Raw genomic sequence first — 42,562 nt, 5'->3', positions numbered from 1 at the left:
GCAAGCACCGGGTGGACCGGTTCTGTCGCCAGCATGGCATCGACCATCGGCTGATCCCGCCTTACCGGCCACAGACCAATGGCATGGTGGAGCGTTTCAATGGCCGCGTGAGCGACATCCTGAATACGCATCGGTTCGACTCGCGGGAAGATCTGGAAACCACACTCAAACGCTACAACTGGCTTTATAACCACCACATCAATCAAAAGGCCTTGCATCATCAGACGCCGGTCGGTGCAATGAAGCAATGGCAGAAGGACCGGCCCGAATTATTTTGGAAACGCGTAATTAATCATCCGGGCCCCGACACGTAAGTACACTGATGAGCTTGATAGTAAATTTCAGAGCGACAAACAGGCGCTTGTCGAATCCTACAACTTATCTCCAGATGAGTACGGGCAGGATGAGGAAGACTACAATGATATAATTGAGTTCCTATCCGATGATATAAACGAGATAGAAAATACTTTCATCGACACATTTAGGAAGTCGACGCTGGTATCCTTGTATTCGTTCCTTGAAAGGCAGATGCACTTGCTGTGCAGTCGGGTTGAAAAGAAGAACAGCCTACCTATCGGATTGTCTGATCTGTATGGGGATGGGGTTGTTCGGTCTAAAAAGTACCTAGAGAAAATGGTCGGTATAGATTTCAGCTCCGGTGAGATGAACGGCCTTTGGAGCGCAATAAGTGATTTGAATAAGATTAGAAATCAGATAGTCCACGAGGAAGGCTATGTGAAAAGAACCAACCCGACTTCGCGTATCGAGAACGTTATAAACAGTACGCCAAGCCTCGGTTATGGTTGGAATAATCAGATCAAGATCGAAATGAGTTACATAAACTCAACGATCGATACCATTGAGCGGTTCTTGTCCAATTTGTATGAACAGGCACTTTAATATATGGCCTAGGCCCATGCCCTTAGGGCTTGGGCTCTGCTTGTAGTCGATCCGCAGGGTACTGGCGCATGAATGCCCTGCTCTCTGATGCTGGCGCTGTCAGCCAATCCTTTAGCGCTCCATTCGGCAAGATGACAACCATGCGCTTTTCACTTCCCGGGCGATGGTACTCCCGCATTAGCGGATGATCGTCAGCGTTGATCGTGAGCATCGAATAGCTATGCACGATCTCCCCGCTGGGGCTGGTCCAGCGCTCCCAGAGACCGGCAATGCTCATGAGGCCTCCATCAGCCCGAGCAATCCGTGTCGGCACCGCTTTCCCTGAGCGCCAATCAGGCTCATAGATCGCCTTTGCAGGAATGATGCAGTGTTGCGCCTGGCGCCACGCTGAACGGAAAGATGGCTTGCTGTCGGCCGTTTCCGAACGCGCATTGTAGGTTCTCCTCGCCAGCTTCGTGTCCTTGGCCCAAAACGGCAGGAGGCCAAATATCCCAGTCAGCGCCTCAATGGAGGGAGCGGCCTCATCATCGGGATCGCTCGCCTGTGGAGCACGCAGGAAGGGGCCGGTATACCCTGGCCAGAGTTCGCTTTGCATCTCATGTTCTGGCGCCACGCCAAAGGCATGCATCAGCTGGTCGGCTTCAGGCGCCTCGTATCGACTACACATGTCCCCTCCCCCTGGTGGGCCGCATTGAGCTGTGTTGTAAGAAATAACTGCCAATCGAGAGATTGTCGAATAGCGCACGGCGGGCTGTCGGTCTCAAGTAGACCACATGAGATAGGGGTCAACGAGCGCATTCAAGTATTGCTAAAGGTGTGCAATGCACACTATAATTGAAGCATAACCTATGCCGGCAGGTTGACCTAATTTTTCACTTGCCACCGAACAAACAGAGACCAGGGTAAGCCAATGACAGCATCCACAAGCATGGCCGTATCGGACACCCGCCAACAACTCATCGAGCTGGTGGTGTGCGATTTCATTGCCCAAGACGCGGACCCGCGGGAAACCACTGCCGACGATATGCTCACTGCAATGTCAGAGAGTCTGCATTGGGACGCCCTGGATGCAGATGCCCACATCGATGACGAACTGGCTGATGCCGATCAGCTCATTCGGCAGATTTTCACTGAGTATTGCCTGGTCAAGGATGCGCTCGAGGGCAAGGCAACCGCTGACGGTGCCTTAATCAAGGTCTATACGGATGCCGAGGCCAAAGCTGAGGCCCAATTCCTGTTTGCCTGAGCACCCGCACTCTCATGCCCCGTAGCCGGCCCTTGTGTCGGCTACTAGCGTAAGCGCCAGCTGGCGGCAGGCTTGAGGGTCAGCGTAAGCTCATCCAGCTCGGCTGCCTGCAGCTGGATCATGTTGAAGTTGTCCAGTTCCGCAACGAATTCTGCGATCGCAGCCAGCGGCCGTGGCAGCTGGCCAAGTGCCGTAATCGCGGGGTCGTCCTCAAGCACTTGGTAGTATCGAGCCGTAGTCAGCAACTGCTCGGCGCGGTGAAGAGCGACGGCAGGCCGGTATCCGAATTCAACGAGGCAGCGCTCGATGTCCTGGATGGCGATCTTGCTCTGTCGTTGAAGGTTCTCACGGGTATAAACCGCCCCCAGGAAGGCCGCGAGCTTCCACTCCCGGGCTGGCACCCCGAACATCCAATCGTACTCGGTGCGTGTCTCGATCGCGGCAGGGATGGGCTCGAGGTCCATCCTGTAGATGTCTCTTTGGACATGCCGCCGTGCCATTGGCAGGCAGAGCCGTGATGACGCTGGCGCCGTGGCCAGGTGGCGTTCGATACGCTGGCAGGCCGCTGATAGTTCCCTGGCAAGCTGGCGCATGCTTTCCAAGTCGAGCTGCTGGCGCTCGGCAGCCCAGGATTCATGCCTCCGTTTTCGTTCGGCCTCTGCCTTGGCCTTGGCTTCCCGCTGGCGGGCCTCCTCGGCCTCGCGTTGTCGGGCATCAGCCTCTTTTCGAGCCTTTTCTCGCGCCAGCCGCTGCTCCTCTTCCCATTGGCGCTTCTGCTCGGCTTGCTTCTCAGCTTGTGCCTGAAAGTAGGCTTCTCTCTGGGCGTAGCGTTCGCGCTGGCGCTGTTCCTCGCGCTCCCGGGCAGCCTTGGCCTGAGCTATTCGGTTATTGGCCCGCTCGATCTGCTGCTGAAGCCCAGGGCGCAGTTTCTCCTGCTCCGCTTGGATCTTGGGATTCACGATCCAATAGGCCCGGTGGTAGTTAAAGACATGCTCCTCGAGGTCAGCTGGGGTCAGGTCACGCGGTATATCCCCCAGGTCGATTTCGATGCAGCGCAGGCCACGGCTTTCGAGTCGCTGCAGTTTTTCGGCGTCGATGTAATGGGTGACGGCCACCTCAACCAGGATCTCTACCTGGCCCAGGGTCACGATCAAATCAGGGCGGATGTCACCCAGGCTAAACTCGAGCTTCGTGTCATCCACGGACTGCCGATCGCAGCCGGGAAAAATGACCTTGGATTCGGTGTGCTTGTAGCCATCGGCATCCTTGCCCTCAAGCGACGCCTGAAGCAGCGGGATGGGCGCTTCCTTACGATCAGCGATCAGCTGTTTCGCGGCCAGGTGTATTCCCGTTTCAGCCCCGCCAGCGCATGGGCGAGTGCCAGGGGCGTGAGCGAAGTAGTGGCGCACTTTGCTGCCCATCCTGGCCTCAAGCGGCGTTTTGCACTCAGGACAGACACAGCCACACTGGCCACCCCGTTCAGTGAGGGTGAGCTGGCTGATATGCACGAGCCGTTCATCGCGTAGACCGTAGGGAATTTTTGCGCTGGATTTCATGAGCTGGCGCCAAGCGATGCCGCGCTACCTGAGGGTGCTCGGTAGCTGTCTCCTGGAAAGGGAGGGGGTAGGGGTTGGCTGGGGCATGAAGCGGCTAGGGCTCCCGCTCAATGGTGGCGAGCTGCTGCATGAAGCGGTCGCCGTCAGGCAGGTACTCAAACAGCTCAGCATCGGCGTAGGTCGACCATTCGATGACCGTAAGGGCATCTGCGATGAGGTCAGCATCCAGCCTGCGTAGCCGGGTCAAATCGAGGGGCCAGGCCTCCCCGTTATAGGTGGCAAGCAGTATGCGTCGGATATGGTGAGGCTGGTGGGTGTATCCCAAGGCATTGTCGGCCAAGCGCTGGAGAGCGGGCAGGCCACGCTCTTGGACCTCAATCTTGTGTCGCTCGAAGGCCTCAACTTTCTCGAAGGCCTGCCTGGCGCTTTCAGGGAGTGAACCGGAGTCTCTTGTCTCCATAATGAGGCCTATTCGCTGTTTGTCTTTATGAGTCGGTGTCGTTGCACTGAGCCCCTACCCTGTCGAAGGCCGACACGTCACTCCAGAATATTGTGGAAAGGCCAGCATAAGCATGCCGATTCCCTCTTCAATACTACCCGGATTGCGTGTGATAAGGTATTTGATGAGCTGTAGGCAGGTTAGTCCAGACTCGATTTCGTAGATTTGGCAAAACATGCCAGCGGCATCAAATACCGGGTCGCCTTTGAGTGGTGCATAGTTCTCGGCACCGTGATAGGCCGGATCTCGGGGCAATGTGGTGCCGGGGACATAGTTTCCCGCTTCCTCGATTAAAGGCTCGATGGCAGGCCGGCTAAAGAGGTAGATGGCGGCGAAGCGCTCCAGTACCTCTTTTTTGGGAAGTCGCCAACCTTTTTCCCACTCGCGCACCTCCCGTGTCTCTAAGTTGGCATCGGCCGCCAAATGAACGATCACCTCGTTGGAATCGTGGGGTACTCGATAGTGCTTGCCTGCGGCTTTAGTGAGGATTGGCCAGAGATCGTTAAGGATCGACATGATGGTGCCCTAGGGGTGCGTTGGGTGTCTGTGGGGGCGATGCCGTGCAGGCCGGCGCGTGCGACTGGGCTTAGCAACCTGCACGCGGCAGGTAAGCTCGGATCATTCGGGTGGTCACGCCTAGAAGTTCGTCGCGGCTCGAAAGGCCGTAGGTTTGAACGTGTGCAATCACATCCGCGCTGAGGTTGGGCAGGACTGTTTCAAGGCCGATGTCGTGGGCTTCGCAGAACTCACTTGCCACCGTGGTTATATCGGGGAACACGCGGCGGATAATCTCCAGGCTAGCGCCAGGCCTTTCGATTTTGTATCTCTGTATCTTTGCTTCTATTCCGTGCAGGGCTTCGATCCGGTCGGCTTTCTTCGCCTTGCTGGCTGCTCGCTTGGCTTGGCCTGGGGTCTTGGGACTCTTCCCGGCAACGTACAAATTCTTCATTGGTAACTCCTGCTCGCTATACCTGGGTTCAGGCCTCGAGTAGGGATAGAGCGTCGGCTGACACTAGCTATCGCTGGCGCTTGCTAGCTGGGGCCGGCCCATCTCCGATACTGTATATAAGTACAAGGTTATCATGCTGCTACAAGCGGGTATAACTGCATGCCTTAGTGGGCTTGGCTTATCCATGGAAAGCCCCAGGGATGGCCTGGGGCATGGTGGGGTTGCTTCATTCCTCAACCGGGGGTGTAGCCGGTGGGCCATAGGTGCCGGCCTCGATCTCGGCTAGGAGCTGGCGCTCAGCAGCCTCCTGCTCTTGACTCTCTCGGGCTCTGACAGCCGCTAACCCGGCATTGAATATCACACAGCGCCAGCAGTCATCTTGGTTGCCGAGGTGGTCAATGCCGCAGGTCTGGCAAGTGCTGATGGTGGGCTCGACAGTCTCATAGGTATTCATTGGTGCGCCTCATTCCTGGCTTCAGGTCTCATCGAGAGGTAGGGAAAGAACTGACGTTGAGGAACGGTTGCTTGCAGCGGGAATAGTCCTTCTCCGATACTGTATGCAAATACAGCTAAAAGGAGGAGGCATGCTTAACACACCACGTTCTGGAGAAGCAGCCAGCGGAAACGGCCAACTGGGCGGGCACATCGCCATCCTGGGCCAGTCATCTGTAAGCTCGCGGTATCCCCTTCCCCTGATGGCCGGCGAGGTTAGGGCCGGCTTTCCGATCCACGCCGAGGCAGAGGTTGATCGTATTCTCGACCTCACCGAGCACCTGATACCAAGGCCGAGCGCCAGCTATTTCTGCCGTGCGAAGGGGGACAGCATGGAGGGATGCGGTATCTACGATGGGGATTTGCTCATTGTCGATCGCTCGCTTGAGCCGATGGATGGGGACGTTATCGTGGTGTGTCTGGATGGAGAGCTGACTTGCAAGCAGCTTGGCAAATGGCATGGCCAGCCGGCGTTATTGTCCGGCAACCCCGCCTATCATCCGATCGCGCTTAATGGCACCGATTGCGAGACATGGGGAGTCGTCATTCACAACGTCCACTCGCATCGCCGTAGAGGGCTGTGATGATTGGCCACTGTGACTGTAATAACTTCTATGTGAGTTGTTTCCGCGTGTTCATGCCTCAGCTACGTGGGCGTCCTGTTGGGGTATTGTCCTCGAATGACGGATGTTTGGTCGCTCGGTCAAATGAATTGAAAGCCTTGGGCGTACCAAACGGCATGCCCGCCTTTCAGCTCTCCCCTGAGGTGCGACGCCAAACGGTGCTGCTCAGCTCAGCGTATGCCCTGTTTGGTGAAATGTCGCGGCGGGTGGTGGCCACCATGCAGGCCCATACTGGCCCCGTGCAGGTATATTCAATTGACGAGCAATTCATCGATCTCTCCGGGCTTTCTACCGAGGCTCTGCAGGGCCATGCGGCTGAGCTGCGTCAAGAGGTCCAGCGTTCCACGGGGATACCTGTATCGATCGGGGTGGCGCCGTCTCGGACGCTGGCAAAGGTGGCCACGGGCATCGCCAAAAAGCAGCCTGTCTTCAAAGGCGTCTGTGTCCTGGAGGCTGACCATCCAGCTACCCTCGCCCATCTGGATCGCATGCACGTAACGGACTTGTGGGGTGTGGCCAGGCGAACAGGAGAGAAGCTGGAGCGGATGCGTATCCGCACAGCATTGGATCTGCGCAAAGCCGAGCCCAAAGAGATCCGCAAGCGCTTTGGGATCGTGCTCGAGCGTACGGTCTGGGAGCTGCGAGGGGTTGATGTGATCCGACTTGATGACATCGACCAGAAGCGTCAAAACATCATGACCAGCCGCACGTTCGGGAAGGCCACCGGCAACCTGGATGACCTACGCGAGGCGGTGCGGTCGCATGCCCAGGCTGGCGCGGAAAAGGTGCGGCGCCAGCAATCGGTCGCCCGGGCGATCATGGTCTTTCTCTCGACGCCACGGTTTCGCAGTGATCTTCCTCAGGACTACCCCAGCCTCACCCTGCCACTGCCGATGCCCACCGATGACAGCCGTGTAATCGTCGGTGCTGCCCAGCGTGCCCTGGAGATGATCTATCGCCGAGGCTATCAGTACGCTAAGGCCGGCGTCATGATGATTGACCTGACTGATCGGGACGGTTTGCAGCTCGATATGTTGGATACCCAGGAGACCGAGGAGAGGCGTCAGCGGTCGGCAAAGCTCATGGGTGTGATGGATGCCCTCAATCGTGAGTTTGGCCGTGGAGCGGTCACGCTGGGGGGCGTGAGGAAGGATGAGCGATGGAGGCAGAGGAACACGCGACAGACACCGCGCTTTCTGACCTCCTGGAAAGAATTACCCGAAATCAGGATGGGGTGAGGGCCTGGCAGTACAGGTCGTCTCTCCGAGGTTGTTCATTCCCCTGCTTTCTTCCTTGGCGGGGGGAGAAGTCGCTGCAGCACGCGATCGGTGTATTCAATATCTCCCTCTGGCACCGTGCCGCCCTCCTCCTGGATGATCCACCTGAGGGCGGCATGCAGCATATAGACTTGCACCTGAGGAGGTACAGGGTATGTCCCTGCCCGCCATTCATAGAGACGGTTTGGGCGGTACTTGGTGCCCAGGTCGTGGTTAAGCTGGGCTAGGGCCTCTGCCTTGGTTTGCGTGCCGCCATTCGTGGCGACATGAAGCCAGGAATCAATGAGGTTGGGGGGTTGTGGCATTAAGGTTCATTTATTCAAGAATATGTAGTGAAAGGCCCTGCTCAGAAAGCCTCGCTTGGGGTGGTCTGGGCCTGCAGAGGTTGCCGGCGCCAGCTCTCGCATTACGCCGCCTGCCTCTTCACCGCGGAAGTAATTGGCCAATGCTACCTGTTTCTCAAGATACGTTGCCGAGACGGTGTTGGACAGGTCCGCGGCTTCTGCCGGATCAAGAACCGCTGAGTAACGGTCCACTTCCTCAGCGATCATTCTCAGGCCTTCCTGATTGAAGGGAAGCTCTGCGCCGGAGAATATCGCGGAGAGGATCGCTTGAAGCAAGCCAATGCTGGGTATCTCCCCTGGCTCCGTGCCAAAGATCCAGCTGCCCTCGATGTTGAAAAAGAATGTCTCCAGTTGCTCGTCGTATCCGGCTACCCCGCGTGATAGCCAATCATAGATCCCATAGCCGATTAGGTCTTCGAGTTCTTCTAAGTCTTCCTGACCTTCGCATGGCCTGTTAAGTACGTGATGGAACCCGTGTCGTGACATGTCTGCCTCCTTCTATTGGTGAGCCTACTGCGTCAGCAGCTTACTCGTAATCCCGAGCATTGCTCATGGCTTCCTTGGCTTCGTTCCGGGTTTCCCAGTCAGCCTCAGCAACCCAGCCATTGACCCGCTGGGCAACCACGTCCCAGCTTTCCCCTTTCATCAGTTGGTCGATCGCTTGTTGCTGTGCTTCCGGCTCGAGGTGGTCAAACAGGGTGTTCTCGCTAAGGTCGTTACGTGCTTCACTCGCGGTCATAGCCATGCTCGTTTCCTTCTGTGGTGGATTGTCTCATTGATTGTTGCCGCCGCTGCCTTGGCAGCACTCGCCCCTTTCCAAGCAGGCTAAGCGGCAGGGATATGCCTGGTGGAAATGCCTGGAAACGCTATCCATCGTGTCCGTTACAGGTTTCCACGATGCTTAGCGTGGTGAGAAGCAAGTCGTTATCGGTGGCCTGGATGGCGGCAACGACATGGGAACGGCCTGGAACGAGGGTCAGCCAGGCCGATCGGTGATTGACCGTGGTGAGCTTCAGCGTCGCCTGTGGCTGGCGGTCGATCGCGTCTAGTAGTTCCGAGAGAGAAAGGGGCTCCCATTCCGTTTCATTAACCCCCAGCGAAACCCGCTCCAAGGCATCGCCTTTCACGCTTCCTATACGCTCGCGTGACAGACTAAACAGAATTGCTCTGACCTGATCCGAGCAGGAGAGCCGTTTCTCAAGCGAAGCCTGATTCGGCTCACTTGCAAGCATTCTGGAAACTCCGCAAAGCCTGTTCACGGACCTCTGCAACCCAATCCCAATAAGGAAGGTTGGTATCCCCGTTCTCATATTCGAGCAGCCAGTCTTGACGAGGATAAAGAGGATGCTGCGGCCCACGCTGAGCGAGTGTGGGGATCGTTGAAAGGCTGATCGGTTGATGCTGACAGGTTGGCATTGGAATGCTCGCTAATTTATGAAATGCGCTGGCGGCTCTATCACCGCCAGCGATTGGCTTACCAGTCGTAGAAAGGCAGTCCATCGGTAGGAGATACGTCGGCGTCAAACATGAGCCAGCGAATGCCTGCCTTACGCGCCTCACTGGCCAAGCCATTCAGCACAGGTACATCGCTGGAAACCTTGGCTAGCGGATCGTATTCGGACCCTTCTTCGGCATATCCCGCTGAAATGACGAACCATTCGCGGTGCGCATTCGCGCCATTGATCTCGCACCTGGCGAGTAGCGTTTCCACCGTTTCCACCTCCTCCTGGGGAAGATGGCCAGTGGTCAGGACGATCATGCTTTCAGCCTGGTTGGTCTTGGCGGCAGACAGCGGGTGAGCCATTGGTTTGCCTCTCTCTCAGAGCTTTAAACGTGCCTCTATTATAGTCCTATATATAGGACTATTCCAGCATAAAACGCTGATATTGGTTGCCAGAGACAGCCCGAAATACCGGCGTCCATTAGAGATAGGGGAAGGGGGGTCACATACCAGCGCGCATACCTACTGGGTTGTTTCGCATGCGGAACATTTGCCCTACCGGATCAATCCGGTAGGGCTGTTTGGTCAAGCGAGTTATGGCACTCTTGATCGGCAGGCTGCTAATAAACTGAAAGGGGAAATGCTGTGTCAGAGTGGACGTGTGACGTGTGTGGCGGGCCGATCAAATCGGCGAAAGACGGCTGGGTTGAATGGCTCTTCCAGCATGGTGAAGCAGAGAAGGAGTACGGGCTGCGCCTTGTACATCATCGGCCTGCTTCACCGCGAGCCGATGGGTGCCAGTATGATGGTCGGCTCGAATACGCCCGGTCGAAAAGCTCAGTGAAGGATCTCGATCTAGAATTCTTTTCCTCTGCTGATGGCCTTATGCACTTGCTGGAGATGGTTTCTCAAGATCGGTTCGAGGACCGGGAGGAAATTTTACAAATGATAAAGAGGCTCCATGTGCCGGGTTACGAGAAAGCACATCGCCATCTTGAAGCTGCTGTGGCTGAGGAAGTGTTCGAGCCTAATTCACCGCCGAACTATCCTTTCCAGCATCAGATCCAGCTCACCAACGAGTGGCTTGATTCGCAGCGCTAACGACGCCGGTTGGGCTGACGCTGTTTCGCATGCGTAACAATTGAGCGGCACCAATGAAATCGGGCAGCACACCATTGAGGTTGCTGCCCGATCGCGTGCTGGGGACTGGCATTTCTTTATCTCGGCACAGTGTCCTGGTCATCGAGCGTTTCAGAGGCCGCGGAAAGGGAAGCCTCGGCAAAAGCTGCGGCGCTCTCACCGACTTCTTCGGGCGTGAGCTTACCCCCTCCCTCACCAAGCAGAATGGCGTGCATGGCTGTCATGGTGAAGGCTTCCAGCCTGGTCATGTCCAGCACGGACTTGTCGAACCGTGAGGTATTGAGATTGTCGTCAGCCATGTTGACCTCCTAAAGCTAAGCGGCCACTACCTGAGTGGCCGCGTATCGGATCAGATTCGTTCCCAGTCGCCACCGGCATTCTGGCAGGTAGTGACGTTCTGTTCACTGTCTTCGGGGCCACCAGTGACAGTGATGTGGTAATCAATGCAGGTACGGCCTTCACCATCGACATAGGGATCGCTCTTGGCGATGTTCTGTTTCATGTTGGCAACGTCCTCGAAACCCACCTCAGATTCACCCTGCAACGCGGTGAAAGCGCTACGCATCCCCTTGTCAGCCAGACCCAGCGCTGCCGCGCCAGCAGCACCGTAAGCGGCACCACTCATACCGGCCTTGCCGCCATTAACCATACCCTGGACACCTTGCATTTGACTGGCTGAGTCGGCACCGGCTGCGCTCGCGCTATCCGAGTCGCGCCCACCCAGCATATCGGCAACGCCAGTGATCGCGCTTACTGCTGAGTTTCGCAACATGGCAGATCCTTGCGGCGCTGCACAGCCAGTCGCCATAAGCAGGATTGAGGTAGCAGCCAGAGCCTTGATTGAGCGCGTGAAAGTCATTTTGTTCCCCTTTGTACCCTTGTTTTGATGATCTCAGGCAGACTGGCTTCCCAATATAAAAAGTATACTATACGACGATTTCTATTTAAAACACTACGAAGCAATCCCAGACACAGTATCCTCTGCGCAAACCAAAATTACCGCAAGCGCTTGGCTCCATACGCGCTTACGCGGCATCAGTTTTTCGTATCAAAAAGTCGTACTAAAAATTGTCGTCTAGTATAGTTAAGGCTGGTAATATGGACTCAGATACCCTAATCCAGAGCGCGCAGGACGAGCTTTCGCTCCTCTCACGGCTTGTCGTAGACCGGGCGACCATGCGCGAAGGCAACGGAAAACTGACACTGATCATCGACGAGGAGGGGGCGCGGTTACTCACGATGGAGCGGGTGCGCCAAGAGATTGAGTGCGCCGTTAAGAAAGTGTGGGGGCTGGAGGTGGCCTATGAGCGGGCTTCGTAACTCGCGTCAGGCCAGACAGCTTGTAAGGCGTCTTCAGCGCGACTGTGACCTGGAATGGCCGGGAGGCGCTGACAATGCGGTTCTGTTACACGACCGCACAGCCGGTCGCTGGGAACTCCATGTACTCGAAGGCCCCTCGCTACCTGTCATCTCTGGCCCTACCCCTCTTACCCACCTGCTGCGTGATGGGTTCGTCCTAATCCGCTGGCCGGATGACAGCATCGAGCTTTTCCACGTTGAAACGGCAGAATCACAATTGAGCCACCGGCTGCGAGAAGCGGAGGTGGCAGCAGCCGGGAGTTGAAGCCCATGACAAGCAAGACCACCTTCCGAGTCAGTCATCGAGCCCTGTTGGGCCACTGGTTGCTCGTTCCATTGGGGACAGCGTTGCACTTCGCACCACATGCCCCGTTCACCCTCGCTGGCGCTACAGCGCCCGTTCAGCTAACCAACATTCTCTCCTGGGCAGGGATGGGTTTGGCTGTCTGGGGGTTGCTCAACGTCGCTTATCAACGCCTTGCTCATGAGTACACCGTCGCTCCCGATCGCGTGATAGAGCGGCACGGCATCATCGCCAGGCGCGTAACGCCGCTGTTCATCCATCACATTCGTTCCACCGAGGTGAACCAGTCGATCCTGGGGCGCTTGCTGGGTTACGGAACGGTAGAGATGTCGGCGGCAGGCACCGGCACTAGCGAAGCTCGCTTCGATCGCGTGGCTAGCCCGTTGAAGGTCATGGCTTCAATCAATCATCAGCTTCAAAGCCCCACGGCTGGCACAGTGGAGGAGTAGTTAGATCATGGACTTGTCTACTGCCGATCTTGCCAGCGTATTGATCCCTGGCCAGAACATCATTTCGACCGATTGCCACCAGGCTCAGGAGTTGCTGCCCCACCGTCAGCTCCTCACTCAGGTATTTTTGAAAGCGATAGATGACCTGAAGAGCAACAACCTCAAGTATCAATTTTCGGCGGCTGAGTTTCTGGCTGGCCCGGTAGCCGAGGAGTACATCGGGCATCTCGGGTTGCCTGAGTGGACACCGAAGCTGGCGCTATTGATTCATGCTCGGTGCGAGCTTCGTACTTGCCTCGAGATACCTGAACAGTTGATGAAGACCCTCAGCCAGTATGCGCCCCTCATAGATGGGAGCACCCCGCCTCAGCGCGATTTGCCATAAGCGGTAATTCCCCCCACCATCGTGAATGATACTCGGCGGGCCGGATTGCCCGCCCGCCGATCCTATCCGTGTTTCCCTTGCCTCCTGGAATCCCAGCCTTTCCCTGGAGGCGTTTGTCTTAACGGAGTGTGCAATGTCGGATTTCCGTTCGACCCGTATAGGGGTAACGAATGCGGCGAGGCTACTCAACGTCGCCGTCAGCGAGCTGAAGGAGGCGGTTCGCAACGAGGCACCGATAAAAGGCGTGATGCCACCCAAGCCAATCGGCTACCTCGGAACGTCAGCGAAGGAAATGTATTTCAACGCCGGAGAGATCATGGACTGCGCTGAACAAATGAAAGCCTCTCAGCGATCGCGATAAGCGCTGTCACGTTCTACCGCCCTGTGACGCTGCTGGTTAGCATCGCCCCACCCTGGCCCACCAGCCATTCCTCTAGCGCCAGCAGCTTATCCTTGGGTAGCCTCACCTCGACCTCCACGAACTCCCGCTCTACTTCAGCCAGAATCCGCTTGGCGGCTTGAGAAACGGCCGCCCTGGTGACGCCATGTTTCTGGGCAGCCGCAGCGTATGTATCGCACACCTTAGTCAGAACGTCGATAGCGCCATCACACGCCCGTCCATTCATCCTTAGCCGCGCCAGAGCAGCGTAAATCTGCTTTGGGTTTATGTCATCTGCTGGCATGTTCTCTCCCTCAAATGTGTGCATTGAACACTTTTTGCTTGCTGTAAATAGATGGGTCGGGTTAAAGTGTTTACATCATAGCGAAGGCAGCCGGTCATCGTCATCTAGTCAGGGCGCAGGATACCCGCCACCTCGCTTGCCAATGATCACCAATAGGGAGCGGCACCATGATTCACGAAGCCATCGACAGCCACGCCAGCAGTGAATACCTCGGAGACATGGGCGAATTCTTTGCCCCAGCCTCGACAGATATGGTCGACGGCCTGGTTGGTCGCTACAACGCCATGCGTAGGCGCGTTGAAGAGGTAGCGGCACTGTTCGATGGTGACCGTAAGGGTGTGGTCAACTACTTCATCGAGGGCAACCGCAAGCATGACAACTCGCGGTACTCCTCATTGTCTGCGGAGAACATCTTTATCGAAGAAGGCGCGATCGCAGCGCTGAACGCGGAATACTGGGATCAGGCATTGAAAATGACCGATGTGCTGGACTTCATGCCGCAGAAGCGCCGTAGCGAGTGGTGGGAGCAGATACGGGAGATGAAAACCCCAGACTTCACCGAGGAGACTGTCAGAGCAACGCTGACCGAGCTGCTGATGATGCGGGGGACGTTCTTTGCTGAGCGCGTCGACGGCATATTCCGCGCCCTGAGCCGTGAGCACGTCACCAATCGCCCCGAGGGTTTCTACAAGCGGATGATCCTCAACTACGTCATCACCTCCTATGAGACGGTAAATCATGATCAGGCGGGCCATATCAATGACCTTCGCTCTGTCATCGCAAAGTTCATGGGCCGGGATGAGCCCAACTGGCAGGCTACCAGTCGCCTAATAGACATCGCTCGGCGCACCCCCGGCCAGCGCATGATGGTTGATGGCGGTGCCTTGTACCTGAAGGTCTTTAAGAAGGGCACGGCACATCTTGAAGTGCATCCCGACATCGCCTTCCGCCTCAATCAAGTGCTGGCGCATTTGTACCCGGCTGCGATTCCGTCTGAGTTCCGTACCCCACCGAAGCGTAAGCCTAAAGACTTCGTGCTGATGGAGCGCCCGCTCCCGTTTGCGGTGGTTGATCTGCTCGGCTCCATGCGCAGTGTGCCGACCCGTTGCCCCAGCCACCTCCGTCATCTCGAGACAAGGGCACCGAAGACAGAAAATCCTTGGGCAATTGAGTTCGACTATGGCGCGAAGGACAAGACAGCGCTGGCAGAGGCAGAGCAGGTTCTCAAGGCTATCGGTGGGGTTAAGGTATTCAGTGAAAACGGCGCAGCGTCGTGGTTTGAGTTCGATTACCACACCAAGCCGATCCTTGATGAGATTGTTGCCAGTGGCTGTATCCCCGACCACAAGAGCCACCAGTATTACCCCACCCCGGAACGCCTGGCGCGTGAGGTCGTAGAATTGGCCGAGGTCAACGACCAGGATACAGTGCTGGAGCCCAGTGCTGGCCAGGGTCACATCGCTGACATGCTCCCCAAGGATCAGACCACTTGCGTCGAGCTGGCGGACTTGCATTGCAAGGTGCTGGCCGCGAAAGGGTATCGTTGCCATCAGGCCGATTTTCTGGACTGGGCAAATACGGGCCGTAGCTTCTCGAAAGTCGTCATGAATCCGCCGTTCAGCCAGGGGCGTGCCCAGCATCATCTTGAAGCCGCGGCGGGTTGTGTCACCCCTGGCGGTCGCCTGGTGGCCATACTCCCTAGCTCTATGCGCGGCAAGGATCTCCTGCCGGGATGGGAAACGTCATGGCCTGCCATCTATCAGGGCGAGTTTGCCGGCACCAGCGTGAGCGTGACGATCCTGGTTGCCAATAAGCCCACCTGATGGCTCATGACGCTGGCGCGGTCGCTGCGATCGCGCCAGCCTCGGTAAGTGCGATAGCATCCCTGCCGACCACGCGACACCGGAACGACAATGGATCGAGCATACCAAGAGGCTTACCAGCGCTCGCACGAGCTTCGCCTGACCCTGGGCAACTATCAGCCCTCTCCCTATCGCCCCTGGTCGTTAGAAGATATGGCGTGGCTCGCTGGCGCTGACGATGCCTCTGGTGATTACCCGACAGCCGCTGATGAACATGCCGGCGCCTCCCCCTCGCCACAACCGAAAGAACCCCAGCTCTCCCTGTTCTGACCCGCTTCCCAATAGCCTTACTCCCTCCCTCCTGAGCCTTGCTCTGCGGGAGCGACGTAATTCTCGAAAAAAAATCTCAGTATCTCCCGGTTAAGTGTCAGTGGCTGCCCTATCTACCAGCGAGGCCCCTCAAGGGCACCTATGAGAGAGCACCGCTGGGAGGCGGAATTGAGATGATGGCGATGCGAGGCAGCACGCTTATTGGCGTGGCCATATTGGTTTGGGTTGCATGGATTGTTCTGGCGACCGATTCTGAAGCTCGAATCGAGCGTACCTGTCAGCCGGTACTGTGGGTGGGCAATGTGGCCACTTCACTGACGCAGCTGACGTTTAATGAACAGCAGGAGTCGGTTCACGAGGCTTTCAACTCAGCCGACTACGCTTGCCGCTTTACCGTGTGGCGCTTGCTGCACGAGGACGCCTGGATCGAAAGCCAACAAGGCGATGAGTCAGGTGTATTGTCCGGGGAGCGTGAGCAATGATCTCCCCCGCCCGTCTGCTACGTCCTTTCCGAAACATCCTTGGCGTCACCGTGGCCACCTTTGGCCTCGTTGCTGGCGCATCGGCCGCAGATGACCGCCCTGTGGCCCTGGTCGAGTTTGCCAGCTTTGATTGCCCGCATTGCCAGGCGATGGACAAGCACCACCCTTCCATACAGGCAGCCGTCGAAGCGGCGGGCCTGGAATACCGATATGCCCCCCTGCCCTCTCATACCGGCTTAGAACGGGCATGGCGCGAACGCGCCTTCTACGCATCTCGCACCATTCCTGGCGTCGCCAACGAGGTCCGTAAGGCCTTTCTCGCGGCCGGCGAAACCGGCGTCCCCCTCAAGGACTATGACGATGTGCTGGCGCACCTCCAGCTGCATGTTCCCCAAGTGCGATGGAACGAGTTTGCCGACGACCATATTAGCGATCGCAGCTCCGTCGAGGCGATAGAACGTGCCGTGAGGCTTGCCGGTCGCGCTGGCCTACGTGAGTACCCCGCCTTTGTCGCTGTGTCTCGCTCCGAGGTGAAGCTGTTGAGCTTGTCGGGAGATGTTGCCGAGAAGGCCGAGGCGGTAATCAAGTACCTGGAGAACCTTCAATGACCCTGCGAAACCCCGTGTTGGCTGTCGCACTGACGGCCGCTCTCGCTGGCTGCGCAGCCCACCCCCCGGCCCAAGAGCCCGCTCGCACATTCACACTGCCTGATTCGTACAACACGCTGACGAGCCGGCATGTGGTGATTCCCGGGTATGAGCGTCAAGGGGTCTACGCGACTCGCACCACCAATTGGTACTACGGCGCTGGCAAGGGGCTCGATCGCTACGTTCAAGGCGGCACCGTCTACGACGAGGCGTATTGGCAGCAGCACTATGCCTCGATGCCGGATGACCACAAGGACGCCATGAAGTCAGTGCCGCTGGCACGTTTTCACTTCGAGTTCGACTCCATAGCGCTGACGCCCAGCTCGCAGCAGGAACTGGATTCCTTCCTGGAAGGGGAAGACTTGTCTGGTCGTGTGCTCGTCGTCGGCTTCACTGATCACATTGGCCCCGAGTCCTACAACGTTCCTCTTTCACAGCGCCGTGCTGATGCGATCGCAAACCGGCTACGCCAGGCCTGGCCAGATGCCCGCTTCCTGACGGAAGGGCATGGCACCTACCCCAAGCTGATTGACGGCACGACTGATGTTGCGCGGGCGGCTAACCGTCGCGCCGAGATTTATTACCTGGAGGCAGACCAATGAACGTCTTTATCGCCCATGCCCAGATTCTCCGTAAAGAGGCCCCTAAGGAGCGCGGTCGTTCAGGGCTGATGGTTCTGAAGGTTGGTAAGAACAAGCGCAGTACGGATGCGCTGATCCAGTCGGTAAACCAGATCATCGTCCGAATTCCGAGCCACCTCTCCGATCGCGCCGCCAAGCTGGATGTTGACTCGTACATCGAGATTTTCGGCCATGTGGGCGGCATTGTCCGTCGCTCCCAATTCTCTGGCGAGCAGCACCTGAGCGCTGAGCTGGTGGCCAACAATATCCAGCCAGCCGCGCAGATGGTCGAAGGCAACATCGAGAAGCATCTTTTTAATCGCTTCATTGCGATTGGCTTGCTGAGGGGAGTGAAAACCCCTGAGAGGGAAGGCCCACCGTCCACAGCGTATCTCCAGATCGGCCCTGATCGACCTGACTTGGGCCGCTCTTTCCAGCATACCGGCGTGGTGGCCATGTCTGCTTTCGGGCGCGTCGTAGATCGACTGGTCGAGTACGAAGCCGGCACCGCGTTGCATGTTGAGGGTCGGGTTACCGGGCTGTTGCGAAAGATCCCCAAGCCAGGGGCAGAAGGCGGCTTCGAGGAGAGCTTGGAGGTTGGCCTGGTGATGGATCGCGTCAGCCCCACCGCCATGGTCGCTGAACGGATGTTGACGCCGTTTGATGTGGCCAAGCCTGAGACCAAGGACGCCACGGAAGAAGCCAGCGAAGAGGCTGGCGCTGGGGAGCAGGAAGACTCAACCGTGGCTGAAGAACAGCGCTAGGAGGTGGTCAGTGATTGCCCTACCTGATTGTGCCATCGAGATCGCTGATTACTACCAAGTGCCCATCGAGATCGTCGCTGCCGTCCGCCAGCAAGAGAGCGGCAGCCGAGGGCAGTCTGTGGGGCGCATAGGGCCGAACAAGAACGGCACCTACGACCTGGGCGCGATGCAAGTCAATACATGGTGGCTCGATCCGCAAACCAACCGGAATCACCTCCAGCAATGGGGGATTACCGAGCGTGAATTGCTGGAAAACGAGTGTACGAACATCGCTGTAGGGACGTGGATTCTCTACGACAACATCACGCGCTACGGCGAGTGGGAGGCGGCATTGGCCGCTTACAACGCTGGGTCACCGGATAGTCCGGTTGGCCAGCAATATGCAAACGAAGTCCTCTCGATACTAGGAGATCAGTACCAATGACTACTTCCGTAGACATCCGTGACACCCAGACGGCGGCCAAGTCTGGAAAGTTTGCCCAGCTCCGCGAAGGCCTCCGCATGAACAAGCAGCGTGCCGCTGAGCGATCGCTGCTCGTGGCCACGACTGCGTTCGTGGCGATGCCCGCGTGGGCACAGGATGACTTTGCAGACTTCGCCGACAAGGTTGAAGAGCTGGCGCATGGCCCCTTCGGTATCGGTATTTCCATCCTGGCGCTGATCATCGGCTGCCTGGTGGGCCTTGGCCGTCAATCAGCTGCCCCTGCTTTCCTTGGACTGGGGATCGCAGGCGCCTTTGCGGTTGGCCCGTTCATGATCAAGGAAATCTTCAGCTGGTTCTCAGGCACCTGAGATAGGAGTAGCGGGTCATGTCAAACGAGTCCTATCGGATACCGCAGGATGTTGATGCACCTATCCCCATCTTCGCCTGGGAGATGACCGAGGTGTTTGTCGCCATCATGGTGATCGGCGTTGGCATCATCATGCGGTTTTTCATCCCGGGCCTATTTGCGGGGATCTTCCTCATGATGATGGCCAAGAAGATGCGTGCCGGCCAGAAGCGGGGACAGGTACAGCATGTCCTGTGGCGAATGGGGCTGAAGCTAGATCCGCTGCTCGGCAAATACGCACCGCGCCCAATGCGATTGGAGTACATCCGCTGATGAAATACCTCAATGCATTGCGTAATCAGTGGATCGCTGCCAGGGGCTGGATGTTCTGCACCTTGCTCCTGGCAGGGTTGCTGATCTACCTCCTGCAGAGCTATGTCCAGCTCAGTGCCAACATGCCAACCCGGCTGGTGCCCTACGATCTGCACCTGATGGATGGGCCGGTCGAGGTGGGCGCCAGCGCTGACTACACCGATGCAAGCTACCTCACGGAGATAGCGATCGCAGATGCCCAGTTGCACAGCAACTGGACCCCTCGGAACGTGCAGAAGCAGTACGCACGCTTCCAGAACCGGATGACGCCGGCCCTCTATGCCAAGGTTGGCAATGATCTTCAGGCTCGAATCCCAGACCTGGAGAAATCCGAGCGCACCCAGGCTCTGTTCGTTGAAGGAACCGAAGCCCTTGACGACACGGTGCGGGTCTACGGGCGCTTGCGGGCCTGGCATGGCACCGAACAGATCGAGGACGAATCTGTTTCCTACCGTGTCCGCTATTCCTTCAGCGGCGGCGTTCCGTATGTCGCTGGTTTCTCTTTGGAGGACAAATGAACAAGCCCAAGATGCAGGGGCTGGTCATGGCGGCGGCGCTTGCCGTCGCCACATTCGCCAGCGCCAGCGATGATGTCCAGGAGGTGGTTGTATCCACCGATGCGTATAACCGGCTGGTATTCCCAGAGCCGTACTCCACGATTGTCATTCCCCCCGAGGCAGAGCTGCGAGACAACCCGGTGCCGACTGATGGTAAGCGTGGTCTTCTGATCCGTCCTGCTGACGAGGCAGAGCCGTTCTCGGTTTTTGTCCAGTTACAAAGCGGCGAGGCTTTCACGGTGAAGCTGGAACCGGAAAGCGGTATCGATGCCCAGGTTTTCCGGTATCGCAATGCTCCTGATCTGTCCGAGCCGCCCGAGAGGGAGAGCCGGCCCAAGGATCGTTGGATTGCAGACACTATCCTGGCGGCGTTCCAGGGGGCACGCCCCAGTGGCTTTGAGCTTGCTGGCGCCCCGCCCAGCGCCCGACTCGAGATGCCCAATGGTGGCACGCTCAGGCTCACGGCGGAAAACCAGTACCGCGGTTCCGGCCATGTCGTGAACATCTACCGGCTGTCCTCAGACACCTCGCTCGAGGTTGAGCCTCGCGATTTCTACCGCGATGGGGTCGTTGCCATTTCCTTGGAAGGGGATACGGTCAGCGAGCGCCAGCAGCCCCGAATGATCGTCGTGGAGGTTGATCGTGGCTGAAGATCAGAACACGCAGCAGCCGGGTGAGTCTGGCCAGGACAAGAATTCCACGGTGGCCAAGGCCAAAGCCAAGTCCAAGATCGTCTCACAGAGCCTGCTGGAGCGTGCGCAGGGACGGAAGTGGCTTTTGTACGGAGGTGGTGCCTGTGTCGTGATCTGGCTTGTTGCCAGTAACGCCATCAGCGCCCGTGACAGCAGCAATGACAAAGCGCCACCACCCCCGGAATTCATGGATACCACGCCGGATACCCGACACGGCGAGGAAGTCACTATCTCGCGCCTACAGCAACAGTTGCGGGAGGCTCACGAGGAAATAGCTGAGCAGCGTGAGAGCCAAGCACAGAGGGATGCTCGCCTTCAGGCCCAGCTCGAGGAAATGCAAGCTGGTATGGAATCGGAGCGCGAAGAGACTCGGACGACCATGGAACAGCTGCGAGCGCGTCTCGCGGATATTGCCAGCGGTGAAGATAACTCCAGCGCCGTTCACATCGGTACATCTTCAAATGGCAACACTAGCGCCAACCGTTCGCCAGCCGACTATCTACGTCCGCCGCGAGGCGATGATCCTGGTGTGGTGCCCCCACCCCCTGTGGCGCGTCGTGACAGTGACTCTGGCCGTGCTGGTCTGCCCCCGAGGCAACAAGCGTCGACACAGGGCGGCGCCATGCCTTCACGGCTTCCTCAGTATCAGAAGGATGAGGGACCGGCTGATCCGATCGTGCTCAATGGCTCCAGTGGAGAGCCTAGCGCTCGCATCCTACGCAACGACGAGGCCCAGCAGGACGATGATGAAGAGGATCTGGGACCACCGAAAGCGGGATTCCTGCCGATGGGGTCGTTCTCCGAAGTGGCCATGCTGACCGGCGCCGACTTTGGCGCAGCCGAGCGTACCCGGAACAATCCTCAGCCGGTTCTCTTCCGTATCCAAAACGATGCTTTCCTGCCGGGTAGTGCGCGGTATCGCCTCGCCGACTGCTTTGGCATGGGCGGGGGTTACGGTGACCTCTCCAGCGAACGAGCGCATATCAATGTCACCCGTATTTCCTGCGTCGATACACGGACAGGGATGATGCTCGAGTCGCCGATCAATGGCTACATCGTGGACTCAGATGGTCGTCTGGGGCTGCGCGGCAAGGTTGAGCGTCGGGCTGGCGCCCTACTGGGCAAGGCCATGCTTGCCGGTTTTGCCGAAGGCGCCAGCAGTATCGCTGCTACGGCGGCGCAAGGTGCTGAGTCGGCCGTTACGGGCAGCGGCGTTGTGACCACTATCGACCCGGATAGTGTCGCTGAGGTTGGCATGTACGGTGGTGCCGGCCGCGCCATGGAAATCCTGGCAGAGCGCTACATCGAAGAAGCTGAATCCATGTTCCCGGTGATCGAGGTTCCCTCAGGCCGCCGCGGCACCGTTGTTATCCAGGAAGGCCAGAAGCTCGAGTGGGAAGCCTACGAGCTGGCCGAGAAGATGCCGAGCGAGGGCTAATCCTATGAGTTTGAAGCTGTTGATCCCCTTGACTGCTCTCCTGTTCCTCGGGGGCTGTGCCACGGTACGTCATGACTGTGAGCTGGGGACTGAGTGCGTCGGTACGGGTGAGGTCTATGAGGCCGCGGTTGCGAATGGTGGCTCGTCCGAATCGGTGATGGATGGCCATGATGATGCCGCGGATGCGGAGGAAGAAAAGATTGAGCAATGGCGTCCCTATAGCGGTGGTGGCCTCACCGATCAGCCTGTCTACCAGCCTGGCAAGCCCGTGCGCATCTGGGTCGCCCCGTGGCGTGGCAATGACGGCATCCTGCGATCGGGCGAGTACCTGTATGTGACCCTGCCCGATGCATGGCGATATGGCCAGCTGCGCGAACAAGGCGTCGGCGCCGGCATGATCGGCCCTGCCCCTGGGGTTCAGCACATCGCCCCGCGAGCGCCAGGCGCCAGCGTGAACCCGTATCGCATCCAGCCGCAAATGCAGATCGTCCCGGAGAATTGATATGCAGATCACTGCGATGACTCGTATGCGGCACAAGATGCGCCGCATGATTCAGCAGGGCGCTCCCGATTATGGCGATCGCGCACTCCCCCTCCAGGCAGCCGAGGCGCTGACTGAGCGGGATGATCCGGCGAGCCTTCTTCCCTATATCGACTACGAAGATAATTACTGCGTCCGTGATGACGGGAAGCACCCTCAACTGGGCTTTGGTCTCCAGTTTGCGCCCCTGATGGTTGCTGGCAAGGACATTGAGGAGCAGATCGAGTCACTGATCACGCGGGCGCCAGCAGACACCGTTATCCAGTTCGTTGCTCATAGCTCGCCGGCCATCGAGGATCGGATCAACACATGGCAGGCTCGACGGCTGCGTTACTGCAAAGATCCCATGCTCAAGGAGCTGGTTGAACGCCGAAGCCAGCACATGCTCGACGCTGCGGCCAATAACAAGAGCCTACTGCCCAACGAACGCTTGTATCCCCGCGAGGTGCATTACTTCGCTTTCTTCACCATGACCTTTGGCGGCGACCCAGAGCATGCTGAGGAGATCCGCTCATGGCGTCACATGTGCGATGAATTCCGCCAGTCTGTCATGGGAACGTTCAGCTCCATGGGCCTGTCCCCTGCTCTCATGAACGAATTGGGTACGCGCCGTGTGCTGCGTCGCATAGCCAATCCTCAGATGGTGCCGGGTGAGCTTCAGCGCCTGGAAGAGGAAGGCGGTCCCTTCGTTGATTCCATCTTCGACAAGCGGACACGCATTCGCGTGAAATCCTCGGGGGCGGTCCAGTTCAGTGACAACGAGCGTGAGGTGGATGTCGTCCCCCTGACCATCGACACCTACCCCGACTATCTGCGCCTCTACATGACTGGCGACATGCTCGGGGAGCTGAAGTCTGCGACCGATCGCATCGCGCCGGCCTACTGGATGTACACCACCATCTATAAGCCGAACACCGAAAAGGCTCGTGATGACATCACAATGCGGATGGGCATGATCTCCAAACAGTGCATGAGTGATTCGGAGTGGTACAAGGGGATGATGCCCCACCTCTTCACACGGCGCCGAGACACCCAGCAGCTGCTCAACGATACCCGCTCGAACTACTGCCCGGTACGCATGTGGACGGGTATCAACATCATTACTGAGCCTGAGAGAGCGGCCTCGGATGCAGACTATGTATCCTCGCTGTGGCGGAAGGCGGGCTTCAGGGCCTCGCGGGAACGCTATATCTCGCTGCCAATCTGGTTGTCGTCCCTGCCGTGGGGCTATAACCCGCGCATGGACAAGCCAACCTCAGGCCTTCAGCGGGCACAGATGGTCTCTAGCCTGAACGGCGCCTGCGCCTCGATCTGCCAGGGCGACTGGGGCGGCAACGGGCCTGTCGTGCGCAAAGACCCTCAGGGTAACCCCTACCTCTACGCCAATGGACTCTTGCTGGTTTCACGCCGCGGCCAGATGTCATGCATCGACATCTTCGATTCGGCCACCTCCTACAATTTTTCGGTGATCGCGACCTCCGGCGCGGGTAAGTCATTCCTCGCCAACGAGTTTGTTACCGATATGCGCTGTCGGGATGGCGTTGTCCGAATCATCGACGTGGGGGGCTCCTATAAAGAACTTTGCGAGCTGCTGGGCGGTCAGGAATTGCGCTTCGACCCCAATCATCCGGTCTCGCTCAACCCCTTCTGGGGGATCAAGGGCAAGCAGCGGTACGACGATGACGAAGGTGGCAGCGAGATCGCAGAAATGATCCCGGTCCTCAAGGATGCCATTTCTCAGATGGCGTTCCCCCTAGGCGAGCCCGACAACTACGAGTACCAGCTGATCGAAAAGGGCATCCTCGAGGCGCACGATACACATGGCGAGGTCATGGAAACCAAGCATGTCTATCAGTGGCTCGCAGCTCGGGCAGACAGCGATCCAGTGGCCAAGAACATTGCCTTGCAGCTGGAGCCGTATGCGGTGGGTCGCCACGCGACATGGTTCAACGGCGAGCCTCAGCTGGATCTCTCAAACGAGTTCACCATCCTCGAGCTTGAAGAGCTGAACGTCGACCGTGAGTTGCGCAACGTGGTCATGACGCTCCTCATGGCGCGGACAACCCGGGATATGTATCTGCGACCGCGAAACATCCCGAAGATGATGCTGATCGATGAAGCTTGGGATCTGCTCGCGGACCCCAAAAGCGGCAAGTTCATCGAAACTGCCTTCCGACGCATCCGTAAGTATTACGGCAGTGCCGGCTTCATCACTCAGGGCTTCAAGGATACCGACTTGTCGCCGGCCGCTCAGGCTGCCTTCGACAATGCACCCTGGACGTTTGTGCTCAAGCAGTCAGGCCCTTCGCTGGACTACGCACAGAAAAACGGAAAGCTGGGCGGTGAGGACGAGTTCCTGTTCGACATGCTGCGCGGGGTGAAACCCGGTGCCGGCTACTCCGAGGTCTTCGTCAAGCATGAGAGCGGGGGTGGCCTCTTCCGCTTCGTGGTCGATAAATACTCCTACTTCCTGTATTCGACCAACCCGAAGGATCAGGCTCGCCTGATGAAGCTCACCGAGGCGGGCCACAGCACCCAGGAGGCCATTCGCATGCTGGCCGAGGGGCAAGGGTAGGCCTATACGATGCTGGCGCTCCTGTCCGCCGTGTCGGCCTGTCTCGCCGGGGGGCTTGGCTTCACCGTAATGGTGGTGTTGCCGGTCGTGGTCTTTATTGGCGTGCCAATGGAGTTCATGCGTCCCCCTGGTGAGCCGATGACGGTCACTCTGCTGGCCCAGGGCACTTTCTTCGCAGGTGGCGTCCTGACTGCCCTCGCCTGGCTAGGGATGCGGCTGGCGCCAGCCAGCTATCGTATCGGCCGGCTATTCCCCGGGGCTCGTGAGATTGCAGATCATGTTTGGGTTTACGAGACCCATGCTCTTCAGGCTTATGCAATGCCGAGCCCTACGGGCGGCGTAGTGATCGTTTCCCGGGCTGCTCTCAACCTGCCCGCTGATGAGCTTCATTGGCTGCTGGCTCACGAAAGATCACATCTACGCCGTGGCGATGCGTCTGCCAACCTTTGCTGGTGGACTCAGCACAGCATCATGCGTGTGGCGCTTTGGCTGGCGCGGCTGATCCATACGATTCTTCGCCCTATCCCCCTGGTTGGCCTGCTGAGCGGCCTGTATTTCTCGGTGGCGAGCTTCGGGCTTAGCCTGGCGCTTGGCCTTTTCAAAGTCATGGACCGCCACTTGGGGCGCCTCATGGAATATCGTGCCGATCGTGACGCGGCGCGTGTTACCACGCCCATGGCTGGCTGCCGGCTCCTCAGCAGACTCTCTGCGGGCCTTGAGCCGAGCTGGGGCCTTTTCTCTACACATCCGCCGACTTATCGGCGTATCAAGCGCCTGGAGCGTATGACATGAGCCTGATGGGTTATCGCTCGACACTCCTAAGATCCGTCATTGCCTTGACCGTCTTCTACAGCCTCGCCGCGGCGGTGGCTTTCTACTCCATGGGGCCGGAAACGCTCCAGACGTGGCTCGAGGCAGCGGGCTTTTGGGTTGAAGGGGACACAGAGATCAACCCGGCGAATGCGGCATCCGCGGCCACGGAGGTCGTCCTGGCGAGATCCTATGCTGTTTGGCCATGGCTGGCGGGTGGCATGGCCGCTGGCTCGGCGATCATCCTGCTCATGGTGGGGGTAGAAATGGTAACCCGGCGCCAGCGGGCAAAAGCGCGTGGCGAATACCGAGGAATGGATCTTTCGATTACGTACATGCCCTGCCCTGATCCGGTTGCCTATAAGCCAGTCAAGGCTCAGCTGGCAGGCGACGTGCCGGCACACCACTTGCCGCTAATCAACCAGCTGCTCGGGTATCTTCAGGCCCACCCTGAAGCATTTTGCGGTGATGGGCACAGCACGACTCTCCTCGAGCATCATCTCGGTGTGATCGATGAGGCCTTCGAGTACAAAGGGGCCGATCCCCTCCTCCCCCTCGCCGCGGCTGCTCATGATATTGGCAAGACTGTTTCGCATGCGAAACGAGACGGACAGTGGGTTCGCCTGGCCTACCACGACAAGGAGAGCGGTCGCCTGTTAGCGAAATTCCCCGCATGGTGGGAGCTGCCGGAAGAAGAACGCTCCATTCTGAAGCTGGCAGTCAAATACGAGCACTCTCCTAATCTGATGCCCGTGGCTTTCCCGGGCCTGTGTAGCAAGGGGATGCGTCGCGCCATCACACTCTTACAGCAGCTGCGAGAAATCGATGGCCTCGCGACACGAGGCGAGAAACGAAAGGTTCTTGAGACGCTGAACGTTCGAGAGCTTGCGATCGAGACATTCTTGCGGGTTGTCCCCCAGGTGCCCTATCAGGTGAAAGGGTTGGCCAAGCGCGTCAAGGCAGCGGGCTTCCGTGTAGGCGAGCGCCTATACCTCTCCGAACACCATATTCGGGAGACAGCCCTTGCCAAGCTGGATGGAGACGTTGCCGCGGCGTTTGGTGGCGACTTCAGAGCCCGCGGCCAGGCAGGCGAATTTACGCAGGTGCTACTGGCGGCACTGGCCGATCGCGGCTGGCTCATCACTGAAATCGAGGGAGTGCCTGAGGGGAGCGAGATGGCGAAGACCTGGAGCCTGCCGGCTGACCAGGCCCTGTGGCGTGTTCGGTCGGGCATTATCGAGTTCAGAGGAATGATCGCAGTGGAGCTGCCTGCAGAACACCAAGGGCTTTACCCACGCGAAACGGCTTATGAGGTGACGGTTCTCGGCCCCCAGGGCAAGCACAGCAGTAACGCAGGCGTTGCCCCAACAAAAGACAGTGGCAAGCGGGTGGATCGCATGCATCAGCCTAAGGGCATTCCAGCGTCGGAGGTGTGCGATGTCAGCCTCTTCGCGACGGCGCCAGCAGGTGCTCGGACGCCGGCAGAGAAGGCGGTTAGCGGGAAAGGCAGCACCAGCCCCGACAAACCCACTTCGAGTGACCATTCCACGCAGCCCCCCTGGCTTATTGAGCAGGGGGATGCTGCACCGAAGACCAGTGGGGATGTTGCACAGAAAGCGAAAGCCAAGTCCGATACAGCCGGTGGGAATGTTGCACAGGAGAGCGCCAACGCAGCTGTTACAGCTTCAACGCCCAGCACGGATTCACACGCGAACAATGACGTAGCTGGTGCCTGGCTACTGGATGATTCCGAGATGGCAGGTGGGGATGTTGCACAGGAAGATACTCGCCAGCCCATGCTAAGCGGTGGGGATGCTGCACAGGATGGCAAAGACGCTCAGAGTCAGCAGGCGCCAGCCAAGGGTAAAGCAGACGAAGAGGCAGATTTAGCTGGCGAGTGGCTGCTTGAGGATGCAGCTAGCGTCGGTGGGGACACTGCACAGAACGCAGGTGGGGATATTGCACAGGTAGACCCGCGCCAGTCCAAGCAGAGCGGTGGGAACGTTGCACAGGAAGAGCAAGACATGATGAAGAACCACACACCAGCCAAGGGCAGCAGTGGGAGCGACAGCCAATTAGAGGGGGCCTGGCTGCTCGAGGAGACCCCAGAATCAACCAGTGGGGATGTTGCACAGAAGACGATAAGCAAACCCGAATCAGCCAGTGGGGATGTTGCACCGATCGCAGAACAGCCTGATCCCCAGACCATTGCTGATGAGGGTGGCCAGGTGGCGTCAGATGCTGGCGCCAGTACCCAAGGTGATGTAGCGGCCGAGCTGGATGACTGGAGCCCCGAAGTCGGCGACGATCATAGAGATCCTGCTGCTGTCCCTGGTCAGGGAGGATGTCTGCCTGACCCAGCTACGCATGCGCACCTAGACGCGCAGCCGGCCGCGGAAGATGGCACATGGCTATTGGGGGAAGATCCTAAAGAATCACCTCAAGCCGGTGAGTATGCAGAGACCAGGACGCAGGCTGACCCTGAGGCAACCTCCGCTGTAATGGCTGATGCCGCGTCAGCTAACGCTGAGCAGCCCCAAGCGGCAGTGGCGCGGCAGGATGATGCCGAAGCTACCTCACCGATACAGCGCCGACTGAAGAAGCGTGGAGGTGCCTCGGCAGGACGCCAAGACCGAAAGGCATCCAGCAGCGAAGCGCCAGCAGTCCAAGGTCAACAGCCAGGCCAAGGGAAGGCAAACAAAGGGACCATCAAGCCAGGTGGCGCCAAGGCGGAAGTTAAAGGGGTTCCCAAGCTATTCAGTTAAGCATGCAGTCGTGAATTCAGCGGCCATGGACCTGGCAGTACCCTTCCCGGCCTGCTAGGCCTGAAAACAGATAAGACATGCTTTTATACTAGTTAGTTACGCTGGCTACGCTTACTGATCCTTAGCGACAGCACAGACAGCCCAATTTGAATAGTAAAGCCGCCTACGACTACAGCCCATTGCCACGATTCAGGGCGTAGCCAGGCTAGGATCGCCGAGACTATCAAACCCAGCAAAAACACAGCGAAAGCAGAAAGAATTGCAACCTGACTGGAGGGATGGATGCTATCCCATAGCTCTTTCATGCCTTTTCTTTGATCTGTGGCTGTCGGCAGCCGACCGCGCTGGATCGCCTCTCGACAGGCACTAACTCGATTCCAGGATGATTCTTCGAGAATCAGTAATTGGGCCACGCCAAGCGGACCCGTGATTATCTCCGATCCCGGAGACAGCCATTGGAAGATCCTCGGCAGTTGGTTAAGCCGCTGACCGGGCAGTTCAGTGAGCTATGGCGCTACCGCGTAAATGATTATCGAATCATTGCCAGCATCGAGGAAGAAGAAGTGCGCGTCCTGGTCATTCGACTTGGCTATCGCCGCTGATACGCTCCCAGAGGAAGCATCGGCCAAGGTAAAAAACCATCATGCAACTGTCGCCTAATGCTAATGCGATCGATAACTTCAGGGCGTAGGGGTCAGGCTGGCAAACGAGCATCGTCCAGGCGCCACATGAATACATACTCGAACATGGCGAGGCAACTCTCCTGCCTCACCCCAAGAAAGTTCTGAAAAAGGGCTTGATCCAAGGCATCAGAAAGCAGGCTGGCCTCAGGTGCCAGCGGCGAGACAGGAGCAACGAAATGCTCTTTCTCATTGCCATTGAACTGGGTGACGATCAGCACGCCTATAGCGTGGCGGTTCCCGACCTGCCTGGCTGCTTCTCTGCCGGCGACACATTCGATGAGGCAATCGCCAACGCTCGTGAAACCATCGAAGGCCACTTGGAAAGTCTGGCCGAGCATGGAACGTACCTGAGTGTAAGCCTACCCCGCAGAATAACGCCAGCCGAAATACTGTAACACTTTCTTCGAAGTAAGCGAGCCTAGGGCAGGCCTCCTCTCTCTCACGGAAACGGCGCATCTTGGCTTTCCTCCTGCTGATGTCTCCGTTGCTCCGGCGTCCAGAGTGTCTTCAGGTAGTTGACAACAAGCTGAATCTGCTGTGGAGACAGCACATCACCAAAGGCTGGCATGGTCAGCCGCTCGGTCTTGTTCCAAGGGTCATGCCATCCCTCTGCGATGATCCGGTAGAGCATGGCATCGGAGTGCTTCCAGGTATGCCCCTCCGGATTATGTGGAGGGGCCGGTAACTCACCCAGCGCGTTCTGACGCTCCCAGTTCGGCTGGCCATCTCCCTCGATGCCGTGGCAGCTGGCACAGTATTGCCGATATATTCTTTTGCCCGCTTCCAGCGGCTCGGTCACATCTTTGGTTGGCTCTCCACCGGCCAGAGCAGGGCCGGTGAAAGAGGTCACGATCAGTACGACCATGAACCGCTGGGCGCTACGCATCGGGAGCTTCCCAAGTTTTACCCTGGTCCTCGCTGATCACGAGATCGCCGTCAGCTTCCAATGCGTAGAGAGTGCCTTCCGATGCCAACGCCAAGGCGACTTTCTTTTCCTCTTCGCCCTCGCTAGCTATCGGCTCCCATTGCTGTCCGCCGTTATTGCTTCGGAACAATCCCTGCTCGGTACTTACGAAGACCTGCTTGGGTTCATTGACGTTATAGGCCACGTCATAAACCTGGCCGGCATCCAGATCGCCACTCAAGCGCCAACCACAGAAACAATCCATGGAGAGGCGTACGGCATCATCGGAAACTGCATAGAGCCAACCTGTCTGCATGCTGCCTTCCATATCGGAGTGAACGAGGCGTCGAATGGTCTGCGTCGGCCCGCTGTCCATTTTCTTCCATGATCTGCCTGCGTCCTCGCTCTGATAGAGCCCATCGTCGGCTATCACGGCATATAGCGTCTTCGGCTGGTTGCGATGTACGGTAAAAGCGATCACATTCTGGCTGGGCAGGTCCTCGTTAAGGGCTTGCCAGGACCTGCCATTATCTTCGCTACGCTGCACTCCGATAGTGGGGCCGGCAATATACATAACATCGCCACTTTCTGCCGGCATGGCCACTGACATCAATGTTCCTCTCTCCACAGCAGACGGCAGAGTGATATCCTGCCAGGTCTTGCCGCCGTTCTCGCTCTGTAAAAGTGCATTGTCTTCGACCTTGAGTAACCGATTGCCTGCCTGGTCATAGCTCAGTGCAGGCAGCATGGCCTCGGCTGCCATCGCTCCCCCCGCTGCTCCCAGGCTGGCTACAGCAAGGCCTGCCAACGATACGGCGCGTAAGAAGTGGTTCGCTGTTTTGCGCTTGAAAATATCCTCGAAGAGCATTAACCAATGGAGCCTAGTGCAGGAAACGTCGCTAGCAGCCAGTAGGACAATGCAGTCAGTTGGCCTGTAATCATCAGCACGCCCATGCCTACCATGATGAGACCAGCCATGATGTGCATGGGTCGCCCCCAGCGACGCAGGAGCTTCTGATGCTGAAGGAATCGGTCGAGCGAGATGGCCGTGAGAAGGAAAGGAATACCGAGGCCCAGCGAGTAGACTGCAAGTAGTGCCAAACCGCTAGAGACATTGGCAGTCGAAGCGCTAACGGTAAGAATGGCGCCTAGTATTGGTCCGATACAGGGCGTCCAGCCGAAAGCGAACGCGACGCCCAGCAGATAAGCCGCGCCGGGTCCGCCGCCCTCTTCCTTGAGCTTTCCCATAAAGCGCCACTCCCGCTGCAGCCAGTGAAGCGGGAGTATGCCGGTCATGAGTATCCCGAACAGGATGACGATGCCGCCACCTATCAGGTTCGCTTCCTGACGGTAGGTCAGGAGTAAACGACCGATGGCCGTGGCGCTGGCTCCCAGAATCAGAAATATCGTGGAGAACCCGAGCACGAACCATAACGACTGGGTGATCACCCTAAGTCGTTCACACCGATTCGCCTCCTGAATCTGACTCAGCGTGCGACCGGCCACGAAGGAGAGATAGCCAGGCACCAGTGGCAGAACGCAGGGGGAAACGAACGAAATCAGGCCTGCTAGAAACGCCGTGAGCAGGCCGATGTTGGCGACTTCAAACATGCCTCAACTGCACGCTAGACCGTTTCCTTGGAGGCTGTAGGAGGCACTTCAGCGTGGGCCTGCTGTGCCGCCGTTTCACTTTGGCTGGCAGTCGCATCTTTCTTGTCCTTCTTGCAGTGCATCAGGCACATCACCCCACACATGAGCAGACATGGCAGGAGAGACACCAGAATCGGGGCAATGCCGAGTATGACCAGCTGTTCCCAGCCCAGGGCGAGGCCGCCAGCCGCGATTACGGCACTCAAGAGCCATAAGCGGCGCGGGCCTGACAGCAAGCTTTTGAGTCCTGGCTGTTCCTGACCTTGGTTAGATTTATTGCCACTACAGCAGCTCATTGTGATACCTCTTTCGAAAGTCTAATGGTTTCTTCAAGAAACTCGGTCATTGCCGGGCTATCCCACTCTGTTGCACCCACCAGGCGCCCGATCTCGTCACCGTGGGGATCGATCAATAACGTCGTCGGGATTCCAACCGCACCAAGCTTGGTTCCAGCCATACCGGTGATATCGATATATTGGCGGAGGTGCTCGATACCTACGTCTGTATAAAAATCCTGCACGACCTCGATCCCCTTGCGATCGATCGACAGGGCGACGACCTCAAACGCCTCTCCGCCCAATGCGGCCTGCAGCGCATCCAAGGTGGGCATCTCCTCTCGGCAGGGGCCGCACCATGTCGCCCAGATATTCAGCAGCACTGTCTGGCCTTGGAAATCGGCAAGAGTCAATGGCTTGCCCTGGCCATCCTCGAAAGCCAATTCAGGCAAGTCGCGTGGGCTCTCCCACACCATGAAGCCCTGCGGACCGAGGCCTTCAGGCGGACTGGCAGCAGCGATTGGGGCCAGCGTCATTAGGCATGCAATCGCCACGCTCCGCTTGATAATGACCGATGTCATAACTGTCCAATACTGGCGTTAGTAGGTAGCATAAACTTCAGGCGAATCGGTTGGCTGGAATGCCAAGGTATAGACTTCGATCGGCCCTTGTTTTTCTCCCCCCATGCCCGGCGATCCTAGCGGCATGCCAGGTACGCTTAAGCCTTTGATAAAGGGCTTGTCCTCCAACACCTGCTTGATGCTTTCAGCATTGACGTGTCCTTCGAAGACATAGTCGCCGATCAGCGTAGAGTGACACCCGTAAAGCTTTTCGGGAACGTTATGTTCCGCTTTAACCTGTGACAGGTCATTGGTTTCGATCACCTCAACGTCGAAGCCATTGTCTTCAAGATACTCTGCGTGCCCAGCACAGCATCCACAATTCGGGTTCTTGTAAAGCGTCGCCGGCGTCTCTGCAGCGAGGCCTGAAAGGGGGAACGCCAGCAGGGCAGTAAAAGCCAATTTTTTAACGTATTTCATTGATTGTCATCTCTAAGTTAATGCTTAAAGCTTGCCTATCCCTACAAGGAAACTAGCCAGTCATGTTCTCGATATAGTGTTGCAAAGTATCCCAAATGCCACCAGGTAAGGCCTCTGGGACCTCCACCAATACCTTGGCATAAGAGGTCAAATGCTCTGGCTCGAATTTAAGTCCATGGAAACGTGCCTGCATCCGCCCCGTCTGATCGATAACATGGGTGACAACGCCATGTGCCTGTACACCTTCGGCGACAGGATCGAACCTGAGCCCATAAGATTCGGCTAACCGGCGGGTCGTTCTGGCAGGCTCATTTTCGTGACGGTAAAGAAAACGCCAGTTAGTAGCCTCTAGGCCAAAATTGTTACCATAGGCCTGCATATTGGCTCGCGTAACTGCAATATCCCCACCATCTGTCGCGATCGTGATGAATTCGACAGCGTCATGCAAACCCGCTTCATGGATCTGTTCCTGCACACGGGAAATCAGATCCATGTGCAGTGGGCAAGCGTCTGCACAGCGGGTATAAATAAAATTTAGTACGACGACCTTACCTTGGAATTCCGACAAGGAAACTGTATTGCCACTGGTATCAGCCAAAGCAAATTCCGGAGCTAGACGATCAACGAACTGTACGTAGTCTTCCTGCTCTTGGATTTCTTTTTCGGCATCCTGAAGCGAGTGAGCAAGCAAAGGAGAGCTGGCGAACAAAAAGAGAGCGAATAACGGAGAGTACCGTTCTTGACTCATTTGTATATCCTTGGCATGACCAGCATGGAAAGAGGCTGCTCCATTACGGTCTGGAGCAGCCTCTTGTTAGTTATGCGCTAGTCTCGGCGCCTTCAGCCTGCTCCTGCTGCATCGTCTCCATCATGGCATTGCACTTTTCCATCATGGAGTGCATCTGTCCCATCATGCCCATCATGTTTCCATGCATGCCATTTTCACCCATCATGTTGCCCTCGCCCATCATGTTGCCTTGCATGCCATTGGGCTGCGCCTGTTCATTTTGCTCATTTTCCTGCGCGAGGAGAGAACCGGCACCGAAGGTGCCCACGGTGATGATGGCGGCGGTGAGCGCTACGTTGCGTATCTTTCGCATGATGTCGTCCCTCATATCGGGTGAGAAGCTGTGTTTCTCATGTTGCTGTTTTGGTATCGCGTAGTGCCCAAGTCTGTTGGAACATGCCTTTCGGCGGCGCTCGCTTACCATTACCAGCAGAAAGACTCTAGAACCTATGGCCTACCTGCAGGTCAAGGGCCAGGCCAATGGCCATACGCCCTCTCCAAGCAACTGCTTCAATGAACCATATCCTTGAAGGTAACTTTAAGGTCAAGCGCTTTCTCTTCTGCGCTCTCTGTCCAATTCCTCTTGACCTTGGGGCCGCCCTAGCGTCCTAGACTACCCAGGTTGTCATCGCAGGGGAGCCCCCATGAAAGTCAGCGAACTCGCTCAGGCAGGCGGAGTAACGGCGGAAACCGTACGCCATTACACCCGCGAGGGTTTGTTACATCCGCAGCGCGATCCACAGAATGGCTATCAGCGCTACGACAATGAGTCTCTTAGCAGACTATGCTTTATTCAGTGCTTCCGCATGCTGGGCTTCAGCCTTGGGGAGATTAAAGGCCTGCTAGGCGAGGCCATGCAGGAAAACATCTCCTGTTCTAAGTCACAGGATATTCTGGCCAATCAGCTACCCCAAGTTCGCTCACGCATTAAGGAATTCCAGGCTTTGTCCGAGCGAATGGACCAGGCTTTGGAGGCTTGGCGAGATACCCCCGGTGGCGTCCCTACTGGCCATCTCGTCAGTCAGCTGGTAGACGACTTATCGCAACCTGTTATCGTTTAGCGCTATCTGCATGCTGAGGCGGCCCGCTCATAACCGGCACTAGCCAGCAGTGATCGATAGAGCCTATTTTCGAGGCAGCATTGGCCTGAATGTGGAACTCTGCAAACAATATGGAATGCCATGGGACTTTATAACCGCCATGTATTGCCGCGTCTCATGCATCTGGCAATGCGCACACACTTGCTCGAAGCATACCGCCAACGCTTGGCATCTCAAGCTCAGGGCATCGTGCTAGAACTTGGCTTTGGATCGGGGCTCAACCTGCCCTACTACGACGTTGCAAAGGTCCAGCGGCTCTATGCGCTAGAGCCCGAGGAAGGCATGCTCGAACTGGCTCGGGCGCGTATTGCCAAAGCGTCATTTCAAGTAGAAGTGCTACAAGCCGGCGCCGAGCGGATCCCACTTCCTGATCAGAGCGTCGATACCGTCCTATGTACCTGGACACTCTGTACGATTCCTGACATCGAAAAGGCGCTCGTCGAAGCGCGCCGAGTCCTCAAGCCTGGAGGACAGTTCCTGTTCACGGAACACGGCCTCTCAGCAGAATCTCGGGTGGCACGTTGGCAGCATCGCATGACACCGCTCTGGAAGCGCTGCGCTGGAGGCTGCCATCTGAATCGTGAAGCAGATGTTTTGCTGCAGAGTGCAGGGTTTGACGTCATCAGCGTAGCCAAGGATTATCTCGGACCGCTAAAGATCATGACATACATGTACGAGGGACGAGCACAACTGCCGAACGGGGCAGCAAAGCCAAGAGAGGACACCAGCAGCGTACCTGTACAAACTGACTCACAAAGCCTCAGCGGGTAGCTGACCCGAGGCAAATGTGACGGGAGCCGAACCGGCGAACGCCTCCAATTCCGTCTGAGCTGGCGGGTAGCAGAGTCCATCGTCCGAACAGCCCTGGAACGTCACCGTAATGGCCAATGGGCCAGTATCCGCGCTTTCCGACACGATGGGAGCACTGAGCACGACTTGGTTATAGAAAACGTATATTTCACCCAGTTGAGGATGAACGACAAGCTCTCCCGGAGGGATCTCCAGCTCACCGAAGCTGACCATGTGATCGCGGCTTTCAAGGGCAAACTGGTGTCGGTGCAGGTAATAGCCGGGAGCACTCTCAAACCCAACGAACAGCTTTTCATCGCTTCGCCATGCACTGGCCCGGAAGGCTTCCTTAACCGGGAGAAACTTGCCCAAGAACAGGGGCTCGACGTTCCGACGCTTGTCGCTGTCCAGCCGTAGGCCTTCACTGGCATGTGCCTGGGTGAATGTAGCCAACATAATGGGGTATCCGGATTAAGTGGTTGATGGGCCTTCCAGCCCCATCCAACCCTTAGTCCTTCCAGAAGGTTGATAGATCGACACCGAAGTTCTTCTCAGGCTCGGGGAGTCCCATGTTGTAGGTCATGGTGGCTCTGCCCAGAAACGGGGATTCCTTGACTTGTGGCGCCTTCTTCTTGTGCTTGGTGGTATAGAGCATCCGGGCTCGCATTACCTCGAACGAATAGCCCCGGCCATCACGGTTTTTGTCCTTGGCTAGGCGGTTTATCGACTACGTGAAAGCGTTGGTGATCGGGAGTCGGTCTCAAAGTAGGTCAGCATCTCTTCACGCCAGCCACTGACGGCGCTGACGAGATCCTTCCAAACCTCCTTCTGCCCCTGAGGGATGTTGTCAATCCAGGTGGCGAGAGCCTGTTCGGCACCACGCCGATTGGTACAGTCCCAGATATGGTAGAAGCGCTCCTTGTGCTCGTAAGCCGCCAAGAGCTGGGGGGAATGCTCCTGTCCAGGTCTCCATGATGAGCCGTTCGCGGTCTGAAACGTCGTGAGCGCGCTTCAGCAGGATTTTCCGGTCACCTTTGAGGGTCCGGCGCTGATTGGGCTTCAACTCCTTCCTTAGGCCTTTGCGGATCTTCTCTAAGGCCTCGTTGGCCATGCGCACGACGTGGAACTTATCGACCACGATACGGGCCTGTGGCAGCACCGTCTGGAAGGCGCGGCGGTAGGGCTTCCACATGTCCATGCTGACGATCTCGACCTGGTGGCGGTTGGCCATGCTCATGAGGCGTCTTGTCACCCTCTCTTGCTGACGACCGGGTAGCAGGTCCAGCAGGGTGCTCTTCCAGATTGGTTAGGATGCAGCAGAGCCCTTGGCAGCAGTCGTGCATCAGGAACGTACAGCTGGCTCATGAAGGCGTGCCGCCTTATCAAGGCCCAGGACGCGCCTATTCCGGAAGTCAAGCATGCGATAGCGAAGACGCTAGGCGATTCAGCGGCGGCGGCTGCCTGGTTGATGTCGTATTTCCGCCCAAATAAAGAGGGCGACACCGAGGAAGATCCATACGTCCGCTAGGTTGAACGATGGCCAGTGCCACTGGGCATAGTGAAAATCGAGAAAATCCTCTACGTAGCCTAACCGCAAGCGATCTGCGACATTGCCCAACGCGCCGCCGAGGATCGCACTGAGGGCGAGCCGATAACTCAGTACGCGTGGTGAACGCCAAAGCCAGTACACCAGTAATATCGAGATAACCAGGGCCAGTCCGATGAAAAGCGGCTGCTGCCAACCGCCGACATCCGCGAGAAAGCTGAAGGCCGCCCCCGTATTGTGGCGGTGGACCCAATTGAAGAAGGGTGCGGCAGGCACGCTTTCACCATGCGCTAGCATGGTGCTGGCAAGGTACTTGCTCGCCTGATCGACAAACAGTAACAGGAGCGAGAGCCACAGCCAGCGCATCGCCTTTCCCGGCTCGTGGGCTTTCTCTGCGAGCCGACTGCCATAAGTAGACATATCCCCTTCCTCCTGACCCAATCTAGAATTTGCTCGCTGCTAAATAACAAGCGTCATGTACCCAACCGATGATGCCGACGAATTCGACGGAGCAGGAGCAGGCCGAGTCCGAGTGCGGTCAGGCCAAGGACAGGCCAATCCCGCCAGCGCACATAAGGGGGCGCGCCAGTTCGCGGTGTCACTTCGGCGCTGAGGGTGGCCACTTCGAACTGCGGAGCACGCTTGAGCACTTTGCCCTCATGATTGATGGCTGCTGTGATACCGGTGTTCGTGGCTCGAAGAAGGTCACGTCCGGTTTCGATGGCACGCATGCGTGCCATCTGGAAATGCTGGAGGGGGCCGAGCGAGCTGCCGAACCAGGCATCGTTGCTGACATTCACCAGTAACTGCGCTTCGGGCAGAAGCTCAGTGACTTCGGCACCAAAGACCGCCTCGTAGCAGATGAGTGCCCCTACGGGCACCCCTGCTGCATTCAGGACGTGCGCTTCCCGTCCCGGTGTGAAGTCGGACATGGGCGCCCCGAGCACGTCGAGGGCCGACCCCAAAAGATCCCGAAACGGAACATATTCACCGAAGGGCACCAGGTGGCGTTTGTAGTAGAAGCCTGAGGGATCGGAGAGGCTTACCACGGCGTTGTAGGTACGGCCCTCCGCCTCGCGTACCGGGACGCCAATCATTAACGATGTGCCTGCCTGATCGGCTAACGCCTCAAGCTCAGCAAGATATGCTTTGGCCTGGTCATGCCACATCGGGATTGCCGCTTCTGGCCAGATCACGATATCGGCTCCGAGATGCTGCGCGGTAAGCGCCTGATAGCGCTCAAGTGTGATGTCCCGGTATCTCGGGTCCCATTTCTTGTCTTGCGCGATGTTTCCTTGCAAGAGGACGACATCGATCGGGTCAGCGGCTGGCTGCGTCCATTCACGATCCAGCAGTTGCAAGCCGGCGAGGGTAGCGACTAACACGGCACCGACTACCGCAGCACGGCGCAGGCTTGGCCCCTGGACAACCCAGGCAAGCCCGCCAGCGAGAAGTGCCACCAGTAAACTCACGCCAAGCACGCCAAAGACGGGAGCGATAGTGGCAAGTGTGGTGTCGGTCTGGCTGTAGCCAATGAAGAGCCAGGGAAAGCCGGTCAAGAACCAGGTGCGCATCCATTCACTCAGCACCCATGCCGCAGGTAGCCCTAGCCAGAGTGCCATTGCATCCATCTCAGGGCGCAGGCAGCGCACGAGGTACGCGACGCCCCATGGAAAGAGGGCGAGCAGCGAGACAAAGGCCGCCGTGACTAACACCGCCACCACGGGGCCATTGCCGTACTGGCTAATGCTGATAAAGACCCAGGAGACACCCACGCCGAAGTAGCCAAGGCCAAAGAGGTAGGCCGACCACAGCGCCTGACGCCTTGAAGACTGCGCGGTCAGGACAAAAAATGTTGCCAGAGCGATCACCGCAAGCCATGCCCAGCCCACAGGGGCAAAGGCAAGCGGCATGGCGCCTCCAGCAAGTAGAGCCATCCCCCCTGTCAGAAGCGGCTTATAGCGCACGCCCGTGTATAGGCTAGAGGGTAGCGCGCACTTATCACCCAATGCTCTCTCGCCTCCGAATCCAGGATCAACCCTGTGGCTCATGCTTTCTTGCTCCGCTTAATCAAGCTGCGTCAATTCATTCGGCCGGCTGGCCAGGGTGGCAAAGTGAATGTTTCTGGACTCGACTAGGTGCGCCGTAAGCTGGGAGCTGCTTCGTATTCGGCCAGCACGACAGTGGCTGTGTTGGGGAGCAGTACGTTAGCTTTGCGATACCACCCCTTCCAAGCCCGCTGATACCAGAACGAACAGGACGAAGCCGCCTATGAAAGCCAGCGGTGAGATGTGCGTATCGTCACCGCTCTCGTGAGCCTCGGAGACCATATCTTCGATGGCAGCGACCGTGAGAAGGCCTGCCGTGAACGTCAGTGCCGCTAGCTTAAATGCCTCCGGCTGGTTCCTGAGTACGAAGTAAGCAAAGACGGCTGCCGAGAGCACAGGAATCGCGAAGGAAGCAGAGAGCAGTATCCGCTTGCTACGAGGGATTCCTTTATCTTTCATGGTGGCGATCGTCGCAAAGCCCTCAGGAACATCGGCGAGAACCTGACCCGCCGCCAGGATTATCGCGACCGACGGTGAGACCGCCGACCCCGCCCCGATCAGGAGGCCATCGCTGAACAGGTCGATGGATACGGCGATATAGATCATCCAGACACTCGTCTGACCGCCTTCTCCCTGCTGGCCTTGTCGCTTCTGGAGACTCTCAACGAGCTTCTCGATACCTACGTAAGCAATGCCGCCCAGCGCGAAAGCGAGGGCGATTACCCAGGCTGAGAGGTTCTCTAGCACGCGCGGCATGATTTCAACCGCCACCACCGCAATGACGAGGCCGGCAGCGCCGTGAAGGGCGTAATTGAGACGGCGCCCGGTAGTTCGGGAGGCCTCCGCAGCGAGCCCACCACTAAAATTGCCTAAGGCGGGCAACAGCGCCAGGCCGAGTACCAGCCAGATACTATCCATCATCTTCCTTCCTTGGTTGATTCCTAGATACGCTACCTTGCTGGCTCCGAGCCTTCGCGCTATATGCTGTCGTTCAGGCCTAGCGCGCTTGTACAGCCACTTCGATCAAGTGTCCCAGGCATCGATAGCTGCGTACCGTGCAGCCTCACCCCTTGAGCGCCAGGATGCGCCGAGCGCCGTTGAGGACGATCAGGCCCACGATGGTACCGATAATCAGGTCAGGGTAGCTGGACCCCGTCCAGGCGACCAAGGCACCGGCGGCGATGACGCCCATGTTGATCACCACATCATTGGCCGAGAATATCCAGCTTGCCTTCATATGCGCGCCGCCTTCGCGGTGCTTGGATATCAACAGCAGGCAACCGGTATTGGCGATCAACGCGACGAAGGCGATCGCCATCATCATCAGCGATTCAGGCTCACTACCGAAAACAAAGCGTCGCACCACCTCGACGAGTACGCCGATAGCCAAAATCAGTTGCAGTACCCCTGCCAGATGCGCGGCACGTACCTGCATTTTCGCACTGCGCCCTACGGCATAGAGAGCCAGGCCATAGACGGCTGCATCGGCAAACATATCCAGGGAATCAGCGATCAGGCCGGTAGACTGGGCGATCAGGCCAGCAGTCATTTCCACCACGAACATGATCGCATTGATACCGAGCAACACGCGCAGAGTGCCTGACTCCTGCGTAGCAGAGACTGCCGAGCTCTCAGCGGCCTTGATCGTCTCTGGGTCGGCAATGACGGTTTCCTGAAGAGAGGCGCCTAGCCCCAAGGTCGCCAGTTTCGCGGTAATGGGCTCAGCCTCGCCGTCATGCACGACCTCCAATCGGCGGTTCGACAAGTCGAAGGACAGCGTTCGAATCTCATCAAAGCCGTTCAGCGCCAAGCGGATCATCCGTTCTTCTGAGGGACAATCCATCTTCGGCACAGCATACACGCTGACCCATTCCCCTGACGCTTCGGAGGAGACCGGCATATCGGTATCCGCTGCAGGCGTTGCATCGCAGCTACATGGGCCACCACAGGCTTTACTCACGATACGGCTCCAGTTAACCAACATAGATTGCTAGTATTAAAAACTATATAGCTACTATAAGGTCAATGGGACAGATGATCCGTTGAGGAGTAAGCCTGATGCGCATTGGTCAGTTAGCCCAGATAGCGGGTATCGACACGCAGACGATCCGCTTCTATGAGCAGCAGGGCCTGTTGCCGCCGCCAGAACGGCAGGAGAATGGTTACCGTGTCTATACCGAGAAGCATGGCGAGTGGCTTGCCTTTATCCGCCGCTGCCGAATTCTGGACCTGTCACTGACAGAGATTCGCGAGCTACAGAGCTATCAGGACGACCCTCGCCAGCCCTGTACCGCCGTCAACGCCATGCTCGATGACCACATCTCTCATGTGCGGTCGCAGATAACTGCTCTGCAAGCGCTTGAGCAACAACTCGTTTCACTGAGGGCGAGTTGCAACGAGGGTCGGGAGATCAATGCCTGCGGCATCCTGACGGGGATCAGCGAGGAGAGCAAACAACAGCTGTATAGGGCTAGCTCAGGCCGTAAGGACTGAGCAGAGACATGCCGGACCTTGCAGTGACATTGTGAATGCATGGTGTGTTGATCGCGAAGCCTCACTGCGTATCTCGGCATGCGAACCTGGGCGTTGCTGCAAACTTGCAGGGGCCGTGAAGAAGAGTCGTCATCAACCAGGTAATCCGCTGAGCTGATGGTTGGTTCCGTCATCATGATATGAGCCAATCAACCAAAAAATGGGTATCCGGATTAAGAGTGCCTTTCAAAACCTTGAAAACCCCTTCAGTCATTCCTAGATTTTCGGTATGGCTAAGAAAATCGTATCCGACGAACTCTGGTCCATTGTCGAGCCACTGCTGCCACCACCGACGCCCAGGCCACGCGGTGGCCGGCCTCCCATCTCCAATCGCGCAGCCTTGACGGGCATCCTGTTTGTGCTGCGCTCGGGCATTCCCTGGGAGATGCTGCCCCA

Annotated in this window: 55 protein-coding genes and 1 pseudogene; 31 read left to right on the top strand and 25 right to left on the bottom strand. The window is 57.6% G+C overall.

Annotated features, from left to right (window positions below; translation table 11 throughout):
* Positions 1 to 314 (top strand): integrase core domain-containing protein (locus tag BM194_RS18545; RefSeq protein WP_143097629.1); only part of this gene is annotated, 314 nt, incomplete at its 5' end.
* A 608-nt stretch (positions 315 to 922) separates the two neighbouring features.
* Here the strand turns inward: BM194_RS18545 and BM194_RS18535 are convergent.
* Positions 923 to 1,567, bottom strand: coding sequence for an SOS response-associated peptidase (locus BM194_RS18535; RefSeq protein ID WP_092849958.1), 645 nt, complete (start codon positions 1,565 to 1,567; stop codon positions 923 to 925).
* Between the two features lie 243 nt (positions 1,568 to 1,810).
* On the opposite strand from BM194_RS18535, the gene BM194_RS18530 reads away from it, so the two are divergent.
* Positions 1,811 to 2,146: a hypothetical protein gene (locus BM194_RS18530; protein WP_143097628.1), complete on the top strand. Its 336-nt coding sequence runs from the start codon at positions 1,811 to 1,813 to the stop codon at positions 2,144 to 2,146.
* A 44-nt stretch (positions 2,147 to 2,190) separates the two neighbouring features.
* Here the strand turns inward: BM194_RS18530 and BM194_RS18525 are convergent, their stop codons facing one another.
* The 4 genes from BM194_RS18525 to BM194_RS18510 all read right to left on the bottom strand — a co-directional run bounded on the left by BM194_RS18525 (position 2,191) and on the right by BM194_RS18510 (position 5,150).
* Positions 2,191 to 3,702: a cell envelope integrity TolA family protein gene (locus BM194_RS18525; RefSeq protein ID WP_143097627.1), complete on the bottom strand. Its 1,512-nt coding sequence runs from the start codon at positions 3,700 to 3,702 to the stop codon at positions 2,191 to 2,193.
* 94 nt (positions 3,703 to 3,796) lie between these two features.
* Positions 3,797 to 4,162, bottom strand: coding sequence for a DUF7673 family protein (locus tag BM194_RS18520; protein WP_092849952.1), 366 nt, complete (start codon positions 4,160 to 4,162; stop codon positions 3,797 to 3,799).
* A 54-nt stretch (positions 4,163 to 4,216) separates the two neighbouring features.
* On the bottom strand, positions 4,217 to 4,717 hold the full coding sequence (locus tag BM194_RS18515) for a hypothetical protein (protein WP_092849948.1): 501 nt from the start codon (positions 4,715 to 4,717) through the stop codon (positions 4,217 to 4,219).
* 70 nt (positions 4,718 to 4,787) lie between these two features.
* Positions 4,788 to 5,150: a hypothetical protein gene (locus BM194_RS18510; protein WP_092849946.1), complete on the bottom strand. Its 363-nt coding sequence runs from the start codon at positions 5,148 to 5,150 to the stop codon at positions 4,788 to 4,790.
* A 584-nt stretch (positions 5,151 to 5,734) separates the two neighbouring features.
* Between BM194_RS18510 and BM194_RS18500 the strand changes: the two genes are divergently transcribed.
* Positions 5,735 to 6,226, top strand: a complete 492-nt coding sequence (locus BM194_RS18500; protein ID WP_092849942.1) for a LexA family protein — start codon at positions 5,735 to 5,737, stop codon at positions 6,224 to 6,226.
* Positions 6,226 to 7,503, top strand: coding sequence for a Y-family DNA polymerase (locus BM194_RS18495; RefSeq protein WP_092849940.1), 1,278 nt, complete (start codon positions 6,226 to 6,228; stop codon positions 7,501 to 7,503). The genes BM194_RS18500 and BM194_RS18495 overlap by 1 nt, the downstream gene beginning before the upstream one ends.
* Positions 7,504 to 7,853: 350 nt before the next feature.
* On the opposite strand, the gene BM194_RS18485 is transcribed toward BM194_RS18495, so the two are convergent.
* From BM194_RS18485 to BM194_RS18470, 4 genes are all read right to left on the bottom strand, one after another.
* A complete protein-coding gene (locus BM194_RS18485) occupies positions 7,854 to 8,372 on the bottom strand; it encodes a hypothetical protein (RefSeq protein ID WP_092849935.1) in 519 nt (172 codons plus the stop codon).
* Positions 8,373 to 8,412: 40 nt separating this feature from the next.
* A complete protein-coding gene (locus tag BM194_RS18480) occupies positions 8,413 to 8,631 on the bottom strand; it encodes a hypothetical protein (RefSeq protein ID WP_092849933.1) in 219 nt (72 codons plus the stop codon).
* 121 nt (positions 8,632 to 8,752) lie between these two features.
* Positions 8,753 to 9,118 carry a hypothetical protein gene (locus BM194_RS18475; RefSeq protein WP_092849931.1) on the bottom strand — a complete coding sequence of 122 codons (366 nt, stop codon included), beginning with the start codon at positions 9,116 to 9,118 and terminating at the stop codon, positions 8,753 to 8,755.
* A 242-nt stretch (positions 9,119 to 9,360) separates the two neighbouring features.
* On the bottom strand, positions 9,361 to 9,690 hold the full coding sequence (locus BM194_RS18470; RefSeq protein ID WP_092849929.1) for a DUF5983 family protein: 330 nt from the start codon (positions 9,688 to 9,690) through the stop codon (positions 9,361 to 9,363).
* Positions 9,691 to 9,972: 282 nt separating this feature from the next.
* Between BM194_RS18470 and BM194_RS18465 the strand changes: the two genes are divergently transcribed.
* Positions 9,973 to 10,428 carry a hypothetical protein gene (locus BM194_RS18465; RefSeq protein WP_218155427.1) on the top strand — a complete coding sequence of 152 codons (456 nt, stop codon included), beginning with the start codon at positions 9,973 to 9,975 and terminating at the stop codon, positions 10,426 to 10,428.
* Positions 10,429 to 10,544: 116 nt separating this feature from the next.
* Here BM194_RS18465 and BM194_RS18460 read toward each other — a convergent pair whose 3' ends face one another.
* On the bottom strand, positions 10,545 to 10,766 hold the full coding sequence (locus tag BM194_RS18460) for a hypothetical protein (protein ID WP_092849927.1): 222 nt from the start codon (positions 10,764 to 10,766) through the stop codon (positions 10,545 to 10,547).
* Between the two features lie 50 nt (positions 10,767 to 10,816).
* Entirely contained in the window at positions 10,817 to 11,239 is a 423-nt protein-coding gene (locus tag BM194_RS18455; protein WP_092849925.1) for a hypothetical protein, read from the bottom strand.
* Between the two features lie 326 nt (positions 11,240 to 11,565).
* Between BM194_RS18455 and BM194_RS18450 the strand changes: the two genes are divergently transcribed.
* From BM194_RS18450 to BM194_RS18435, 4 genes are all read left to right on the top strand, one after another.
* Positions 11,566 to 11,787: a hypothetical protein gene (locus BM194_RS18450; RefSeq protein WP_092849923.1), complete on the top strand. Its 222-nt coding sequence runs from the start codon at positions 11,566 to 11,568 to the stop codon at positions 11,785 to 11,787.
* 309 nt (positions 11,788 to 12,096) lie between these two features.
* A complete protein-coding gene (locus BM194_RS18445; protein WP_092849920.1) occupies positions 12,097 to 12,579 on the top strand; it encodes a PH domain-containing protein in 483 nt (160 codons plus the stop codon).
* Positions 12,580 to 12,586: 7 nt separating this feature from the next.
* A complete protein-coding gene (locus BM194_RS18440; RefSeq protein WP_092849918.1) occupies positions 12,587 to 12,964 on the top strand; it encodes a hypothetical protein in 378 nt (125 codons plus the stop codon).
* Positions 12,965 to 13,097: 133 nt separating this feature from the next.
* Complete coding sequence (locus BM194_RS18435) at positions 13,098 to 13,325, top strand: hypothetical protein (RefSeq protein ID WP_092849916.1); 228 nt, start codon at positions 13,098 to 13,100, stop codon at positions 13,323 to 13,325.
* A gap of 13 nt (positions 13,326 to 13,338) precedes the next feature.
* Here BM194_RS18435 and BM194_RS18430 read toward each other — a convergent pair whose 3' ends face one another.
* Positions 13,339 to 13,647 carry a hypothetical protein gene (locus BM194_RS18430; protein WP_092849914.1) on the bottom strand — a complete coding sequence of 103 codons (309 nt, stop codon included), beginning with the start codon at positions 13,645 to 13,647 and terminating at the stop codon, positions 13,339 to 13,341.
* Between the two features lie 167 nt (positions 13,648 to 13,814).
* Between BM194_RS18430 and BM194_RS18425 the strand changes: the two genes are divergently transcribed.
* The 18 genes from BM194_RS18425 (at position 13,815) to BM194_RS18340 (ending at position 29,890) form a co-directional block, all read left to right on the top strand.
* Positions 13,815 to 15,470, top strand: a complete 1,656-nt coding sequence (locus tag BM194_RS18425; protein ID WP_092849911.1) for a DUF4942 domain-containing protein — start codon at positions 13,815 to 13,817, stop codon at positions 15,468 to 15,470.
* 90 nt (positions 15,471 to 15,560) lie between these two features.
* Positions 15,561 to 15,779: a hypothetical protein gene (locus tag BM194_RS20515; protein ID WP_143097625.1), complete on the top strand. Its 219-nt coding sequence runs from the start codon at positions 15,561 to 15,563 to the stop codon at positions 15,777 to 15,779.
* A gap of 173 nt (positions 15,780 to 15,952) precedes the next feature.
* Positions 15,953 to 16,261, top strand: coding sequence for a hypothetical protein (locus tag BM194_RS18420; RefSeq protein WP_092849909.1), 309 nt, complete (start codon positions 15,953 to 15,955; stop codon positions 16,259 to 16,261).
* Positions 16,258 to 16,869: a thioredoxin domain-containing protein gene (locus tag BM194_RS18415; RefSeq protein ID WP_092849907.1), complete on the top strand. Its 612-nt coding sequence runs from the start codon at positions 16,258 to 16,260 to the stop codon at positions 16,867 to 16,869. The genes BM194_RS18420 and BM194_RS18415 overlap by 4 nt, the downstream gene beginning before the upstream one ends.
* Complete coding sequence (locus BM194_RS18410; protein WP_092849905.1) at positions 16,866 to 17,510, top strand: OmpA family protein; 645 nt, start codon at positions 16,866 to 16,868, stop codon at positions 17,508 to 17,510. The genes BM194_RS18415 and BM194_RS18410 overlap by 4 nt, the downstream gene beginning before the upstream one ends.
* Complete coding sequence (locus BM194_RS18405; protein WP_092849903.1) at positions 17,507 to 18,292, top strand: hypothetical protein; 786 nt, start codon at positions 17,507 to 17,509, stop codon at positions 18,290 to 18,292. The genes BM194_RS18410 and BM194_RS18405 overlap by 4 nt, the downstream gene beginning before the upstream one ends.
* Positions 18,293 to 18,302: 10 nt before the next feature.
* The gene (locus BM194_RS18400) at positions 18,303 to 18,716 is read left to right on the top strand and encodes a lytic transglycosylase domain-containing protein (RefSeq protein ID WP_177223466.1); all 414 of its coding nucleotides are present in this window, start codon (positions 18,303 to 18,305) and stop codon (positions 18,714 to 18,716) included.
* On the top strand, positions 18,713 to 19,084 hold the full coding sequence (locus tag BM194_RS18395) for a TrbC/VirB2 family protein (protein WP_092849900.1): 372 nt from the start codon (positions 18,713 to 18,715) through the stop codon (positions 19,082 to 19,084). The genes BM194_RS18400 and BM194_RS18395 overlap by 4 nt, the downstream gene beginning before the upstream one ends.
* A gap of 17 nt (positions 19,085 to 19,101) precedes the next feature.
* Positions 19,102 to 19,395, top strand: a complete 294-nt coding sequence (gene traL, locus BM194_RS18390) for a type IV conjugative transfer system protein TraL (protein ID WP_092849899.1) — start codon at positions 19,102 to 19,104, stop codon at positions 19,393 to 19,395.
* On the top strand, positions 19,395 to 19,952 hold the full coding sequence (locus BM194_RS18385) for a TraE/TraK family type IV conjugative transfer system protein (RefSeq protein WP_092849896.1): 558 nt from the start codon (positions 19,395 to 19,397) through the stop codon (positions 19,950 to 19,952). The genes traL and BM194_RS18385 overlap by 1 nt, the downstream gene beginning before the upstream one ends.
* Positions 19,949 to 20,641, top strand: a complete 693-nt coding sequence (locus tag BM194_RS18380) for a TraK domain-containing protein (protein WP_092849894.1) — start codon at positions 19,949 to 19,951, stop codon at positions 20,639 to 20,641. The genes BM194_RS18385 and BM194_RS18380 overlap by 4 nt, the downstream gene beginning before the upstream one ends.
* Complete coding sequence (locus BM194_RS18375; protein WP_092849892.1) at positions 20,634 to 22,121, top strand: TraB/TrbI/VirB10 family type IV secretion system protein; 1,488 nt, start codon at positions 20,634 to 20,636, stop codon at positions 22,119 to 22,121. Before BM194_RS18380 ends, BM194_RS18375 begins: the two co-directional genes overlap by 8 nt.
* A gap of 4 nt (positions 22,122 to 22,125) precedes the next feature.
* A complete protein-coding gene (locus BM194_RS18370; RefSeq protein ID WP_092849889.1) occupies positions 22,126 to 22,623 on the top strand; it encodes a TraV family lipoprotein in 498 nt (165 codons plus the stop codon).
* 1 nt (position 22,624) lies between these two features.
* On the top strand, positions 22,625 to 25,237 hold the full coding sequence (locus BM194_RS18365) for a TraG/VirB4 family ATPase (protein ID WP_092849887.1): 2,613 nt from the start codon (positions 22,625 to 22,627) through the stop codon (positions 25,235 to 25,237).
* A gap of 9 nt (positions 25,238 to 25,246) precedes the next feature.
* The gene (locus BM194_RS18360; protein ID WP_092849885.1) at positions 25,247 to 26,029 is read left to right on the top strand and encodes a M48 family metallopeptidase; all 783 of its coding nucleotides are present in this window, start codon (positions 25,247 to 25,249) and stop codon (positions 26,027 to 26,029) included.
* Positions 26,026 to 28,812 carry a putative sodium/potassium/calcium exchanger gene (locus BM194_RS18355; protein ID WP_092849883.1) on the top strand — a complete coding sequence of 929 codons (2,787 nt, stop codon included), beginning with the start codon at positions 26,026 to 26,028 and terminating at the stop codon, positions 28,810 to 28,812. Before BM194_RS18360 ends, BM194_RS18355 begins: the two co-directional genes overlap by 4 nt.
* A 404-nt stretch (positions 28,813 to 29,216) precedes the next feature.
* Complete coding sequence (locus tag BM194_RS18345) at positions 29,217 to 29,414, top strand: type II toxin-antitoxin system RelE family toxin (protein WP_092849877.1); 198 nt, start codon at positions 29,217 to 29,219, stop codon at positions 29,412 to 29,414.
* Positions 29,415 to 29,671: 257 nt separating this feature from the next.
* Positions 29,672 to 29,890: a type II toxin-antitoxin system HicB family antitoxin gene (locus tag BM194_RS18340; protein WP_092849874.1), complete on the top strand. Its 219-nt coding sequence runs from the start codon at positions 29,672 to 29,674 to the stop codon at positions 29,888 to 29,890.
* A 44-nt stretch (positions 29,891 to 29,934) separates the two neighbouring features.
* On the opposite strand, the gene BM194_RS18335 is transcribed toward BM194_RS18340, so the two are convergent.
* From BM194_RS18335 to BM194_RS18300, 7 genes are all read right to left on the bottom strand, one after another.
* Positions 29,935 to 30,381, bottom strand: a complete 447-nt coding sequence (locus tag BM194_RS18335; protein WP_092849872.1) for a c-type cytochrome — start codon at positions 30,379 to 30,381, stop codon at positions 29,935 to 29,937.
* Positions 30,374 to 31,162 carry a WD40/YVTN/BNR-like repeat-containing protein gene (locus BM194_RS18330; protein ID WP_244891007.1) on the bottom strand — a complete coding sequence of 263 codons (789 nt, stop codon included), beginning with the start codon at positions 31,160 to 31,162 and terminating at the stop codon, positions 30,374 to 30,376. Before BM194_RS18330 ends, BM194_RS18335 begins: the two co-directional genes overlap by 8 nt.
* Before the next feature lie 104 nt (positions 31,163 to 31,266).
* The gene (locus tag BM194_RS18325; RefSeq protein WP_092849867.1) at positions 31,267 to 32,010 is read right to left on the bottom strand and encodes a cytochrome c biogenesis CcdA family protein; all 744 of its coding nucleotides are present in this window, start codon (positions 32,008 to 32,010) and stop codon (positions 31,267 to 31,269) included.
* 331 nt (positions 32,011 to 32,341) lie between these two features.
* Positions 32,342 to 32,905 carry a TlpA family protein disulfide reductase gene (locus tag BM194_RS18315; RefSeq protein WP_092849863.1) on the bottom strand — a complete coding sequence of 188 codons (564 nt, stop codon included), beginning with the start codon at positions 32,903 to 32,905 and terminating at the stop codon, positions 32,342 to 32,344.
* Between the two features lie 18 nt (positions 32,906 to 32,923).
* Complete coding sequence (locus tag BM194_RS18310; RefSeq protein WP_092849860.1) at positions 32,924 to 33,364, bottom strand: DUF411 domain-containing protein; 441 nt, start codon at positions 33,362 to 33,364, stop codon at positions 32,924 to 32,926.
* A 52-nt stretch (positions 33,365 to 33,416) separates the two neighbouring features.
* Positions 33,417 to 34,112, bottom strand: a complete 696-nt coding sequence (locus tag BM194_RS18305) for an SCO family protein (RefSeq protein ID WP_092849858.1) — start codon at positions 34,110 to 34,112, stop codon at positions 33,417 to 33,419.
* Positions 34,113 to 34,182: 70 nt separating this feature from the next.
* The gene (locus BM194_RS18300; protein WP_092849963.1) at positions 34,183 to 34,464 is read right to left on the bottom strand and encodes a hypothetical protein; all 282 of its coding nucleotides are present in this window, start codon (positions 34,462 to 34,464) and stop codon (positions 34,183 to 34,185) included.
* Between the two features lie 331 nt (positions 34,465 to 34,795).
* Here BM194_RS18300 and BM194_RS18295 point away from each other — a divergent pair, with 331 nt between their 5' ends.
* Both BM194_RS18295 and BM194_RS18290 read left to right on the top strand, forming a co-directional pair.
* The gene (locus BM194_RS18295) at positions 34,796 to 35,212 is read left to right on the top strand and encodes a MerR family transcriptional regulator (RefSeq protein WP_092849854.1); all 417 of its coding nucleotides are present in this window, start codon (positions 34,796 to 34,798) and stop codon (positions 35,210 to 35,212) included.
* Positions 35,213 to 35,332: 120 nt separating this feature from the next.
* The gene (locus BM194_RS18290) at positions 35,333 to 36,022 is read left to right on the top strand and encodes a class I SAM-dependent methyltransferase (RefSeq protein WP_092849851.1); all 690 of its coding nucleotides are present in this window, start codon (positions 35,333 to 35,335) and stop codon (positions 36,020 to 36,022) included.
* Here BM194_RS18290 and BM194_RS18285 read toward each other — a convergent pair.
* The 6 genes and pseudogenes from BM194_RS18285 to BM194_RS18260 all read right to left on the bottom strand — a co-directional run bounded on the left by BM194_RS18285 (position 36,002) and on the right by BM194_RS18260 (position 41,594).
* Entirely contained in the window at positions 36,002 to 36,496 is a 495-nt protein-coding gene (locus tag BM194_RS18285) for a protein-disulfide reductase DsbD N-terminal domain-containing protein (RefSeq protein ID WP_092849849.1), read from the bottom strand. The two genes, BM194_RS18290 and BM194_RS18285, sit on opposite strands and share 21 nt — an antisense overlap.
* Before the next feature lie 52 nt (positions 36,497 to 36,548).
* Positions 36,549 to 37,356 (bottom strand): annotated as a pseudogene (locus BM194_RS18280) (ISL3 family transposase); the annotation flags it as partial.
* A gap of 128 nt (positions 37,357 to 37,484) precedes the next feature.
* Positions 37,485 to 38,006 carry a signal peptidase II gene (gene lspA / locus BM194_RS18275; RefSeq protein WP_008930575.1) on the bottom strand — a complete coding sequence of 174 codons (522 nt, stop codon included), beginning with the start codon at positions 38,004 to 38,006 and terminating at the stop codon, positions 37,485 to 37,487.
* 53 nt (positions 38,007 to 38,059) lie between these two features.
* Positions 38,060 to 39,499 carry an apolipoprotein N-acyltransferase gene (gene lnt / locus BM194_RS18270; RefSeq protein WP_009686176.1) on the bottom strand — a complete coding sequence of 480 codons (1,440 nt, stop codon included), beginning with the start codon at positions 39,497 to 39,499 and terminating at the stop codon, positions 38,060 to 38,062.
* Between the two features lie 294 nt (positions 39,500 to 39,793).
* The gene (locus BM194_RS18265; protein WP_009686175.1) at positions 39,794 to 40,555 is read right to left on the bottom strand and encodes a ZIP family metal transporter; all 762 of its coding nucleotides are present in this window, start codon (positions 40,553 to 40,555) and stop codon (positions 39,794 to 39,796) included.
* 142 nt (positions 40,556 to 40,697) lie between these two features.
* Entirely contained in the window at positions 40,698 to 41,594 is an 897-nt protein-coding gene (locus BM194_RS18260; RefSeq protein ID WP_008928737.1) for a cation efflux transmembrane domain-containing protein, read from the bottom strand.
* Between the two features lie 98 nt (positions 41,595 to 41,692).
* Here BM194_RS18260 and cadR point away from each other — a divergent pair, with 98 nt between their 5' ends.
* Together cadR and BM194_RS18250 are read left to right on the top strand one after the other, a co-directional pair.
* The gene (gene cadR, locus BM194_RS18255) at positions 41,693 to 42,127 is read left to right on the top strand and encodes a Cd(II)/Pb(II)-responsive transcriptional regulator (protein ID WP_008175821.1); all 435 of its coding nucleotides are present in this window, start codon (positions 41,693 to 41,695) and stop codon (positions 42,125 to 42,127) included.
* Positions 42,128 to 42,395: 268 nt separating this feature from the next.
* On the top strand, positions 42,396 to 42,562 hold a 167-nt coding region (locus tag BM194_RS18250), incomplete at its 3' end, for a transposase (protein ID WP_143097624.1).

Source organism: Modicisalibacter xianhensis (assembly GCF_900113605.1).
GTDB lineage: Bacteria > Pseudomonadota > Gammaproteobacteria > Pseudomonadales > Halomonadaceae > Modicisalibacter > Modicisalibacter xianhensis.
The sequence above is the reverse complement of the archived record's forward strand: the minus strand, read 5'-3'. Positions and strand labels throughout refer to the sequence as shown.

Excerpts from the sequence above, each read along its gene's own strand:
- BM194_RS18535 (WP_092849958.1), bottom strand. The coding sequence starts at position 1,567 with ATGTGTAGTCGATACGAGGCGCCTGAAGCCGACCAGCTGATGCATGCC.
- BM194_RS18530 (WP_143097628.1), top strand. The coding sequence starts at position 1,811 with ATGACAGCATCCACAAGCATGGCCGTATCGGACACCCGCCAACAACTC.
- BM194_RS18525 (WP_143097627.1), bottom strand. The coding sequence starts at position 3,702 with ATGAAATCCAGCGCAAAAATTCCCTACGGTCTACGCGATGAACGGCTC.
- BM194_RS18520 (WP_092849952.1), bottom strand. The coding sequence starts at position 4,162 with ATGGAGACAAGAGACTCCGGTTCACTCCCTGAAAGCGCCAGGCAGGCC.
- BM194_RS18515 (WP_092849948.1), bottom strand. The coding sequence starts at position 4,717 with ATGTCGATCCTTAACGATCTCTGGCCAATCCTCACTAAAGCCGCAGGC.
- BM194_RS18510 (WP_092849946.1), bottom strand. The coding sequence starts at position 5,150 with ATGAAGAATTTGTACGTTGCCGGGAAGAGTCCCAAGACCCCAGGCCAA.
- BM194_RS18500 (WP_092849942.1), top strand. The coding sequence starts at position 5,735 with ATGCTTAACACACCACGTTCTGGAGAAGCAGCCAGCGGAAACGGCCAA.
- BM194_RS18495 (WP_092849940.1), top strand. The coding sequence starts at position 6,226 with ATGATTGGCCACTGTGACTGTAATAACTTCTATGTGAGTTGTTTCCGC.
- BM194_RS18485 (WP_092849935.1), bottom strand. The coding sequence starts at position 8,372 with ATGTCACGACACGGGTTCCATCACGTACTTAACAGGCCATGCGAAGGT.
- BM194_RS18480 (WP_092849933.1), bottom strand. The coding sequence starts at position 8,631 with ATGGCTATGACCGCGAGTGAAGCACGTAACGACCTTAGCGAGAACACC.
- BM194_RS18475 (WP_092849931.1), bottom strand. The coding sequence starts at position 9,118 with ATGCTTGCAAGTGAGCCGAATCAGGCTTCGCTTGAGAAACGGCTCTCC.
- BM194_RS18470 (WP_092849929.1), bottom strand. The coding sequence starts at position 9,690 with ATGGCTCACCCGCTGTCTGCCGCCAAGACCAACCAGGCTGAAAGCATG.
- BM194_RS18460 (WP_092849927.1), bottom strand. The coding sequence starts at position 10,766 with ATGGCTGACGACAATCTCAATACCTCACGGTTCGACAAGTCCGTGCTG.
- BM194_RS18455 (WP_092849925.1), bottom strand. The coding sequence starts at position 11,239 with ATGTTGCGAAACTCAGCAGTAAGCGCGATCACTGGCGTTGCCGATATG.
- BM194_RS18450 (WP_092849923.1), top strand. The coding sequence starts at position 11,566 with ATGGACTCAGATACCCTAATCCAGAGCGCGCAGGACGAGCTTTCGCTC.
- BM194_RS18445 (WP_092849920.1), top strand. The coding sequence starts at position 12,097 with ATGACAAGCAAGACCACCTTCCGAGTCAGTCATCGAGCCCTGTTGGGC.
- BM194_RS18440 (WP_092849918.1), top strand. The coding sequence starts at position 12,587 with ATGGACTTGTCTACTGCCGATCTTGCCAGCGTATTGATCCCTGGCCAG.
- BM194_RS18435 (WP_092849916.1), top strand. The coding sequence starts at position 13,098 with ATGTCGGATTTCCGTTCGACCCGTATAGGGGTAACGAATGCGGCGAGG.
- BM194_RS18430 (WP_092849914.1), bottom strand. The coding sequence starts at position 13,647 with ATGCCAGCAGATGACATAAACCCAAAGCAGATTTACGCTGCTCTGGCG.
- BM194_RS18425 (WP_092849911.1), top strand. The coding sequence starts at position 13,815 with ATGATTCACGAAGCCATCGACAGCCACGCCAGCAGTGAATACCTCGGA.
- BM194_RS20515 (WP_143097625.1), top strand. The coding sequence starts at position 15,561 with ATGGATCGAGCATACCAAGAGGCTTACCAGCGCTCGCACGAGCTTCGC.
- BM194_RS18420 (WP_092849909.1), top strand. The coding sequence starts at position 15,953 with ATGATGGCGATGCGAGGCAGCACGCTTATTGGCGTGGCCATATTGGTT.
- BM194_RS18415 (WP_092849907.1), top strand. The coding sequence starts at position 16,258 with ATGATCTCCCCCGCCCGTCTGCTACGTCCTTTCCGAAACATCCTTGGC.
- BM194_RS18410 (WP_092849905.1), top strand. The coding sequence starts at position 16,866 with ATGACCCTGCGAAACCCCGTGTTGGCTGTCGCACTGACGGCCGCTCTC.
- BM194_RS18405 (WP_092849903.1), top strand. The coding sequence starts at position 17,507 with ATGAACGTCTTTATCGCCCATGCCCAGATTCTCCGTAAAGAGGCCCCT.
- BM194_RS18395 (WP_092849900.1), top strand. The coding sequence starts at position 18,713 with ATGACTACTTCCGTAGACATCCGTGACACCCAGACGGCGGCCAAGTCT.
- traL (WP_092849899.1), top strand. The coding sequence starts at position 19,102 with ATGTCAAACGAGTCCTATCGGATACCGCAGGATGTTGATGCACCTATC.
- BM194_RS18385 (WP_092849896.1), top strand. The coding sequence starts at position 19,395 with ATGAAATACCTCAATGCATTGCGTAATCAGTGGATCGCTGCCAGGGGC.
- BM194_RS18380 (WP_092849894.1), top strand. The coding sequence starts at position 19,949 with ATGAACAAGCCCAAGATGCAGGGGCTGGTCATGGCGGCGGCGCTTGCC.
- BM194_RS18370 (WP_092849889.1), top strand. The coding sequence starts at position 22,126 with ATGAGTTTGAAGCTGTTGATCCCCTTGACTGCTCTCCTGTTCCTCGGG.
- BM194_RS18365 (WP_092849887.1), top strand. The coding sequence starts at position 22,625 with ATGCAGATCACTGCGATGACTCGTATGCGGCACAAGATGCGCCGCATG.
- BM194_RS18360 (WP_092849885.1), top strand. The coding sequence starts at position 25,247 with ATGCTGGCGCTCCTGTCCGCCGTGTCGGCCTGTCTCGCCGGGGGGCTT.
- BM194_RS18355 (WP_092849883.1), top strand. The coding sequence starts at position 26,026 with ATGAGCCTGATGGGTTATCGCTCGACACTCCTAAGATCCGTCATTGCC.
- BM194_RS18340 (WP_092849874.1), top strand. The coding sequence starts at position 29,672 with ATGCTCTTTCTCATTGCCATTGAACTGGGTGACGATCAGCACGCCTAT.
- BM194_RS18335 (WP_092849872.1), bottom strand. The coding sequence starts at position 30,381 with ATGCGTAGCGCCCAGCGGTTCATGGTCGTACTGATCGTGACCTCTTTC.
- BM194_RS18330 (WP_244891007.1), bottom strand. The coding sequence starts at position 31,162 with ATGGCAGCCGAGGCCATGCTGCCTGCACTGAGCTATGACCAGGCAGGC.
- BM194_RS18325 (WP_092849867.1), bottom strand. The coding sequence starts at position 32,010 with ATGTTTGAAGTCGCCAACATCGGCCTGCTCACGGCGTTTCTAGCAGGC.
- BM194_RS18315 (WP_092849863.1), bottom strand. The coding sequence starts at position 32,905 with ATGACATCGGTCATTATCAAGCGGAGCGTGGCGATTGCATGCCTAATG.
- BM194_RS18310 (WP_092849860.1), bottom strand. The coding sequence starts at position 33,364 with ATGAAATACGTTAAAAAATTGGCTTTTACTGCCCTGCTGGCGTTCCCC.
- BM194_RS18305 (WP_092849858.1), bottom strand. The coding sequence starts at position 34,112 with ATGAGTCAAGAACGGTACTCTCCGTTATTCGCTCTCTTTTTGTTCGCC.
- BM194_RS18300 (WP_092849963.1), bottom strand. The coding sequence starts at position 34,464 with ATGCGAAAGATACGCAACGTAGCGCTCACCGCCGCCATCATCACCGTG.
- BM194_RS18295 (WP_092849854.1), top strand. The coding sequence starts at position 34,796 with ATGAAAGTCAGCGAACTCGCTCAGGCAGGCGGAGTAACGGCGGAAACC.
- BM194_RS18290 (WP_092849851.1), top strand. The coding sequence starts at position 35,333 with ATGGGACTTTATAACCGCCATGTATTGCCGCGTCTCATGCATCTGGCA.
- BM194_RS18285 (WP_092849849.1), bottom strand. The coding sequence starts at position 36,496 with ATGTTGGCTACATTCACCCAGGCACATGCCAGTGAAGGCCTACGGCTG.
- lspA (WP_008930575.1), bottom strand. The coding sequence starts at position 38,006 with ATGTCTACTTATGGCAGTCGGCTCGCAGAGAAAGCCCACGAGCCGGGA.
- lnt (WP_009686176.1), bottom strand. The coding sequence starts at position 39,499 with ATGCCGCTTGCCTTTGCCCCTGTGGGCTGGGCATGGCTTGCGGTGATC.
- BM194_RS18265 (WP_009686175.1), bottom strand. The coding sequence starts at position 40,555 with ATGATGGATAGTATCTGGCTGGTACTCGGCCTGGCGCTGTTGCCCGCC.
- cadR (WP_008175821.1), top strand. The coding sequence starts at position 41,693 with ATGCGCATTGGTCAGTTAGCCCAGATAGCGGGTATCGACACGCAGACG.